Source organism: Streptomyces sp. NBC_00358, from assembly GCF_036099295.1.
Classification (GTDB): domain Bacteria; phylum Actinomycetota; class Actinomycetes; order Streptomycetales; family Streptomycetaceae; genus Streptomyces.
Map to the genome: position 1 here is coordinate 1,204,445 of NZ_CP107976.1, position 57,283 is coordinate 1,261,727.

48 protein-coding genes and 2 pseudogenes (1 of these 50 only partly in view) are annotated in these 57,283 nt (G+C 71.7%); 25 read left to right on the forward strand and 25 right to left on the reverse strand.

Translation table 11 applies throughout. From position 1 onward, the window contains the following. Both OHT01_RS05050 and OHT01_RS05055 read left to right on the forward strand, forming a co-directional pair. On the forward strand, positions 1-788 hold the 3' portion of the coding sequence (locus OHT01_RS05050; RefSeq protein WP_328551898.1) for an RICIN domain-containing protein. The gene continues 1,459 nt to the left of window position 1, outside the view; the window shows 788 of its 2,247 coding nt (coding positions 1,460-2,247); its start codon lies off the left edge, out of view; the stop codon is at positions 786-788. Between the two features lie 29 nt (positions 789-817). Then, positions 818-2,110: a ThuA domain-containing protein gene (locus OHT01_RS05055; protein ID WP_328551899.1), complete on the forward strand. Its 1,293-nt coding sequence runs from the start codon at positions 818-820 to the stop codon at positions 2,108-2,110. A 73-nt stretch (positions 2,111-2,183) separates the two neighbouring features. Here OHT01_RS05055 and OHT01_RS05060 read toward each other — a convergent pair whose 3' ends face one another. Continuing rightward, entirely contained in the window at positions 2,184-3,020 is an 837-nt protein-coding gene (locus OHT01_RS05060; protein WP_328551900.1) for a DUF1206 domain-containing protein, read from the reverse strand. Next, on the reverse strand, positions 3,017-3,415 hold the full coding sequence (locus tag OHT01_RS05065) for a hypothetical protein (protein ID WP_328551901.1): 399 nt from the start codon (positions 3,413-3,415) through the stop codon (positions 3,017-3,019). Before OHT01_RS05065 ends, OHT01_RS05060 begins: the two co-directional genes overlap by 4 nt. A gap of 191 nt (positions 3,416-3,606) precedes the next feature. Between OHT01_RS05065 and OHT01_RS05070 the strand changes: the two genes are divergently transcribed. The 6 genes from OHT01_RS05070 to OHT01_RS05095 all read left to right on the forward strand — a co-directional run bounded on the left by OHT01_RS05070 (position 3,607) and on the right by OHT01_RS05095 (position 9,943). Beyond that, positions 3,607-4,530, forward strand: a complete 924-nt coding sequence (locus tag OHT01_RS05070; RefSeq protein WP_328551902.1) for a MurR/RpiR family transcriptional regulator — start codon at positions 3,607-3,609, stop codon at positions 4,528-4,530. A 307-nt stretch (positions 4,531-4,837) separates the two neighbouring features. Continuing rightward, positions 4,838-5,221, forward strand: coding sequence for a hypothetical protein (locus OHT01_RS05075; protein ID WP_328551903.1), 384 nt, complete (start codon positions 4,838-4,840; stop codon positions 5,219-5,221). Between the two features lie 49 nt (positions 5,222-5,270). Further along, entirely contained in the window at positions 5,271-6,173 is a 903-nt protein-coding gene (locus OHT01_RS05080) for an MBL fold metallo-hydrolase (protein ID WP_328551904.1), read from the forward strand. A gap of 118 nt (positions 6,174-6,291) precedes the next feature. Beyond that, a complete protein-coding gene (locus OHT01_RS05085) occupies positions 6,292-6,648 on the forward strand; it encodes a DUF1232 domain-containing protein (protein ID WP_328551905.1) in 357 nt (118 codons plus the stop codon). Positions 6,649-6,734: 86 nt separating this feature from the next. Continuing rightward, entirely contained in the window at positions 6,735-8,258 is a 1,524-nt protein-coding gene (locus OHT01_RS05090; protein WP_328551906.1) for a CAP domain-containing protein, read from the forward strand. Positions 8,259-8,674: 416 nt separating this feature from the next. Then, positions 8,675-9,943, forward strand: a complete 1,269-nt coding sequence (locus tag OHT01_RS05095; protein WP_328551907.1) for a serine hydrolase domain-containing protein — start codon at positions 8,675-8,677, stop codon at positions 9,941-9,943. A gap of 25 nt (positions 9,944-9,968) precedes the next feature. On the opposite strand, the gene OHT01_RS05100 is transcribed toward OHT01_RS05095, so the two are convergent. Together OHT01_RS05100 and OHT01_RS05105 are read right to left on the reverse strand one after the other, a co-directional pair. Beyond that, a complete protein-coding gene (locus OHT01_RS05100; protein ID WP_328551908.1) occupies positions 9,969-12,314 on the reverse strand; it encodes a glycoside hydrolase family 65 protein in 2,346 nt (781 codons plus the stop codon). Continuing rightward, positions 12,311-13,051 carry a beta-phosphoglucomutase family hydrolase gene (locus OHT01_RS05105; RefSeq protein ID WP_328551909.1) on the reverse strand — a complete coding sequence of 247 codons (741 nt, stop codon included), beginning with the start codon at positions 13,049-13,051 and terminating at the stop codon, positions 12,311-12,313. The genes OHT01_RS05100 and OHT01_RS05105 overlap by 4 nt, the downstream gene beginning before the upstream one ends. 262 nt (positions 13,052-13,313) lie before the next feature. Here OHT01_RS05105 and OHT01_RS05110 point away from each other — a divergent pair, with 262 nt between their 5' ends. Next, positions 13,314-14,078: a nucleoside/nucleotide kinase family protein gene (locus OHT01_RS05110; protein ID WP_328551910.1), complete on the forward strand. Its 765-nt coding sequence runs from the start codon at positions 13,314-13,316 to the stop codon at positions 14,076-14,078. Positions 14,079-14,264: 186 nt separating this feature from the next. On the opposite strand, the gene OHT01_RS05115 is transcribed toward OHT01_RS05110, so the two are convergent. After that, positions 14,265-15,086 (reverse strand): peptidoglycan-binding domain-containing protein, encoded by an 822-nt coding sequence (locus OHT01_RS05115; RefSeq protein WP_328551911.1) that lies wholly within the window; start codon positions 15,084-15,086, stop codon positions 14,265-14,267. A 308-nt stretch (positions 15,087-15,394) separates the two neighbouring features. Between OHT01_RS05115 and OHT01_RS05120 the strand changes: the two genes are divergently transcribed. The 3 genes from OHT01_RS05120 to OHT01_RS05135 all read left to right on the forward strand — a co-directional run bounded on the left by OHT01_RS05120 (position 15,395) and on the right by OHT01_RS05135 (position 17,884). Then, positions 15,395-16,075 carry a DUF6445 family protein gene (locus OHT01_RS05120; RefSeq protein WP_328551912.1) on the forward strand — a complete coding sequence of 227 codons (681 nt, stop codon included), beginning with the start codon at positions 15,395-15,397 and terminating at the stop codon, positions 16,073-16,075. Between the two features lie 204 nt (positions 16,076-16,279). Next, complete coding sequence (locus tag OHT01_RS05125; RefSeq protein ID WP_328551913.1) at positions 16,280-16,639, forward strand: luciferase domain-containing protein; 360 nt, start codon at positions 16,280-16,282, stop codon at positions 16,637-16,639. Positions 16,640-17,467: 828 nt separating this feature from the next. Beyond that, positions 17,468-17,884 carry a Zn-ribbon domain-containing OB-fold protein gene (locus OHT01_RS05135; protein ID WP_328551914.1) on the forward strand — a complete coding sequence of 139 codons (417 nt, stop codon included), beginning with the start codon at positions 17,468-17,470 and terminating at the stop codon, positions 17,882-17,884. A 153-nt stretch (positions 17,885-18,037) separates the two neighbouring features. Here OHT01_RS05135 and OHT01_RS05140 read toward each other — a convergent pair whose 3' ends face one another. The 4 genes from OHT01_RS05140 to OHT01_RS05155 form a co-directional block, all read right to left on the reverse strand. Next, on the reverse strand, positions 18,038-18,844 hold the full coding sequence (locus OHT01_RS05140) for a pectate lyase (RefSeq protein WP_328551915.1): 807 nt from the start codon (positions 18,842-18,844) through the stop codon (positions 18,038-18,040). 103 nt (positions 18,845-18,947) lie between these two features. Continuing rightward, complete coding sequence (locus OHT01_RS05145) at positions 18,948-19,925, reverse strand: pectate lyase family protein (RefSeq protein WP_328551916.1); 978 nt, start codon at positions 19,923-19,925, stop codon at positions 18,948-18,950. 494 nt (positions 19,926-20,419) lie between these two features. Beyond that, on the reverse strand, positions 20,420-20,806 hold the full coding sequence (locus tag OHT01_RS05150; RefSeq protein ID WP_328551917.1) for a PPOX class F420-dependent oxidoreductase: 387 nt from the start codon (positions 20,804-20,806) through the stop codon (positions 20,420-20,422). 55 nt (positions 20,807-20,861) lie between these two features. Further along, the gene (locus OHT01_RS05155; protein ID WP_328551918.1) at positions 20,862-21,497 is read right to left on the reverse strand and encodes an HAD family acid phosphatase; all 636 of its coding nucleotides are present in this window, start codon (positions 21,495-21,497) and stop codon (positions 20,862-20,864) included. 292 nt (positions 21,498-21,789) lie between these two features. On the opposite strand from OHT01_RS05155, the gene OHT01_RS05160 reads away from it, so the two are divergent. Further along, on the forward strand, positions 21,790-23,142 hold the full coding sequence (locus OHT01_RS05160) for an NAD(P)/FAD-dependent oxidoreductase (RefSeq protein ID WP_328551919.1): 1,353 nt from the start codon (positions 21,790-21,792) through the stop codon (positions 23,140-23,142). Between the two features lie 717 nt (positions 23,143-23,859). Then, on the forward strand, positions 23,860-25,251 hold the full coding sequence (locus OHT01_RS05165) for a S1 family peptidase (RefSeq protein WP_328551920.1): 1,392 nt from the start codon (positions 23,860-23,862) through the stop codon (positions 25,249-25,251). A gap of 172 nt (positions 25,252-25,423) precedes the next feature. Here OHT01_RS05165 and OHT01_RS05170 read toward each other — a convergent pair whose 3' ends face one another. The 3 genes from OHT01_RS05170 to OHT01_RS05180 form a co-directional block, all read right to left on the reverse strand. Next, the gene (locus tag OHT01_RS05170; RefSeq protein WP_328551921.1) at positions 25,424-25,612 is read right to left on the reverse strand and encodes a hypothetical protein; all 189 of its coding nucleotides are present in this window, start codon (positions 25,610-25,612) and stop codon (positions 25,424-25,426) included. 71 nt (positions 25,613-25,683) lie between these two features. Beyond that, positions 25,684-26,379 (reverse strand): L,D-transpeptidase family protein, encoded by a 696-nt coding sequence (locus OHT01_RS05175; RefSeq protein WP_328551922.1) that lies wholly within the window; start codon positions 26,377-26,379, stop codon positions 25,684-25,686. Positions 26,380-26,527: 148 nt separating this feature from the next. Next, positions 26,528-27,985, reverse strand: a complete 1,458-nt coding sequence (locus OHT01_RS05180; protein WP_328551923.1) for an aminotransferase-like domain-containing protein — start codon at positions 27,983-27,985, stop codon at positions 26,528-26,530. 60 nt (positions 27,986-28,045) lie between these two features. On the opposite strand from OHT01_RS05180, the gene OHT01_RS05185 reads away from it, so the two are divergent. Continuing rightward, positions 28,046-29,446, forward strand: coding sequence for a pyridoxal phosphate-dependent decarboxylase family protein (locus OHT01_RS05185; protein WP_328551924.1), 1,401 nt, complete (start codon positions 28,046-28,048; stop codon positions 29,444-29,446). On the opposite strand, the gene OHT01_RS05190 is transcribed toward OHT01_RS05185, so the two are convergent. The 4 genes from OHT01_RS05190 to OHT01_RS05205 all read right to left on the reverse strand — a co-directional run bounded on the left by OHT01_RS05190 (position 29,443) and on the right by OHT01_RS05205 (position 33,307). Then, positions 29,443-30,309, reverse strand: a complete 867-nt coding sequence (locus OHT01_RS05190) for an SDR family NAD(P)-dependent oxidoreductase (RefSeq protein ID WP_328551925.1) — start codon at positions 30,307-30,309, stop codon at positions 29,443-29,445. The genes OHT01_RS05185 and OHT01_RS05190 overlap by 4 nt on opposite strands. Positions 30,310-30,506: 197 nt before the next feature. Further along, a complete protein-coding gene (locus tag OHT01_RS05195) occupies positions 30,507-31,424 on the reverse strand; it encodes an SDR family oxidoreductase (RefSeq protein WP_328558030.1) in 918 nt (305 codons plus the stop codon). Positions 31,425-31,592: 168 nt separating this feature from the next. Continuing rightward, complete coding sequence (locus tag OHT01_RS05200) at positions 31,593-32,222, reverse strand: MBL fold metallo-hydrolase (RefSeq protein ID WP_328551926.1); 630 nt, start codon at positions 32,220-32,222, stop codon at positions 31,593-31,595. Beyond that, entirely contained in the window at positions 32,222-33,307 is a 1,086-nt protein-coding gene (locus tag OHT01_RS05205; RefSeq protein ID WP_328551927.1) for an S-(hydroxymethyl)mycothiol dehydrogenase, read from the reverse strand. The genes OHT01_RS05200 and OHT01_RS05205 overlap by 1 nt, the downstream gene beginning before the upstream one ends. A gap of 254 nt (positions 33,308-33,561) precedes the next feature. On the opposite strand from OHT01_RS05205, the pseudogene OHT01_RS05210 reads away from it, so the two are divergent. Next, positions 33,562-33,867 (forward strand): annotated as a pseudogene (locus OHT01_RS05210) (MBL fold metallo-hydrolase); the annotation flags it as partial. A gap of 17 nt (positions 33,868-33,884) precedes the next feature. Beyond that, a pseudogene (locus OHT01_RS05215) lies at positions 33,885-34,238 on the forward strand (sulfite exporter TauE/SafE family protein); the annotation flags it as partial. Positions 34,239-34,241: 3 nt separating this feature from the next. Here the strand turns inward: OHT01_RS05215 and OHT01_RS05220 are convergent. Beyond that, a complete protein-coding gene (locus tag OHT01_RS05220; protein ID WP_328558031.1) occupies positions 34,242-34,529 on the reverse strand; it encodes a metal-sensitive transcriptional regulator in 288 nt (95 codons plus the stop codon). A gap of 81 nt (positions 34,530-34,610) precedes the next feature. Here OHT01_RS05220 and OHT01_RS05225 point away from each other — a divergent pair, with 81 nt between their 5' ends. The 3 genes from OHT01_RS05225 to OHT01_RS05235 all read left to right on the forward strand — a co-directional run bounded on the left by OHT01_RS05225 (position 34,611) and on the right by OHT01_RS05235 (position 38,197). After that, positions 34,611-35,228: a rhodanese-like domain-containing protein gene (locus OHT01_RS05225; protein WP_328551929.1), complete on the forward strand. Its 618-nt coding sequence runs from the start codon at positions 34,611-34,613 to the stop codon at positions 35,226-35,228. 90 nt (positions 35,229-35,318) lie between these two features. After that, positions 35,319-37,073: an ABC transporter ATP-binding protein gene (locus OHT01_RS05230; RefSeq protein ID WP_328551930.1), complete on the forward strand. Its 1,755-nt coding sequence runs from the start codon at positions 35,319-35,321 to the stop codon at positions 37,071-37,073. Between the two features lie 200 nt (positions 37,074-37,273). Next, positions 37,274-38,197 (forward strand): helix-turn-helix transcriptional regulator, encoded by a 924-nt coding sequence (locus OHT01_RS05235; RefSeq protein WP_328551931.1) that lies wholly within the window; start codon positions 37,274-37,276, stop codon positions 38,195-38,197. Positions 38,198-39,234: 1,037 nt separating this feature from the next. Here OHT01_RS05235 and OHT01_RS05240 read toward each other — a convergent pair. Then, positions 39,235-39,531, reverse strand: a complete 297-nt coding sequence (locus OHT01_RS05240; protein WP_328551932.1) for a hypothetical protein — start codon at positions 39,529-39,531, stop codon at positions 39,235-39,237. A 171-nt stretch (positions 39,532-39,702) separates the two neighbouring features. Here OHT01_RS05240 and OHT01_RS05245 point away from each other — a divergent pair, with 171 nt between their 5' ends. Next, on the forward strand, positions 39,703-40,065 hold the full coding sequence (locus OHT01_RS05245) for a nuclear transport factor 2 family protein (RefSeq protein ID WP_328551933.1): 363 nt from the start codon (positions 39,703-39,705) through the stop codon (positions 40,063-40,065). Between the two features lie 256 nt (positions 40,066-40,321). Here OHT01_RS05245 and OHT01_RS05250 read toward each other — a convergent pair whose 3' ends face one another. Both OHT01_RS05250 and OHT01_RS05255 read right to left on the reverse strand, forming a co-directional pair. Beyond that, the gene (locus tag OHT01_RS05250; protein ID WP_328551934.1) at positions 40,322-41,314 is read right to left on the reverse strand and encodes a polyprenyl synthetase family protein; all 993 of its coding nucleotides are present in this window, start codon (positions 41,312-41,314) and stop codon (positions 40,322-40,324) included. Positions 41,315-41,580: 266 nt separating this feature from the next. Then, positions 41,581-42,297, reverse strand: a complete 717-nt coding sequence (locus OHT01_RS05255; protein WP_328551935.1) for a TetR/AcrR family transcriptional regulator — start codon at positions 42,295-42,297, stop codon at positions 41,581-41,583. Between the two features lie 250 nt (positions 42,298-42,547). On the opposite strand from OHT01_RS05255, the gene OHT01_RS05260 reads away from it, so the two are divergent. Continuing rightward, positions 42,548-43,816 carry a YncE family protein gene (locus tag OHT01_RS05260; RefSeq protein ID WP_328551936.1) on the forward strand — a complete coding sequence of 423 codons (1,269 nt, stop codon included), beginning with the start codon at positions 42,548-42,550 and terminating at the stop codon, positions 43,814-43,816. Between the two features lie 7 nt (positions 43,817-43,823). On the opposite strand, the gene OHT01_RS05265 is transcribed toward OHT01_RS05260, so the two are convergent. Both OHT01_RS05265 and OHT01_RS05270 read right to left on the reverse strand, forming a co-directional pair. Next, positions 43,824-45,692: an endoglycosylceramidase gene (locus tag OHT01_RS05265; protein ID WP_328551937.1), complete on the reverse strand. Its 1,869-nt coding sequence runs from the start codon at positions 45,690-45,692 to the stop codon at positions 43,824-43,826. A 108-nt stretch (positions 45,693-45,800) separates the two neighbouring features. Then, positions 45,801-47,786 carry a translation factor GTPase family protein gene (locus tag OHT01_RS05270; RefSeq protein WP_328551938.1) on the reverse strand — a complete coding sequence of 662 codons (1,986 nt, stop codon included), beginning with the start codon at positions 47,784-47,786 and terminating at the stop codon, positions 45,801-45,803. Between the two features lie 248 nt (positions 47,787-48,034). Here OHT01_RS05270 and OHT01_RS05275 point away from each other — a divergent pair, with 248 nt between their 5' ends. Next, positions 48,035-49,153 (forward strand): XdhC/CoxI family protein, encoded by a 1,119-nt coding sequence (locus tag OHT01_RS05275; protein WP_328551939.1) that lies wholly within the window; start codon positions 48,035-48,037, stop codon positions 49,151-49,153. Positions 49,154-49,221: 68 nt separating this feature from the next. Here OHT01_RS05275 and OHT01_RS05280 read toward each other — a convergent pair whose 3' ends face one another. Together OHT01_RS05280 and OHT01_RS05285 are read right to left on the reverse strand one after the other, a co-directional pair. Continuing rightward, positions 49,222-49,731, reverse strand: a complete 510-nt coding sequence (locus OHT01_RS05280) for a metallophosphoesterase family protein (RefSeq protein WP_328551940.1) — start codon at positions 49,729-49,731, stop codon at positions 49,222-49,224. Between the two features lie 162 nt (positions 49,732-49,893). Beyond that, positions 49,894-52,326, reverse strand: coding sequence for a SpoIIE family protein phosphatase (locus OHT01_RS05285; RefSeq protein WP_328551941.1), 2,433 nt, complete (start codon positions 52,324-52,326; stop codon positions 49,894-49,896). Between the two features lie 292 nt (positions 52,327-52,618). On the opposite strand from OHT01_RS05285, the gene OHT01_RS05290 reads away from it, so the two are divergent. Further along, positions 52,619-54,787, forward strand: a complete 2,169-nt coding sequence (locus OHT01_RS05290; RefSeq protein WP_328551942.1) for a SpoIIE family protein phosphatase — start codon at positions 52,619-52,621, stop codon at positions 54,785-54,787. Positions 54,788-54,978: 191 nt separating this feature from the next. Here OHT01_RS05290 and OHT01_RS05295 read toward each other — a convergent pair whose 3' ends face one another. Continuing rightward, entirely contained in the window at positions 54,979-56,319 is a 1,341-nt protein-coding gene (locus OHT01_RS05295; protein WP_328551943.1) for a S1 family peptidase, read from the reverse strand. Between the two features lie 724 nt (positions 56,320-57,043). Between OHT01_RS05295 and OHT01_RS05300 the strand changes: the two genes are divergently transcribed. After that, positions 57,044-57,259, forward strand: a complete 216-nt coding sequence (locus OHT01_RS05300; protein WP_328551944.1) for a type A2 lantipeptide — start codon at positions 57,044-57,046, stop codon at positions 57,257-57,259. The last annotated feature ends 24 nt before the right edge of the window (positions 57,260-57,283 follow it).

A 57,283-nucleotide genomic window follows, 5' to 3' on the forward strand; every position in this document is an offset into this window, starting at 1 on the left:
AGGTCACCCGGGCCGACACCGTGGTACTGGGCCTCGGCCTGGCCACGTTCGTCCCCGACAACGGCGTCACCGCGATGACGGTCGCGGATGTGAACGGCGTCCAGTTGGCCGGGCTGCTGATCGACGCGGGCACCACCAACTCCGCGCAACTGCTGGAGATGGGACCGAGCGGCTCCTCCGCGGACCACAGCGCCGACCCGAGCTCCCTGCACGACGTGTTCTTCCGCATCGGCGGCGCGGGCGTCGGCAAGGCCACCACGAGCCTGACCGTCAACAGCGACGACGTCATCGGCGACCACCTGTGGCTGTGGCGCGCGGACCACGGCAGCGGGGTCGGCTGGACCAGCAACACGGCCGACACCGGGCTGGTCGTGAACGGCGACGACGTGACCATGTACGGGCTGTTCGTCGAGCACTACCAGAAGTACCAGACGATCTGGAACGGCAACGGCGGCCGCACGTACTTCTACCAGAACGAGATGCCGTACGACCCGCCCAACCAGGCGGCGTGGATGAACGGTTCGACGCAGGGCTACGCCGCCTACAAGGTCGCCGCCTCCGTGACGAGCCACCAGGTGTACGGCTTCGGCAGCTACTGCTACTTCAACGTCAACTCCGCCGTCGCCGCGGAGCACGCCATCGAGGCGCCGGTCAACGCGAACGTGCGCTTCAAGGACATGGTGACCGTCTCCCTTGGCGGTACGGGCACCATCCGGCACGTCGTCAACGACCGGGGCGGCCCGTCCAACTCCTCGACCAATGTGGCCGATCTCGTCAGCTACCCCTGATCCCTGACACGTACGGGAAGGAGAGTCGGATGCGCATCAGCGAATCCGGTCCGGCGCGCGGTGTCCTGCGGGTCCTCGTGCTCCTGGCGACCCTGCTCGGCCTCGCGGCGCCGCCCGCCGCGCACGCCACGACCGCGGCGGCCCCGTTCAAGGTGCTCGCCCTCTACAACGGCACCTGGGACGCCGCTCACATCAGCTTCGTCCACGAGGCCAACGACTGGTTCCCGAAGCAGGCCGCGGCGAACGGTTTCACCTACACGGCCAGCAACGACTGGGACCTGCTCAGCAACGGAGGCGTGAACGCGTACCAGGTCGTCCTGTTCCTCGACGACCTGCCGCAGACCGTGGCCCAACGCGCCGGTTTCGAGCAGTACATGCGCGGGGGAGGCGGCTGGCTGGGCTTCCACGTCTCCGCCTTCACCACCGACGCGCAGAGCTGGCCGTGGTATCACGACCAGTTCCTCGGCAGCGGTGACTTCAGGTCCAACACCTGGGGGCCGACCACGGCCGTCCTGAAGGTGGAGGACCGCACACATCCCTCCACCGTCAGCCTGCCCGCGACCTTCACCTCGTCGGTCAGCGAGTGGTACAGCTGGTCCAACGACCTGCGGCAGAACCCGGACATCAGGATTCTCGCCTCGATCGACCCGAGCAGCTTCCCGCTCGGCACGGACCCGGGCCAGACCTGGAACAGCGGCTACTACCCGATCCTGTGGACCAACGCGAAGTACCGGATGCTGTACGCGAACTTCGGCCACAACGCGATGGACTACGCGACGAACACGACGCTCTCGTCGACGTTCGCGAGCGCGACGCAGAACCGGTTCCTGCTGGACGGACTCAAATGGCTCGGCGGGGCGGGCTCGTCGGTGCCACCGGCGGACCCGATCTCCGAGACCACCTGGTACTCCCTCGCCAACTCCGGCAACGGCACCTGCGTGGACGCCCGTTCGGCCGGCACGGCGAACGGGACCGCGATCCAGCAGTACGCGTGCAACGGCACGCAGGCGCAGCAGTTCCAGTTCCGCTCGACGGACAGCGGCTACACGCGGATCACGCTCCGCCCGGACCCGCAGCAGGTCGTCGACGTCACCGACCGTTCGACGGCCGACAACGCGCCGTTGCAGCTGTGGAGTTGGTCGAACGGCCAGAACCAGCAATGGCTGCCGGTGCGGGAGAGCAGCGGGCGCTATCACTTCACCGCCCGGCACAGCGGCAAGTGTCTGAGCGCGGCGGGTTCCGCGGCGAACAGCGTGCAGCTCACCCAGCGCACCTGTGACGGCTCCGCCGCACAGAGCTTCGCACTCACCGCGCAGCCCTGACCCGCGGCGCTCGAAAGGTGCCCCCGTCACGTCCGCGTGACGGGGGCACCCCCGCGTGGGAGCCCGCGCGGCCTCACACCTTCCGCCACCGGGCCATCGCGAAGGAGAACAGCCCGAACAGGACCAGCCCCGCCGCGACGCAGGCCAGCAGCCACGGGCCCATCGGGGTTCCGGCGAAGGACCGCAGGGTGCCGTCCATCCCCTTGGCCTGGTCGGGTTCGTAGTCCACGGCGGCCCGGACCGCGAAGGCCCCCGCCGCGGCGAACACCACGCCCCGCGCGGCCCCGCCGCCCACGCCCGCCGTGTCGACGGCCTTGCGGACCCGGCGTGACATCTCACCGAGCTTCAGATGCTTGTGGTACTTGCGCATGACCGCCCGCGCGGCGATCCAGACGCCGGCCACGACCAGCCCCGCGCCGGCGGCGCCGACGATCCACTGGCCACCGGGCAGGCCGAGGGCCTTGGCCGTGACGTCCCGGGACTGCCGGTCGCCCGAACCGCTGCCGCGCGATCCGGCCGCGAAGGCGAGTACGGAGTAGGCGACGAACCCGTAGAACACGCACCGCCCGGCCGACATGAGGCGCTTGCCCGCCGCGCCGCCGTCCTGCCCGGCGGCGCCGAACACCGCCTCGGACAGCCGCCACAGCGCCATGCCCACGAGTCCGGCGCCCAGGGCCCAGAGCAGGGCGGCGCCGAACGGCTTCGAGGCGATCTCCTCCAGGGCGCCGCCCCGGTCCGCCTGCCGCCCTCCGCTGTCGCCGAAGGCGATCCGCAGGGCCAGTACCCCGACCAGGGCGTAGATCACCCCGCGCGCGGCCAGTCCCGCGCGGGCCGCGCCTTCCCGTCCCGAGCCCGTCGCCGCGCGGCGGGCGCCGAGCTCCGAGCTGCGGGCCGCCGTCCCGGCGTTCACGCGGACCGTGTCTCGTGCGCCGTACTCGAATCCAGTCGCAGCTTCATCTGTACCTCCTGGTCACCGGCCTCCGTGCCCAGCTCGTGCACGGTGAAGGCGGCACCGAGTGCCTCCCGCAGATGTCTCGTCGCGAGGGGGCCGCCCTGTGCCTCCACTGTCGGCTGCCCCGAAAGTTCCACGACAGGCCCGCCGGGATCCCGGGGATCACCGGCGGTGTCGAACAGCGCGGTCCACACCGTCGGCCGGCCGCTCGCGGACTCGTGCGGCTCGGCCGCACCCTCGGGGTCCGCGGTGAACCGGCCGGACAGAACGGCGAACACGCTCCTCGCGTCCGCCGCGGAGCAGTCGCCGAGCATCACGTGAACCGTTGACGCGGGCAGTTGTTGCACGCTCATGAAAACCCTCTCCCTCGCGTCGGCGAAAAGGCACGCGCGCCCGCGAACGAGCACGTCGTGATGCCTGTACGGGTACCCCGCGATCACATGCGAAACAGGGAACGCACGCATTGCTTGCGCCGATACCGGCCCAGGTCAGAAAGGTCCGTGAGCTATGTTGAGTTCTCGTGGGACATCAAGGAGGCGCACCGGTGCCATCGCCGCAGCAGGCACGCGCACAGGCATCCGCGATCACCTCGGGCAAGACGGCTCCCGAGGCGGGTGTGGCACCCACGTCCCAGCTCAGGGAACTGTTCGACGGCCCCCGGCTCTCCCCGGGCCAGCGGCGCATCGCCCAGTACCTGATCGAGCACATCACCGAGGCGGCGTTCCTGTCGATCACCGACCTCGCCGAGCGGGTCGGCGTGAGCCAGCCCTCCGTGACCCGCTTCGCGGCGGCGGTCGGGTTCAGCGGGTACCCCGCGTTGCGTGAGAGCCTCCAGGCCATCGCGCTCAGCACCCTCGGCAGCGCTCCGGGAACGCCGGCCGAGGTCACGAGCAACGAGCTCCAGGCGGCGGTGGACGCCGAGATCGAGAACCTGGAGAACCTGCGGCGGGACTTCGCCGATCCCGACCAGGTCATCCGCGTCGGGCGGGCCCTGTCGAAGTCGGCGCCGCTGACGGTTCTCGGGCTGCGGATCTCCGGCTCGCTGGCCGAGTACTTCGCGTACGCCGCCCGTCGTATCCACCCCGATGTGCGGGTGGTGAGCCGCGGCGGCTCGGTCGCCTACGACGCGCTGCTCCAGTCGCGCGAGGCGGGCGGCACCTGGGTCCTGGCCTTCGGAATGCCCCGGCACGCCCAGGAGACGCTCACGGCCATGCGGGTCGCCCGCAGCGCCGGACTCAAGGTGGCGCTGATCACCGACCTCGGGCTCGGCCCGCTGGCCGACGAGGCCGACGTCACCTTCGCCACCGGCACCGGCTCCCGCCTCGTGTTCGACTCCTACTCGGCGCCCGTGGTCCTGTCCGCGGCACTGCTCCAGGCCATGACCGACGCCGATCCGGAGCGCACCCAGGCCCGCCTGGAGGAGTACGAGCAGGTCGCCGAGCAGCACCAGTTCTTCCTGCGGGACTGACCGCGGCACCACGCGGCACCCCTCTCCCGTACCGGCTGTCACCACGACATCACGGGATCATTCACATCAAAGCACGCATGAATGTTTTCATGCTCTTGCGCTTCCGGCGGCATATATAAATACTTCTTTCGGATAGTGACCTGGAGCCCTCCAGGTCACTGCCCATGACCACCCGGGGCCCCCGCTCCTACCCGCATCGGGTCCCGGGTGTTCGAGCGGGTCTCGCCTGCGAGGCCCGTGGTGGCGGCCCCGGTCCCCCTATGCCGGGGCCGCCCCCATAGTCCCCCGCCGACGTAACCCGGAAGCGATGAACATGGCCCTGACGTATTCACCGATCACCTCGGACTGGCCGTGCCAGGTCAAGACCCCCGGCAGCTTCGACTGGGAGCGATCGGCGGTGAAATGGCTGCGCGAGCTGGTGCCGAGCCGCTACGCGAGCTACCCCGTCCTGCACAAGCACCCCGTCCTGCTCGCCCGCCACGCGCACCTCCAGGTGCAGCAGGAGATAAGGGTCGCCCGCACGGCACTGCAGACCGCGCGCTCCGAGCTGCCCGGCCTCGGTCTGCAGGAGGGGGTCATCGAGCACACCATCAAGCTGTACGCCGCCGAGCTCATGCAGCTCCAGCACATCGCCCGGAGCATCCGTACGGTGTCGCAGGCGCTGGTGGAGCACGCCCACCCGCGACACTGAGGTCCCGGACCTGCCGCGGTCCGGCGGAACCAGGCCCGAGGGAGACACCGTGGACAGAGCCGAGCAGCGGACCGAGGGCACCGGCAGAAGCGGCGATCCCGCACCTGCCACCCCGTTCGACGTGCGGTGGATCCACGGCTCACCCTCGGCCAAGCGCAACACGGACCCCGACATCCAGGTCCACGCCTACGACGAGCACACGGTGATCCTTCGCCAGAACATGGCGATCGACTACGAAGCGCCCTTCATGTTCCTGCTGTTCGGAACCGGTCGGGCCCTCCTGATCGACACGGGCGCCACCGCCTCGGCCGACCACTTCCCGCTGCGTCGCGTCGTGGACGAGGTGATGGAGTCCTGGCTGGCCCGGCATCCCCGTGACGACTACGGGCTGCTGGTGCTGCACACCCATCCGCACGGCGACCACGTCGCGGGGGACGGCCAGTTCACCGGCCGCCCCGGCACCGTGGTCGTGGACGCGGCTCTCGACAGCGCCTGGGACTTCTTCGGGTTCCATGACGATCCCGGCGCCGGCGCCCGCGTCGATCTCGGCGGCCGGGTGCTGGAATGCCTGGCGACGCCGGGGCACCACGAGGCCGCGGTGACGTTCTTCGACCCCTGGACCGGGTTCCTGCTCACGGGCGACACGGTCTATCCGGGGCGCCTGTACGTCGAGGACTGGCCGGCGTTCACCCGCAGCGTCGACCGGCTGATCGACTTCTGCGCCCGACGACCCGTCACCCATGTGCTCGGCTGTCACATCGAGATGACCCGGGAACCGGGACGGGACTACCCTGTACGGACCACCTACCAGCCCGACGAGCCGCCCCTCGAGATGACCACGGATCAGCTGTCGGACATCCGGCGGGCGATCGAGTCCGTCGGCCCGCGACCCGGCCGCCACGTCTTCGACGACTTCGTCATCTGCCGCACCGGGACGCCCGGCGAGGACTGAACCGGATCCCCCTGTTCCCGGGGTCCGCGCACGGACGGCCGTACCCGGGGCGATAGCCGGGGCCGTCGGCGGGCACACGGAAGGGAGCCACACCCCTACGAGAGCTCTGGACGGACGCATGGATTCGACCGCATGGACCCTGGTCATCGTCGTCGCCGTCCTCGGAGCCGCCGCGCTCGCGGGTGCGCTGGTGCTCCTGCGCCGCCTCGTCCGCACCCGCCGTGATCTGCGGCGGGCCGGGCTGCCGACCGGCTCCCGCTGGGTGTTCTGGGGTGCCGTCGCCTATCTGCTGCTGCCGACCGACCTGTTGCCCGACCCGATCTACCTGGACGACATCGGTGTCCTGCTGCTGGCCCTGCGCTCAATGCGTGCCGCCGCAGCTCCCCTGTCAGCGGGCCGGGCGCCCTCCGCTCCCGGCGATCTCCACGCCGTGCCCGGTCCGCGGCCGGGCTCGCGCCGGTCTCGGGAACCCTAGGGCGCGGGTGGTCCGTTGAGCGGTCGACGGCCCGTGCCGCGCACCCAGGACGCGGCGGCACGGACGACCAACCGACGGGCGGCGGCATGAGCGAGCTGGTTCCGGGGGGCAACACGCCCCTGCCGGACGGGGTCCTGACCCTCAGGGTGCCGGGCCCCTTCGACGTGTCCGCGCTGATCACCGACGACAGCGGCAAGGTGCGGGGCGACGCCGACTTCGTGTTCTACAACCAGCCGGCCGCGCCGGGCGCACGACTCGAAGGAGACCGCCTCACCGTCGATCCGGCGCGGCTGCGGCCCGGAGCGGCCCGCGTCACCGTCGTCGTCAGCCCCGCCGACCCCGCGACTCCGCTGGGCCGGCTGCCCTCCCCCACCGTGCAGGTCACCGCGTCGGACGGCCGTACCCTCGCCCGGTTCACCCCACCCCGGCCCCAGCGGGAGACGGTACTGCTGCTCGCCGAGCTGTACCGGCGCGGTACGGCCTGGAAGCTCCGCGCCCTCGGACAGGGGTACGCGGACGGACTGGCGGGCGTCGCGCGGGATTTCGGGGTCGAGGTCACCGAGGACACCGCGCCCACGAGGGCGACACCGGGGGCGCCGCCGAGAGCGCTACCGGGTGGCCGGCCCGTGACGGCCACGGATGCGGGGGCGGTTGCCGCGCCCGGAGCCGGGCGGGGTTCCGTACCCGTTGGCGGACGAGGCCCCGGAACCGGCCGGGCGTCCGTGCCCGGCGCCGGGCACGTCGTGACGGCGGGGGACGGGCAGGCGCACGGCGGACAAGTGCGGGCCGGACAGATGCGGGGCGGGCCAGGTGGGACGCCGGGTGGAGTCCCCGATCCCGACGGCTTCCTGGGTCCGGTCAACTCCGCGCGGGCCGCGGCCGGTGCCCCGCCCGTCCGCCTCGACGCCCGGCTGACGGCCGCCGCCCGGGACCACGCCGGCGCCATGGCTGACCGGGGACTGCTCAGCTCGGAGATCCCGGAGGGCACCTCCGTCTACCGGCGAGTCCTGTCGGCCGGTTATCCCTACCTGACCATCGGCGAGCATCTGGTCTCCGGCCCGCGCACCCCTGGCGAGTTCGTCGAGTACTGCCTGACCAGCGAGCAGTCCCGGCGCGTCCTGTGCGACCCGGCCTACGACCAGGCGGGGGTGGCGTGCGTCCCCGACCCCCGCTCGGGCGATCTGTACTGGACGGCGCTCTGGGCGCGGCCGTTCAGCCCCTCGGGCCTGGAGCGGACGGCACACGAGGTCATCACGCTCACCAACGCCGAGCGGGCGTCGGCCGGTCTGCCGCCCCTCTCGGCCGACGCGCCGCTGACCACCGCGGCCCAGGCCCACAGCGCGGCCATGGTGGCCCGCGACTTCTACGCGCACACCTCGCCCGAGGGGAGTCAGCCCTGGGACCGGGCCGCAGCGGCGGGCAGCGCCCGCCGCACCATCGGCGAGAACATCGCGTGCGGGCAGCGCTCCCCGGCCGAGGTGGTCCGCGGCTGGATGGACAGTCCCGGCCACCGGGCCAACATCCTCAAGCGCGACTTCACCCACATAGGCATCGGCCTCGCCGGGGGCGGCCGGGCCGGCACGTACTGGACGCAGCTCTTCGGCGGCTGACGCCTCGTCGGGTCCGGCGACCACGTCAACCGCGGTCAACCGCCGACCGTACTCGGCCCCTGACGACGGTCCCCCACCCCTCGCGGTGACGCGCTCTCCCCGCGACTCCCGCTGCCCGCCGTCACCCGCACCGCGTGTTCGCGCGCCGCCGGTCGACACAGCCGGACCGCCGGGACGCCGCGCCCGGCGGCGCGGACCAGGTCCTGACGCCCTGTCCGGACCAAGTCCGCACAGGGCGCCGCCCTGCACAGCTCCTTTCCGCCAATTCGCCGATTCCCCTTCACCGTTTGCGCTTCATCCGCGGGCAATGCGACCCGCGCGCCGCTTCAGCGCGTACAGATGGTGCCGACGCCCGCATCCGCGGCGCGGTTCGAGCCGGGACGTCGAACCGGCAGATGGCGTGGGGAGAAGATCAGATGGTCTCAACAACGGTGGGTACGGGCACGGCGCTCGGCGCGGTCGTGGTGTCCCTGCTGGCGGCCCCGGCGCAGGCCACGACGTCGCCGGGCACGGACCGCGCCGGCACCGAACGGGTCGCGGCGACCGCCGCCGCGGCGCCCGACGACACGGGCCTGCGCGCGATCCTGCGTACGGCGCGCGGCCAGGGAGCGCCCGGCGCGATGGCGAGAATCGACGACAACGGCACGGTGCACCGGCTGGTCGAGGGAGTCGCCGACCGGGCCACCGGACGGACCATCAGCACGAACGACCGGTTCCGCGTCGGCAGTATCACCAAGTCCTTCTCCGCCGTCGTGCTGCTCCAACTCGTCGACGAGGGGAAGCTGAAGCTCGACAAGTCGGTCGACAGCTATCTGCCGGGCCTGCTCCCCGACAGCAGGATCACCGTCCGGCACGTACTGAGCCATCGCAGTGGTCTGTACGACTACACGAACGATCTGTTCGCCCGGACGGTCCCCGGTTTCGAGGCCGTCCGCGACAAGGTGTTCAGCTACCGCGACCTGGTGAAGCTGTCGCTGGCCAAGCCGCGTACCAACGCGCCGGGGGCCGCGTACTCCTACTCGAACACCAACTTCGTCGTCGCCGGGATGCTGATCGAGAAACTGACCGGGCACAGCGTCGGTACCGAGTACCAGAAGCGCATCTTCACCCCGCTGGACCTCACGAACACCTTCTACGTCCATCCCGCCACCGCGATCCCGGGGCGCCACACCAACGGCTACCTCACGCCCGACACGGCGGGAGCGGCCCTGGTGGACGCCACGAAGCAGACCGCCTCCTGGGCGCAGAGCGCGGGCGCCATCATCTCCACGCCGCACGACCTGGACGCGTTCTTCTCCGCACTGCTGCGCGGCAAGCTCATGTCCGCCGCCCAGCTCACCCAGATGACGAAGTGGGCGCGGGTCAACAGCAACACGTCCTACGGCCTCGGACTGCGCCGCCGCGATCTCTCGTGCGGGATCTCCGTGTACGGGCACACCGGCACCGTGCAGGGCTACTACTCGTACGCGTTCGCCACGAAGGACGGCAAGCGCAGTCTGACCGCGCTGGCCAACACCTCGAACAACACCAAGGTGCTCAACACCATGTACCGCACCCTGGAGTCCGCGTTCTGCGGCAAGCCCGCGACCGGGGCCGCCGCACGGGCCGCCGTTCCCGGCACGGCTCCCGGCGAGGCCCCCGTGGAGCGGCACGAGGACATCGCGCCCGACGTCACCCTCGACTGAGGCGCCGGCGGCCGCGTGCTGCGTCTCATCCCCGGGGGTTCGGCCGCCGGTGCGGCGGCTGGTCCGGGGCGGGGCGCAGCCTCGGCGCCGGGATGGGCAGGCTGCGCGGCTTGTCGGCGTCGACGGTGAAGAGTTCGCGGTGGTGGCGGAGCTCCAGGGGGCCGCCCGTGGTGAGTGAGTACGTGGCGACGTCCCGCTCGATCTCCACGCGCAGCCGGCGGCCGAGGACCTCCAGGGAGAAGGCGAGCCGGTTGAACCGTTCCGGCAGCCGGGGAGTGAACTCCAGGTTCTTCCCGTGGTGGCGCAGCCCGCCGAAGCCCGCGACCAGGGCCATCCAGGTCCCGGCGAGCGAGGCGATGTGCAGGCCGTCGCGGGTGTTGTGCTCCAGGTCCTCCAGATCCATCAGCGCGGCCTCGACCAGGTAGTCGTAGGCGAGGCCGGGATGACCGGTCTCGGCGGCGATGACGGCCTGGCAGCAGGCCGACAGGGAGGAGTCGCGGACGGTGAGGGGCTCGTAGTAGGCGAAGTTGCGGGCCTTGTGCTCCTCGTCGAAGAACGGGCTGCACTTGTACATGGCGAGCACCAGGTCGGCCTGCTTGACGACCTGCTTGCGGTAGATGTCGAAGTAGGGGAAGTGCAGCATCAGCGGGTACTGGTCGGGGCGGGTGGCGGCGAAGTCCCAGCGCTGGTACCGGGTGAACCCGGCATGCTGCTCGTGGACGCGCAGTTCGCTGTTGTACGGGATGTGCATGGCCTCGGCCGCGTCGCGCCAGGCGGCGCTCTCCTCCTCGTCGACGCCCAGCTCCGCGGCCCGCCGGGGGTGGCGCTCGACGGCGTCCGCGGCGGCCAGCAGGTTCGCTCGGGCCATGAGGTTGGTGTACGTGTTGTCGTCGGCGACGGCGCTGTACTCGTCGGGTCCCGTCACCCCGTCGATGTGGAAGTCTCCGCGGTGGTCGTGGTGCCCGAGCGAGCGCCACAGCCGTGCCGTCTCGGTCAGCAGCTCGACCCCGGTGTCGCGTTCGAAGCGCGTGTCGCCCGTGGCGGCGGTGTAACGGATGACGGCGTCGGCGATGTCGGCGTTCACATGGAACGCGGCGGTGCCGGCCGGCCAGTACGCCGAGCCCTCGGAGCCCGCTATGGTCCGCCAGGGGAACGCGGCGCCCCTCAGGCCGAGTTGGGCGGCCCGCGCGCGTGCGGCCGGGAGGGTGTTCTGGCGCCAGCGCAGCGCCTCGGCGACGGCACCGGGCGAGGTGTAGGTGAGCAGCGGCAGGACGAAGGTCTCGGTGTCCCAGAAGGCGTGGCCGTCGTACCCGGAGCCGGTCAGGCCCTTGGCGGGGATCGCGCGCTGCTCGGCACGGGCGCCCGCCTGGAGGACGTGGAAGAGGCCGAAGCGGACGGCCTGCTGGATCTCCTCGTCGCCGCCCACCTCGACGTCGGCGCGTGCCCAGAAGTCGTCGAGATAGCCGCGTTGTTCGTCGACGAGCTGCTGCCAGCCGCCGTGCTGGGCGGCGGCGAGGGCCGCGTCGACCTGGTCACTCAGAGCGGGCAGGGAACGGTTGCCCGACCAGCCGTAGGAGACGATCTTCTCCAGGCGCAGGGTCTGGCCCGGTTCCAGTACCGAGGTCACCGTGAGGCGGGCGACGTCGTCGCTGCTCTCGCTGGTCATGGTGGTCCGGTCGGGTCCGCTGACCGCGTGGTCGGCGGCCGCGGCGACCCGCAGGGCGCTGTTGCGCGTGCGGTGCACGAGCCGCAGCCGGCGGCCCGCCGCATAGTGCTCCTCCGCCTCCAGGGGCGACTCCAGGGCGATCGCCGCCCGTGGATCGGCCGTGCGGCCGGGCAGTTGCTCGTTGGCGACCAGCTCGGACTGGACGACCACGCGCGTGCGGCTGTCGACGGGCTCCACCTCGTAGGCGACGGCCGCGATCGCCCGTTGGGTGAAGGAGACGAGCCGGGTCGAGCGCACCCGGACGGTGGAACCCGCGGGCGAGGTCCACTCGCAGGTGCGGGTGAGCAGCCCGGTGCGCAGGTCGAGGACGCGCTCGTGGGAACGCAGTCGTCCGTAGCGCAGGTCGAACGGCTCGTCGTCCACGAGCAGCCGGACGATCTTGCCGTTCGTGACGTTGATGACCGTCTGCCCGGACTCCGGATAGCCGTAGCCCGCCTCCGCGTAGGGCAGCGGGTGTACTTCGTGGACGCCGCCCAGGTAGGAGCCGGGGAGGCCGTGGGGTTCGCCCTCGTCGAGGTTGCCGCGCCAGCCGACGTGGCCGTTGGCGAGGGCGAACACGGACTCGCTCTGCGGCAGCAGCCCGAGGTGCAGTTCGCTCTCCCGCAGGGCCCAGGGCTCGACCCCGTACGACGAATGGGTTATCACGCGGGGTCCCCCAGTTCGGCCAGATCGCGTACGACGATGTCGGCGCCGTGGGCGCGCAGGGCGGCGCTCTGGCCGACGCGGTCCACCCCGACGACGTACCCGAAGTGGCCCGAGCGGCCCGCGTCCATGCCGGCGAGCGCGTCCTCGAAGACGGCCGCCGCGGACGCGTCGACACCGAGGTCGTGGGCCGCGGCCAGGAACGTGTCGGGGCGCGGCTTGCCCGGGAGCCGCCGTTCGGCGGCGACGACACCGTCGATGCGTACGTCGAAGAGGGACTCCGCTCCCACCGAGCGCAGGACGTCCCGGCAGTTGGCGCTGGAGGAGACGACCGCGGTCCGCAGCCCGTGCTCCCGGACGGCCTCGATGTAGCGCAGCGTCCCGTCGTAGGCCTCGACCCCGTCCGTGCGGATCATGTCGAGGAGCAGCTCGTTCTTGCGGTTGCCCAGGCCGTGGACGGTCTCGCGGTCGGGCGGGTCGTCGGGAGTTCCTTCGGGGAGCTCGATGCCGCGCGAGGCGAGGAAGGTGCGGACACCGTCGGCGCGAGGCAGCCCGTCCACGTACGCGGCGTAGTCGTCGGCGTCGTCGAAGGGACGGAATCCGTCGCCGTCCCGTCCGCGCAGGAAGTCGTCGAACGTCCGCTTCCAGGCGGCCGCGTGGACCACGGCGGTCTTGGTGATCACCCCGTCGAGGTCGAAGAGGCAGGCCAGGATCTCTTTCGGCAGGCCGAGCTCAGTCATACGGGCAGTCTTCCCCCGGGAACCGTCTCCACCGGGTGGCACGCGCCACATCCGCGCGTCGGGTTCGGCCGTGCGGGACCGTGTGGTGCTCGTGGCCACCCCCGCGCTCCTGTTCCCTGGAGTCCGTGCTGCTGTCGCCCGGACTCCCGGCCCCTGTTCCCCGCCGTCCGTGCCCCGTCCGGCACGGGACTTCCCGCGCGCCCCGCGTCGTCGATACTGGGTGCATGGAATTCGCTGTCCCCGTGTTCCGGTCCGGGCTCGTATGACCGGGGCGCGTCCGACCTTCGACGACCTGGTGGCGCGGGCGGTGTCGCTCGTACGTCCCGGCCGGCGCGCCCTCCTCGGCATCGCCGGCAGCCCGGGTGCGGGCAAGACGACGCTCGCCGAGCGTCTGGTCCGGCGGCTCGACGAGGACGGTCCCTTCCGCGTCGCCCACGTGCCGATGGACGGGTTCCATCTCGCGGACGCCGAGCTGGACCGGCTGGGGCGCCGTGACCGGAAGGGGGCTCCGGACACGTTCGACGCGGCGGGGTACGCGGCGCTGCTGCGCAGGCTGCGCGAGGACGAGGAGGATCTCGTCTACGCGCCCGGCTTCGAGCGGGTCCTCGAACAGCCGCTGGCGGGTGCCCTTCCCGTTCCGCGGGCCGCCCGTCTGATCGTCACGGAGGGGAACTACCTGCTGCTGCGCGACGGCGCGTGGGCGCGCGCCCGCGCGCAGCTCGACGAGGTGTGGTTCTGCGAACCCGACGAGGCCGACCGCGTCCGGCGGCTCGTCGCACGTCATGAGGAGTTCGGCAAGGACCGCGAGGCGGCGGTGGCGTGGGCGCTGGGAACGGATCAGCGCAACGCCGACCTGGTCGCCGCGACCCGGGACCGCGCCGACCTGGTGGTCGGGGCGGCGGTCGTCGGGTCGACGGTCTGCACCGAGGAGGCGGCCGTCGGGCCGGAGGTCGGGAACGCCGCCGTCGCGGAGGCGGTCACGGGGCCGGCGGGATTCCCGCGCTCGCGGACGAGCCGGCACAACTGAGCGTCCGCGCCCAGGAGTTCACCCGGCATCAGCGCGCCCGCCTCGTCCGGCGGAGGCCGCGCGACCGCCGGACGGGCGGATGAGGGGAAGCGCGCGTGCGGCCCCGGCGGACATCACCGTGTCCGTCGGCGCGAGGGGGCCGGGGCGGGGGGAGCGACCGTCACCGCGCCGCCCGCCCCGGCCGTTTCAGGGGGCCGCCGTCCTGGATTCCAGGTCGGCCCGGGTGTCGTTGCCGTAGACGCCCGACTCGTCGCCCCGGATGCCGTACCAGAGCTGGAAGCGGGCGACGGCCGCGGTGAGCGCGGCGTCGTAGGTGCCGCTGGTGCTGCCGTGGTCGTACACGTCCGGGATGTGGAGCAGGCGTTGCTGAAGAGCTCTTACCTCGGGGCCGCTGTCACCTTCGCGGAGGGTGCCCGCGCCGTCCGGATCCGCGGTCCCGGCCCCGCGGGCGGGCGCGGTCGAGGGGGTCACTCCCTCTCCCGCCGGGAACGCGTCGTCCCGTCCCGCGCCCGGCACGAGGAGGGCCAGGGCGAAGCCGATGAGGGCCGCCGCCGTGACGGCGACCGTGATCGCGGCGCGCCGCAGACCCACGTCGCGGTCCAGGCCGTGGGCACCCACGCGCTTCTTCCCGAACGGGCGACGGAGCCCGGCGACGAAACTGGCCGTGCCGTCCGGCCCGGTGTCTCCGTCCGGGCCCCCGTGCCCGCCGAGGGGTCGCTCCGCTCCGTCCGGCTCGTGCGCCGGCGACGCGCCGTCGGTGTAGTCCTCCCCGCCCGGGACCGGTGGCAGTTCCTCGGTCTCGTCCTCCTCCGGAGGCGGCGGAAGGCGTGTCCCGGCCAGGGGCCCCGCGATCGGCTCGTAGTCCTCGTCCGGGTCGGCCAGTCCCTCCTTCTCGCGCACCTGGCGCAGCAGTTCCGCCAGGGAGTCCGAGCGGCGGCGGCGCTCGATGTGCGTGGGTTCGATCACAGGGCGCCCGGTGAGCCGCCCGTGTTCGGGCCGTGTAGCCACACTGCTCTCCCTTCCGTACACGCGGTCTCCCGCCGTCCCTGTGCAGTGATACGGGGGCGCGGGCCCGGCCGTTCAGCGCGCGGCACACCTCGGTGATCGCCGTCGGGCCGGGCTGCTCCGCCGCCGCGCCCCCGGGCGCGGTCAGGTGAACTCAGTTGCGCGCATGCCGAGTTGACGGCACCGGGGCCGGGCGCGGCCCCTCTCGGACACCGGGGTCGTCGGCCATGACCGATCCATGAGGCCGAGTTGGCGGAAGGTTGACCAAATCCCTGGAGATCGCTGACAGACCCGTCTATAGGGTCGGCCGCATGCCCCCACAACCCTCTGGGACACCGGCGTTGCCGGTCCTCCCCTATCGGAAGCCCACCCGGGACCGGGACTACTGGGTCTTCGACGACGTACTGCCCGACGCGGACGCCGTACGGGCCCGGTGCGTCGACAAGGACGACTGGGTCAAGGGCCATCCGTACACCTCGGAGAGCTGGCCGGGTCTGCGGACGATGCCCGGTCTGGAACCGGACGAATTGACGCGCGTAGAGCGGTTGGTGAAGAAGGCCACCGGCGCGCAGAAGCTGTGGCAGCAGTCGACGCCGTCGGGCGCCACGCTCAACCACAACTGCGTCCAGGTCGTCGGCAAGCACGAGGGTGAGCCCCGCCCCCACACGGACTCCCGCGCCCTGTGCCGTTACGCCGCGGTGCTCTATCTGAACCCGAACGTCCCCAAGGGCTGCGGGACGAGCTTCTTCCGGCAGAGCCTCCCCGGTGGCCGGCTGGGCGGCAACGTCGTCGTCGCGCCGCACAACAACCTGGTCGAGGCCCTCGGCACCCGCTTCGTCCCGCCGGACTCCTTCGTCGAGGACATCCGCGTCCCGCACCGCTTCAACCGGCTGCTCGTCTACAACGCCAACCTGATGCACAGTGCCACCGACTACTGCGGCACCACCATGGAGGACAAGCGGATGACCGCGGTCTTCTTCTGGATGGCGTGATCCGGACCGACCACGGGGCCGGTCCTCGGCGTCATGAACGGCCCCGGACCACGGAGTCCAGGGCCGCTGTCCGTCATGCCGGGCCGAATCGGTAGTTGAAGGGTCTTCGATTTCGAGGCGAAAACCGGGCATTCCCGGACCACCGCCCGATTACATCTCCGCCAAGTCCTGGTGGCCGGGAGATGTGCTCGTCATGATGAGCGCATGACCTTGGCCTCCAGAGCCATGACGCGACTGGCCAACTGGCCGGATCTCGCGGAGTCCCCGCCGAGTTGCGGCACGGGACGGGCACTGTGCGCGGCGCAGTGCGAGATCGTCCACTTCCACTCCGACCACGACGTGGACCTGCACCTCACGGACCGGGCCATCCGGCGCTACGAGGACCACCTCAAGACCTCCACGGCCATCCGCATGGTGCCCGGCTCCCGCTGGGTGACCATCCATCTCGAAGTCGACTCGGACATCGACCTCCTGCTGACCCTCGTGAGCGTCGCCCTGCAGGCCCATCTCAACGGGCACCTCGCGGGGGACGACATCTTCTCGGCGAGCTGCAACGACCGCTGACGGTCGGGGTCGGGGCGGATCCGACGCGGACCGTCACGGCCCCTCGGCGACTCCCGGCCGAGCGCTCCTCGCGCGCTCGGCCGGACCCGGATGCCGCAGGCCCTGCCCGCGGACCGATCGGGGCACGGGCGAGCCCCGGGGCACTCCGTTCCCTGCCATAGGTGCACCGAGTGCCATCACGTCTGGCGCGATGCCGGTTTCCCGACCATGAACGAGGCACCGGGGCGCCGCGGGCCCGCCGAGGCGACCACCGTGAAACCGCCGATGCGGGACGCCTTGGCGGGAGCCGCTTTCCAGCTCTTCCTGGAGCGCGGCTACGAGGGGACCACCGTCGCCGGCATCGTGGCACTCGCGGGAGCCGGCCGCTCGGGCGCTCCACCGGAGCCCGCCCGGACACGCTGCGCGCGGATGTCGTCGCCGCGGCCGTGGTCGCCGCGCACAACAACACCCTGCGCTCCTGGCCGCGTTCGGACGGAACGGGGGATGCCGAGAAGGCGGTCGACCGGGCGCTCGGGTATGTGCGGAGCACCTTCGACCCCTCCCCCGGCAAGCAGCGGAACGGGGAGCCGGAGGACGTGGTGATCGTCGCCTCACGGCACGGATCAACCCTGGGGCGGGGTGGTCCGGGAGGTCGAGTCGGCCTTCGGGCGGGGCCGAGGACGGGGCTGAGGACGGGGCTGAGGACGGGCTGAGGACGGATCGGGCCGGCCGCGTTCTCCCCCCAGACGGTACGGAGTACTTTACGAGTGACACTGAGTGCCATAACCTGTGCTCGTGCACGGTGATCCGCGCACAGCAGATTCCGGCCGAGCGCAGGGAGATGACATCGTGTACCACCCAGGAATCGCCCTTCACCCGGGCATCAGCTCCGCCACGGACCTGCTCGACACAGGTTCCGCGGAGCGTGCGGGGGACGTACTGCTCTTCCAGCGGTGCCACTGGTGTGCCACCGCCATGTTCAACCGCCTCCTCTGCCCCGTCTGCGCGGGCAGCGACCTGCGGACGGAGGCGAGCGCGGGCACGGGCGTCGTGCGCCACTCCACGGTGATCCACCGCAACACCCCGGCGGCCCGCAACGTCTCCCTCATCGAGATGGCGGAGGGCTTCACGGTCCGGGGCCGGGTCATGGGTTCACCCGCCACCATCCACAGCGGCGACCGGGTCCAACTCTCCACCGCCCAGGACCCGGTGCGCCGGCAGCCGGTGTTCCAGCTCGTCGACGGCCCGTACGGCGGCTGGAACTGAGGCCGGCGGACGGCCGGCGGCACCGCGAGCAGCCGTTCGCCCGGACGCCCGTGGTGGCGGACCCGCACACCCATGAGCCGGGACCGGACAGCCGTGCGCGGCTGAACGAACCGGCATGCGGGACCGGTTCGTTCAGCCGCCGGGCGTCGGACGTCAGCTGTAGGTGACGTCCGACGTCGCGTATTTGCAGTAGGCGCTGTCGGGGCCGCTGCCGTTGGTCGTCGGCTCCGCGCCGGTGTTGTTGCCGATGTACTTCTGGCAGGGGACGATCTTCTTGCTGCTGTCTCCGACGATCTTGATGGACTTGAGGGTCGCGCTGTCGCCGTAGTTGGTGTTGATGCCGACGAGTTTGTTGCCCTTGTAGGTCGCCTCGATGGTGTTGAGATTGATCGTCCGCTTGTACTGCGTCTTGCAGTTGCCGCAGGAGCGGACGAAGGTGCCGAAGGTCTGCACCGCGAAGTTCGAGACGTTCAGCGTTCCGGCGCCGTTGAACTGGAACACCTTGTCGCTGGCCTCCTTCGCGCCGCCGCCGCTCACCGTGTACACGTTGGACGACGAGGAGCCGAGGAACGTCGCCGCGTCCTCGCCGACGTCCTCCCACCAGACGTTCTGCAGCGTGCAACTGCCCAGGCAGTGAATGCCGTCGGCGGCCGGCGCCCCGATGATGACGTTCTTCAGGACGGTTCCCGCGGCCAGTTCCAGGATCGGCCCCTGGTCCTCGTCCTGGTTGTCCGTGCCCAGGTCACCGGTGCCGTAGAGGCGCTTCATCCCGTAGTCCTTGGTACCGGAGACCGAGATGGTGGAGGAGACGGCCTGACTGCCGGTCGCGGTGGGCCAGGTGGCCGCGCTCGCCGGCGTCAGGGCGCCGCCGGCCATCACCATGGCGGCCGAGAGGCCGAGCGCGGCAAGGGTGCCTGTGAGAGCGCGCCGCCTGGCGCGCGGGCGTGCCGATGACGTCATGTCCCGATGCCTTCTTCCATGTGGGGTGGTCGGGGGCCCGGGGGCTGTCGGGTGGGAGGTTCCGGTGAGGCCGCCCGGGCGGGGAAGGGTGACGACGGTGCTGTCAGAGCTTTCCGGTGCCCGCGCCGGACGTCACCGAGGCCACGACGGTCGAGGCAGGCTCGGCGGTGTAGCTGTAGGGCGGCTTGGTGAACGTGCCGACCTGCGAGATCTCGGTGGTGGCGCCGCCGAGGTCGTTGCCCGTGAGGTTGGCGTAGCCGTCCACATCGCTGTCGCGGTTCGTGGTGACGGCGACCGACGTGCTCCGGAAGACGTTGTTCTCGACGAGCATCTGGGCGCCCATACGGGAGTGCACGGCGGTGTCGGCGCCGACGACGTAGTTGTCGTAGAAGTGCCCGGTGCCGAAACGCAGACTGGGAATGCGGGAGTTGACGTTGTTGAACCAGTTGTGGTGGTACGTCACCCGTAAGTGCCCGGTGTCCTCACTGGCGTTGCTGTCGCTGTGGCCGACGAGCGAACCCTTGTAGTGGTCCTTGAAGGTGTTCCAGGACAGGGTGACGTAGTCGGACCCGTGGGTGATGTCGACCAGGCCGTCGTAGTAGTCCTTGCCGTGCGTGAGGTCGGACGAGAAGGCGTTGTGGTCGATCCACACCTTCGTCGAGGCCTGGACGGTGATGCCGTCGGCGGGCGCGACCGGCTTGCTGATGTTCAGGTTGCGGACCACGACGTTGGTGACCTTCTTCAGGCGCAGTCCGCCGCCGGTGAACCCGGACGCCGAACCGACGCCCAGAACGGTGGTGTTGGAGCCGACGTCGACCTGTCCGCTGAGCGAGATCAGACCGCTGACCTTCACGACCTTGGAGGTGTCCCCGGTGACGGCGGTCTTGAAGGCGTCCAGCGTCGTGACGGTGACGGCGGTCGCGCTGCCGCCGCCGGTGGTCCCCGCGCCGAAGCCGACCGGCGCGGTCTCGGCCGCTCCGGCCGACTGCGGCAGCACGAGTGCCGCGGCGACCGCCAGAGCGGCGGCCCCGGCGGCCAGGAGGGCGGGGCGGGGGCGCTTCCGTGGGGGGAGAGTACGCATGCGGGTGTGTCCTTTCGGAGTTGACCGTAGGCCATGTACGTACACGAACGTTGTACTTGTATCTGAACAGCGCATCGCGTGCGGGATGACATGCACGGACGGAACGTGGGCTACATATGGCGACTTGCCCAGGTGGTGCGGCTCGGAGATCCGATGTCTCGTATACGAGGGGTCACACGCGGGTCACGCTGTTGAACGGGAACGTAAACGGTAAGCGCTTTCTAGTCAACGCTTCCCGCAGAAGACATCCGGCCAACTCACGAACCAGGGGGACAGCCGAACTCCAGCAAACCGGGGCGACCCAGAAATGCCGAACGCGGTCGTACAGGGGCCCCGGCTTGCGGGACCCCCGTACGACCGCGGAACTCACGGCGTCACGGCGTCACTGCCTCACGGCCTCACAACGCCACGACCTCACGGCGTCACAGAGAGACGGGGAGACGGGGAGACGGGGACGGCACCTCAACGAGGGGCGGCGCGATGGCGATGCGGCGTCACGAAGAGACGGTGATGCGGATGCCGACCGTGCCGCTCTCGCCGCGGCGCAGTCGACTGCCGAGCAGGGTGAGACGGCCCATCACTCCGTACTTGCGGGCGAGGAGCTTGCGGTAGCGAGCGGTCTCCGTCGCGTCGACGATCTCGGCCCTGGCGGGGATCTGCTCCCCCGTCGGCCTGCCGCGCACGTCGCACGGACCGACCAGGACGTCGGCCCGCTTGCGGATGCGCTTCACCTTCCAGCTGTCCGCGACGGTCCAGGCGCCGAGCGCCGCACCGTCGGGCACCACCCACACCGGCGTGGCCACCCCCGTACCGTTCTTGCGATAGCTGGTGATCAGCAGATACTTGCCCGATCCCAGCGCTTGCAGCGAGGCCTCGTCCATGGCCGCAGTGTAAACGGACCGGTCCGCTCACACCGCGGCGCCCGAGCCGGTCGGGTCAGGACAACTGACCGTCGTAGTCCGGCAGCTTGAAGGTGCGCTCGGCGTGGCCGCCGACCAGGTCGGTGGTGTTGTTGCCGACGTTGGCGATGATCGTGTAGCCGAGGGACTCGATCTCCGCGCGTTCGCCGGTCTTGTAGGCGCCGACCTCGTCGAAGAGGTCCGGCAGGTCACGCACGTAGAGCCCGTCGACGGGGTAGCCGACGCTCTTCAGGTTCCACTTCGTCTCACTGGCGATGATCCCCGGCCGCGCGGTCACGAAGAACACGGCGACGCCGCGGGAGTGCGCGTAGCGGGCGAGGGCCAGAGACGCCTTGACCGCGGGGGTGGGCAGCTCGTACCACGGGTGGAAGTCGGTCTCCAGCGTGGTGTTGTCGATGTCGAAGACGACCGCGAGCTTCTGGCCGCCCGCGTTCGCGGTGCGCTGCTCGACGTACGGCACCGCCTGGTCGACGACGGCCTGCACGTCGCTCTGCCAGGTGGCGTAGTCGACGCCGGCCGTGGCGGACGTGCTCGCGACCTCCGGGGCCGGGGCGGCGGCGGCCGATCCGGCCGCGGTGACCGTCCCTCCGATCCCCAGCGCCACTACCGCCGACACCACGCCCATCCGGCGCACCACACCGTGTCCCGTCATGCCTGTCCCCTTTTCTTCTCACGTCCGCTGTTTCACGTCTGCCGCGCGCAACTGCCGTGCGCATCCGCTGATGGAGCACGCGTTCATCGCGGCGGCGACGGTGCCTGGTCATGGACCGTCGTCGCGGCAGACATGATCCTGGCAGCGCGTGTACGGAGGGGGAAGAGGTAGTTACTGATCGGTAGAGATCGTGCTTCGTGCGACCGGTGGTACCCGCGGTGCAGTGGCAGAGGTCCGCGACCCGTGTGAGCCTGGGGCTCGCGGCTGGCACCAGTGGAAAGAGGCTGCTCGGATGCAAGGACCGAACATCGTCGTCGTCGGCGCGGGTTTCGCCGGAGTCGAGGCCGCCCGGGGCCTCGAACGGATGCTCACCCCCGGCGAAGCCAGAATCACCCTGATCAGCCCCACCGACTACCAGTTGTATCTGCCACTGCTGCCGCATGTCGCCGCCGGTGTCGTCACCCCCCAGTCCGTGGCACCCTCGCTGCGCCGGATCCTGCGCCGCACCGCGCTGGTGCCGGGCGGGGTGATCGGTGTCGATCCCGGTGCCAAGGTCTGCGTGGTCCGCAAGATCACCGGAGATCTCGTCGATCTGCGCTACGACTATCTGCTCCTCACTCCGGGGAGCGTGACGCGTACCTTCGACATCCCCGGACTCGCGGACGAGGCGCGCGGGATGAAGACGCTCGCCCAGGCCGCGTATCTGCGCGACCATGTGATCGCCCAGCTCGACCTGGCCGCGGCCACGTCGGACGCCGACGAACAGGCGGCTCGGCTCCAGTTCGTGGTGGTGGGCGGCGGGTACGCGGGCACCGAGACGGCCGCCTGCCTGCAACGCCTGACCACCGCGGCGGCCAAGCGCTACCACCCCCGCATCGACCCCGGCCTCATCAACTGGCATCTGGTCGACGTGGCCCCGAAGCTGCTGCCCGAACTGGGCGACAAGCTGGGCGAGAGCGCCCTGAAGATGCTGAGCGAACGGGGCGTGCAGATCTCGCTGGGCACGTCGGTCGCCTCCGTCACCAAGGAGGCGGTCACCCTGACGGACGGGCGGGTGCTGCCGTCCCGGACGCTGGTGTGGACCGCCGGAGTCGCGGCGAGCCCGCTGGTCGACTCGCTCGGCGCGGAGACCGTGCGCGGGCGGATCGTCACCGAGCCAGACTTCAGGGTGCCGGGCCTCGACGGGGTGTTCGCGCTGGGCGACGCGGCGGCGGTGCCCGACCTGGCCAAGGGCGACGGCTCCCCCTGCCCGCCGACCGCCCAGCACGCCGCCCGGCAGGGCCGGCACGCCGCCAAGGTACTGGCGGCGAAGCTGCGCGGGGAGCCCACCCTGCCGTACCGGCACAAGGACCTGGGTCTGGTCGTCGACCTCGGCGGACACGACGCCGTGTCCAAGCCGCTCGGCATCGGCCTCAAGGGCGCGCCCGCGCAGGTCGTGGCTCGCGGATACCACCTGTACGCGCTGCGCACCGGCGCCGCTCGCTTCCGTACGGGTGCCAACTGGCTGCTCAACGCGGTCGCGGGTGACGACTTCGTCCGCACCGGCTTCCTCGCGGACCGCAAGGGGACCCTGCGGGACTTCGAGCGTACGGATGTGTATCTGACGCCGGACGAGGTGACCGCCCGCACCCGTACCCGCGCGTAGGACCTGTCCGGCCGGACTCGGTGGAGGGTGCCGACGGCACCCGCTGCCGGGTGCGGCCCGGCGGGATCAGCCCGACCCGCCCTCGGGGCCCGGGCCCGCTCCGGTCCGGGGGGGCCGACGCGGCGGCGGCCGAACACCTGGGCGTCGCCCGGCCGATGGACAAAGGGGTGGCGGTCGTCCATAGGGCCGGCCGGCGCGGGTCCGGAACCGGGCGATCCGGAGTCGCAGCGGCAATGGTCCGAGGTATCGCCACCTGCCCGGCCCGCGTGTCCGCCCGGGAGCAGGAGTCCGCCGAAGTCCCCGATGGGTCGGACCGGGAGGCGATGCTCCGGCACCCGGCCGATGCGTCGATCGGGCGCGGAACCCGCGGGGTTCCGGCTCCGCGGCGTGCCGTCCGAACAGGACGCCCGCCGGCAGCGGCGGGCCCGCGCCGGCCGGACACCCGCGCGTTCGGCCGCGAAGTCGACGTCGTGGCCCTTTCGCCTCAACACCCCCCAGGTCAAGACGACTTGGGTGGGGCCGAAGTCGCCATCGGGGGCCTGGACCAGTACCCGCACGGCCCGTCGCCGCAGCCGTTCCCGACGTGAATCGGCCACCTCCACGAGACCTCCGGGCGGGGGTGAACGCGCGGGCGCGGTCGCACGTATGAGTGGAGGGCCCTCGACCGGGGCCCTCGGCGGCGCTGACGCCGCTCCGTACGGCTTCGGGAGCCCATGCATGAGGCACGCACGACGACGGATCGTCCGACGGGGGGCGCGCCTCGCGGCCGTCGGCGGGCTGCTCTGCGGAGGGTTCATGGTGACGCGCGCCATGGCGAGCGAACCGTCCGACTCGTCGCGCACCACGACGAGTTCGGCGCAGGCCGCGGCGGACAAGGGCGCCGGACTGGTGTCCCGGCTGGGCACCTCGCGGACCGCCGGGAACTGGATCGCCACCGACGGGCGCCCCGTCGTCGCGGTCACCGACGCTGACGCGGCGGACGCGGTGAAGCGTGCGGGTGCTCGCCCGAAGGTCGTGCAGCACAGCATGCAGGACCTCAAGTCCGCGGCGCACACGCTCAGTTCGGCGCCCCGGGTGCCGGGCACGGCGTGGGCGGTGGACTACAAGAAGAACGAGGTGGTGGTGCAGGCCGACAGCACGGTCTCCGCCACCGACTGGTCGCGCATGACGAAACTGGCGCACGGCATCGGCGACTCGGTGAAGATGCAGCGCACCCAGGGCACGTTCACCACACGCGTGAACGGCGCGCAGGCGATCTTCTCGACCGGCGGGCGCTGCTCGGCCGGTTTCAACGTGACCAACGGACAGAGCCAGTTCATCCTCACGGCCGGCCACTGCGGCCCCGCCGGATCCGTCTGGTTCTCCGACAACACGGGCCGCCAGCAAGTGGGCCGCACGGTCACGACGGCGTTCCCCGGCAGTGACTTCTCGCTCATCCAGTACGACACCGGACAGCAGACGGCACCCGGGACCAATGTCGTCGCCATCGGCGGCGGCAACGGCGTGCGGATCAACGGCGCCGCCGACCCCACCGTGGGCCAGCGGGTCTTCCGCAGCGGCAGCACCAGCGGGCTGCACGACGGCACGGTGACGGCGCTCAACGCGACGGTCAACTACCCGGAGGGCACGGTCACCGGGCTCGTCCAGACGACGGTGTGCGCCGAACCCGGGGACAGCGGCGGCCCGTTGTTCTCCGAGGGCATCGCGCTGGGGGTGACCTCGGGCGGCAACGGGGACTGCAAGAGCGGTGGTACGACGTTCTTCCAGCCGGTCACCAAGGCGCTGACGGCGCTGGGAGTGACGCTCGCGGGTCAGCCGCAGCAGGGCTCCTCGGGCGCTGCGGCCCAGCCTTCCACCGCTCCCTCGACGTCGGCTTCGGCCATGGCCTCGCAGGGGTCGCCGGGTTCGGCGGCGCCGGGCGCGGTGGAGGCGGTCGGAGACGCGGGAACCGCCCAGACCTTCGTGTCCGAGCTCACCGATCCGCAGAACGTCGGCCCCGGCCTGCTCGTCGTCGGGGGAAGCATCATCGCGCTGGTCGCGACCCGCTTCATACGTACCGAGCAGGACCGCAAGGCCTATCGGCGGCAGTATTCCCAGAGTTGGGGCTGAGCGGAGCGGAAGTACGCCCGTGCGGTTCGGAGTCGGGTCCGGTCGGCCGGAGTCGGAGCCGAACCGCTGGAGGCCGGTGCGCGGGTACCGGGGCCGGCACCGCACGGGCGCCGGTGCCGAGGCCCGAGGCGATGGCTCCCCGGATCGGGGAGCCCGGCCGGAACGCGGAAGGTCAGGCGGCCCGAGTCGCCGACGACGGAGCGACTTCCGCCCATTCGAGGACGAGGCGCTGGTACTCGCGCCGCTCCTCCATGCTCAGCGTCCCGCCCGCCCGGAACCACAGGGCCCGGATCTCCTCGTTGACTTCGGCAGCGGAGCGCTGAGTGTCGTTGTCAAGAGTGGTGGACATGGCGTGAAGCATACGATCCTTGACGTGAAGATGATGTGAGTAAAGGCTCATGGGACGACATAACGGACCGTGAACCTCGTCACTCACGTGCCGGGCTTGCGTCCGTACACGTCGACGTCGTCGCCGTTCTTCAGCAGTGACCAGTACTTCTTGGCCGTGGCCGGGGTCATGTTGACGCAGCCGTGCGAGCCGGGCGGGTTCCACATGCTGAGGCCCACCGAGTGGAAGGCCTGACCGCCGTCGAAGAACTGGCTGTACGGCATGGACACGTTGTAGATGCTCGACACGTGGTCGATGTCACGCCAGTAGATCTTCTTCAGCCCGGTGCGGGTCTCGTAGCCGTCCCTGCCCGTGCGGACCGGGACCGGTCCGTAGACCAGGCGGCTGCCGTCCTGGATCCAGCTGAGCTGGAGCGTGAGGTTGACGCAGGCGATACGGCCCTTGTTCACCGGGCACTTGCCGTCCCGGTTGGGGTTGTTCCCCACGGCCTTCTGCTTGTTCATGAGATCCATCACGCCCCAGGTGACAGGTCCCGCGTACCCGATGTTCGGGGTGATGCCGTGCTTGGTCTGGAAGGCCTGGATCGCCTTGCAGTCGGCGGCGGACTGCCGGCCGTCGACCGGCCGCCCGAGGAACTTCTCCACCTGCTTCTGGTTCGGGCCGGTGGCGGTCGTGCAGCTCGCGGCCTGCGCGGGCGTGGAGCCCAGGGCGAGGGTGAGCGGTGCGACCAGTCCCGTGAGTCCGAGCGCGACGGCTCCTCGTCTGCGTATGTCCCCCATGGCGGGCCTTCCTGTTGTGTCCGTCATCCTGTTTGCCTGCTAGACCGTCCTTGAGGGTATTGCGTTGTACGGCGGTCGAGGCCGGGACGGAACAGTGACATTCCCCGCCGGGTGCGGAACAGAACCTCCCCGGGGCCGCTCGTCCCGGTCAGCGGCGCAGCAGCCCCACCGCGCGCGTGAGCGTCTCCGGTGTCGCCGTGAACGGCAGCCGCAGATGATGTGCCAGCGTCGTGCCGTCCGGTGCGAACAAGGGGCCCGGTGACACGGCCAGACCGTCCCGGGCGGCACGGGCCGCGAGCTCCGTGGCGCTCGTGCTGTCGCCGAGGTGCACCCAGAGCGACAGACCTCCGTCCGGCACGGTGTACGTCCATCCCGTTGCGGCGAGGAGTCCGGCGAGATGGTCGCGCTGCGTTCGCAGCCGGGTCCGGCGATCGGCGAGGACCGCGTCCAGACCCACGCGTTCGCCGTCGCCTCCACCTTGTCCCGCGTAGGCGTGCCCTCCCCCACCCACGCCCCCGATGCCGCTGTCACTGTCGCCGTCGCCCAACAGCTCGGTGGCGATGAGCTGTTCGAGCGGGGGTGGCGACAACTGGGCCTGGAGCGGGTTGCGCACGATCTCGCGGACGAGACCCGCTCCCGCCCTGATCCAGCCGACCCGCAGCCCGCTCCACACCACCTTGCTCGCCGAGCCGATCTGGATCACCCGCGTTCCGCCGAGATGTGGCTCCGGTCGCGGCGGCGTCCGCAGGTCGAGGTCCCGCATGGTCTCGTCGACGAGGACGGTCAGCGGGTACCGGTCGGCGAGGGCGGCGACCTCGGTACGGGTCCGCGTGTTCATGAGCGCGCCCGTCGGGTTGTGGAAGTCCGGTACGAGATAGGCGAGTCGGGCCCCCTTGCTCACCACGTGGTCCGTCATCAGCTCGATGTCCCACCCGTGCCGGGCGCTCACCGGCACCGGCAGCAGACGTGCCCGGCGCCGCCGCAGGATGGCCAGCGCCCCCGGATAGGAGGGGCTCTCCACCGCGACCGGAGCCCTGCGGTCGGTGTGCAGTTGATCGGCGAGGAGGGTCAGCGCGGCCTGGGCACCCGAGGTGACCAGGATCTGCTCGGGGCGGGTGGCCAGGCCGGACCGGGTGTAGCGCCCGGCGAGCAGTTCGCGCAGCCGGGGCAGGCCCGCTGTCGCGACCCCCGAGTCGACCAGCAGGGCCGAGCTGCGGCTCACGGCCCGCTCCAGCGCCGCCCGGTAGGCCTCGTGCGGCGCGGCCGTGACGGCGAGGGTCAGGTCGAGATCCGCGTCCCGCGCGCCGCCCCGGTCCAGGGACCACGGCGTGGTGCGCTCGGTGAGCCGCTGGGGCAGGCGCAGGACACTGCCGCTGCCGTGCCGGGTGTCCAGCCAGCCGTCGGCGCGCAACGCGCTGAGGGCCGTGACGACGGTGCCGCGGCTCAGATCGAGGGAACGGGCGAGTTCACGCTCCGACGGCAGCCGGGTCCCGGCCGGAAGACGTCCGTCGATCACCGCCGCCCGGACGGCCCCGGCGAGCGACCGCGCGAGCGGTCCCCCGTCCGCGCGCCAGTTGCCGAGCGCTGCCGTGAATCCTCTCCGCACTGGTCCAGTTTACGCCGAGTGGACCAGGATTCCGGTGGCCTGCCCGCCTACGCTGCCGACATGCACCGCACACTCGCCGAAGACCTCGAACACCTTCCCGCGCTCCTCCAGGCCGCCCGCGACTTCGCCCTCCGGGAGGTGAGCGGCCTCGACGGCCGTCCCGTCGCGCACCTCGGCGAGGCGCCCGCCCCCACGCCCCTTCCGGCCGAGGGCACGGGTGCCGAGGGCGCCCTGGCACGCTTCGCCGGGCAGTGGGCCCCGGGCTTCTCCGGCTCCGCCGGCCCGCGCTACCTCGGCTTCGTCACCGGCGGCGCGACGCCCGCCTCGCTCACCGGGGACTGGCTCACCGGCGCCTACGACCAGAACGTGTCCGGAAGCGGCGGTTCCTTCGCGAGCGCCCTGGAGCACGAGACGCTGGGCTGGCTGCGCGAGCTGTTCGGCCTGAGCGAGGAACACCGCGGGGCGTTCGTGAGCGGGGCCACGGTCTCCAACACGGTCGGGCTCGCCATCGCGCGGGAGTGGCTCGGCGAGCGGCGTGGGGTGTCCGTCGCGCACGAGGGAAGCGGGGCGCTCGGCCGGGTGGACGTGCTGTCCGGCAGTCCGCACTCCAGTGTCGCCAAGGCTCTGTCCCTTCTCGGCCTCGGCCGGGACAGCCTGCGCCCGGTGCCGGTGCTGCCCGGCAATCGCGAGGCCGTTGACGTGGAACTCCTCGACGCGGCGCTGAGCGCGCTCGACGGGCGCCCGGCGGTCGTCGTGGCGAACGCCGGAACGGTCAACACGGTCGACTTCGACGATCTGCGGGCCATCGCCGCGCTCAAGGAGCGCCATGACTTCTGGCTGCACGTCGATGCCGCCTTCGGCGGATTCGCGGCGCTGTCACCCGCGTACGCGTCCTTGGTGGCGGGTCTGGACGCGGCCGACTCCGTCTGTGTCGACCTGCACAAGTGGCTCAACGTCCCCTACGACGCGGCCGTGCAGTTCACGCGCCGCCAGGACCTCCAGGTCAAGGTGTTCCACAACGCCTCGCCCTATCTCGGACTCCCCACCGGCGACCCCGACTTCCTGCATCTGACACCGGAGAACTCGCGCCGGCTGCGGGCGCTCCCGGCCTGGTTCTCGCTGGCGGCGTACGGCCGTGCGGGGCATCGCGAGATCGTCGAGCGCAATGTCGCGCTCGCCCGGCGACTGGGCTCGCGGATCGCCGCCGCTCCCGGACTGCGGCTCCTCGCGCCCGTCCGGCTGAACGTCGTGTGCTTCACCCTCACCGACGACCCGAGCGGGCAACGGGTCCACGCGCTGGCCGACGCCGTCGCCGCCTCGGGCGAGGCCTTCCTGACACCTACGTTCTACGACGGGACGCACGGGCTGCGCGCCGCGTTCAGCAACTGGCGTACGTCCGAGGCGGACACGGACCGGGTGTTCGACGCCGTCGCGCGGCACTGCGCGGGGCGTCGGGGCTAAGGTCTGCCGCTCCCGTTGTCGCCGCCGCCGGCACGGTCGCCGTCGTGCCCCCCGACCGCCTGCCGGAACCCGGTGTTCACGCCCGTCAGGCCGCCGTCGACACACAGGGTCGTGCCGGTGATCCAGGACGCGTCACGGGAGGCGAGGAAGGCGACAGCGGCCGCGATGTCCTCCGGTTCGCCGACCCGGCCGAGCGGGTACAGCCGCGCCGCGGAGGCGAGATCGTCCTCGCGCCCCTCCCAGGCCGTGGTGCGCACGGTGCCCGGAGCGACCAGGTTGACGCGGACGCCCCGGCTCGCGGCGTGGCCCGCCAGGGTGCGGGTGAGCGACATCAGTCCCGCCTTGGCCGCGCTGTAGGCGTGGTTGCCGAAGTCCTGGATGCCGTTGACGGAGCCGATGCTGACGATGGAACCGCGGCCGGAGGCCACCAGGTGCGGAAGCGCCGCGCGGGCGCATCGGTAGGCGCCGGTCAGGGTGATGTCGAGGTCACGGGCCCACTCCTCGTCGCCCTCGTCCTCGAAGAGCGGGGCGTCGGGGCTGCACCGGAAGGCGTTGTTGACCAGGACGTCGAGCGAGCCGAAGGCGTCCACGGCGTACGCCACGGCGGCCTCGACCTGGGTCCGGTCCCCCACGTCGCACGTGAACGACTCGGCCCGCGCGCCGAGTTCGCGCAGCGCGGCGGCCGTCCTCCCGGCCTCCGCCGGGTCCACGTCGGTGACGAGGACCCGGGCGCCTTCCTCGGCGAGGCGGCGGGCGGTCGCCGCGCCGATGCCACGGGCCGCACCGGTGATCAGAACCCCGTAGCCCTCGAAGCGCCTCATCGCGGCCGTGGCAGGGGCGGTTGAGGCAGTCGTCGCAGTCATGGCAGGAAGGTACTGCCATGATCGTCGCGGCGACAGATGCCGTGCGCCCATGACCGCCTTCGTACGACAACTCCCGGCGCTGATCGGCGTGGTCATCGGCGCCCTCGGTTCGTAGCCGGCGATCGTCCGGGGCGACCGGGACCGCTTCGGGCGCGCGCGGACGGCCCGTTGGGAGTCCGGACTCCGGGCCCACCCCCTCAGCGATACCCCCTGGTGTCCGCCGGTCCTCCCTTGTCCTGCACTTCGACCATGTACCGCCAGCAGTCCGGACGGCTGCCGTCGAGGTCGGTGAAGCCGTACACCTGGGCGAGCTGCCCGCTGGAGAGGGATTGCCCGTTCCAGCGCGCGAGTTCGGGGTCGGCGGCCAGCGCGGCGACCGCGCGACCTACGTAGGACGGCGTCTCGGAGATACCGAAGTGCGGGACGCGTTCCTCGGCGTCGCGCCAGTTCGCCTCGGTCACGCCGAAGGTTTCGAGCATCATCTCCGAGCGGAGCCAGCCGGGCGTGAGGGCGACGGCCGTGGCGCCGCGCGGGCCCAGCTCGTGTCCGAGGGCGAACGCCATGCGCAGCACCGCCGACTTGGCGAGGTCGTAGAAGAACGAGACCCGGTAGGTGTCGCGGTTGTACTCCGCCGTGCCGTCTGTCATCTCGACGACCAGGCCGCCGGGCCGGCGCAGCAGCAGGGGCAGCGCGTGGTGACTGGTGACGGCGTGGGTCTCCACCGCGAGCCTGAGCATCCTGAGTCCGTTGTCGAGATCGTGCTCCCAGACGGGGGCGTCCCATTCGAAGAGCTTCTCGGCGCCCCAGATGTCGTTGACCAGGATGTCGAGGCGCCCCTGCTCGTCGGCGATCCGGGCGACGAGCGCCGCCACCTCGGAGGGCACGAGGTGGTCCGTGGGGACCGCGATGCCCCGCCCGCCCGCCGCCGTCACCAGGTCCGCGGTGTCCTCGACGGTCTCCGGACGGTCGTACTCCGAGCGCCGTTGCCGCGTACTGCGTCCGGTCACGTAGACGGTGGCGCCCGCCGCGCCCAGTTCCACGGCGATGCCACGGCCCGCGCCCCGGGTCGCGCCCGCCACCAGGGCGACCCTGTCCCCCAGAGTGCCCTCCGACATCCCTGACATGTCCGACCTCCGTGCGCGTGGGTTCCACGGGCTGCTGTCCCGTGCGTGTCCCTACGAGCGTCTCCCGGAAGCCGGACATCTTCTGTCAGGTATCCCCGCGCCTTTTCCGTCGTGTCGCGGCACGCCGGCCACGGGCCTTCTCGGCCCGGCGGAGCGCGGTCAGTGGCCGCGGGCGATCCACTCCTCCAGGTGCGGAGCCTCCGCGCCGATCGTGGTCGTGTCGCCGTGTCCCGTACGGACGACGGTGTCGGCCGGGAGGGAGAGCAGCCGGTCCCGGATGGACTCGATGATCGTCGGGAAGTGCGAGTACGACCGGCCCGTCGCCCCCGGGCCGCCCTGGAAGAGGGTGTCGCCGGAGAAGAGGGTGCCGAGACCGGGGTCGTAGAGGCAGACCGCGCCCGGGGCGTGCCCCGGGGTGTGCAGCACCGTCAGGTCCGCACCCGCCGCCTCGATCACGTGACCGTCCTGGAGCCAGGCGTCGGGCAGCCGGTCGGGGTGGGTGACCTTCCACAGCGGCAGGTCGTCGGGGTGGAGCCAGATGGTGGCGCCGGTGCGCTCGGCCAGAGCGGGGGCGGCGTCGATGTGGTCGTTGTGGGCGTGCGTGCACACGATCGCGGTCAGCCGCCGGTCGCCCACCGCCTCGGCGATGGCGTCGGCGTCGTGAGCGGCGTCGATGACGACCGCCTCGTGGTCGTTCCCCACGATCCACACATTGTTGTCGACGTCCCAGGTGCCGCCGTCGAGCGAGAACGTGCCCGAGGTGACGAGGTGTTCGATGCGGGCGCTCATCACAGCATCACCACCGAGCGCAGTACGTCGCCCTGGTGCATCCGCTCGAAGGCCGCCTCGATGTCGTCCAGGGCGATCGTCTCGCTCACGAACGCCCCCAGGTCGAGGCGCCCTTGGAGGTGCAGGTCGATCAGCATCGGGAAGTCGCGGGAGGGCAGACAGTCGCCGTACCAGGACGACTTGAGGGCGCCACCGCGTCCGAACACGTCGATCAGCGGGAGTTCGAGCTTCATGTCGGGGGTGGGCACGCCGACGAGGACGACCGTGCCGGCGAGATCGCGGGCGTAGAAGGCCTGTTGATACGTCTCGGGGCGACCGACCGCCTCGATGACGACGTCGGCGCCGAAGCCGCCGGTGAGTTCGCGGATCGCCTCGACGGGGTCGGTCTCGCGGGAGTTGACGGTGTGCGTCGCGCCGAGTTTCCGGGCCGTCGTGAGCTTGCGGTCGTCGATGTCCACGGCGATGATCTTCGCCGCGCCGGCGAGCCGGGAGCCGGCGACGGCCGCGTCGCCGACGCCACCGCAGCCGATGACCGCGACCGTGTCACCCCGGCCGACTTCGCCCGTGTTGATGGCGGCCCCGATGCCGGCCATCACTCCGCAGCCGAGCAGTCCGGCGACCGCCGGGGAGACCGAGGGGTCGACCTTGGTGCACTGTCCGGCCGCGACCAGCGTCTTCTCGGCGAAGGCGCCGATGCCGAGGGCCGGGGACAGTTCGGTGCCGTCCTTGAGGGTCATCTTCTGCTTGGCGTTGTGGGTGTCGAAGCAGTACCAGGGGCGTCCGCGCAGACAGGCACGGCACTGCCCGCACACCGCACGCCAGTTGAGGATGACGAAGTCACCGGGTGCCACGTCCGTGACACCGGCGCCGACCGACTCCACGATTCCGGCCGCCTCGTGGCCGAGCAGGAACGGGAAGTCGTCGTTGATGCCGCCCTGCTTGTAGTGCAGGTCGGTGTGGCAGACCCCGCAGGCCTGGATCTTCACCACGGCCTCGCCCGGTCCCGGATCCGGCACGACGATGGTCTCGACGCGCACCGGCTCGTTCTTGCCCGGTGCGATCACGCCCCGTACTTCCTGCGCCATGTGAGTGAGCCCTTCCTAGGTCGATCGACGTTCCGTCAACCGACCCTACGGTGTGACCGGCCGGTAGAAGGCCAGGTGGCCCGCGGCGGCCCCGGCCCCCGGCACGGCGATCGGCCGCCCGCGCCCCGACCGTGCGTCGACATCACCTCCCAGATACCCCCGGGGGTACCTCTGCTACCGTGGAGATATACCCCCCGGGGTAATTTCGTAGAGCCGCGAAGCCCTCGGGCTTCACGGAGGAGAGGAGTGCTGCCGTGTCCTTCGTCGACACCATCGAGGTGGCGGGCCTCGGCAACCGGAGCTATCTGGCCGGCGGCCCGCGCGGCGCCGTCGCCGTCGATCCGCCCAGGGACATCGAGCGGGTGCTCGCGGCGGCGGCCCGGCGGGACGTGCGGATCGCGTACGTCGTCGAGACGCATCTGCACAACGACTACGCGAGCGGCGGCCTCGAACTGGCCCGGCTCACCGGAGCCGCCTACCTGGTCCCGGCCGGCGCCCGGGTCGCGTTCGAGCGGGTGCCGGTGGCTGACGGGGACCGGCCGCCGGTGGGCCGGGAGTCACGCCCGCCGGGGCCGGGCGGATCAGCGGCACGGGCGCGGGCCTGGGTGCGGTGACCGGGATACTGGGCGTGGGCGGCGGCTTTCTCGCCGTGCCGGCCCTGGTGAACGTCGTCGGGCTGCGGATGCGGGCCGCCGTCGGCACCAGCCTGCTGGTGATCACGGCGAATTCGCTCGCCGCGCTGCTCGCCCGCGCGGGAACGGCGCGGAGTCTCGACTGGGCGGTCGTCGCGCCGTTCGCCGGGGCCGCCGTGCTCGGCGCCTGGGACGGGAAGAGGCTGGCGGCCCGGGTGTCGGGCGGCACGCTTCAGCGGATCTTCGCCTGGGCCCTGCTGACCGTGGCCGCGCTGATGCTCCTGGACGTCGTGCTGTGAGGATCAGGCCAGCGACAGGAAGAGCTTCTCCAGCCGGGCACGCATCTGCTCGCTCGTCTCACCGTTCTTCGCGCCGTTCCCGGCGTCGGTCAGACATTGCTGGAGCCCGGTGGCGATGATCGCGAAGCCGGCCCGGTCCAGGGCGCGGGAGGCCGCGGCGAGCTGGGTGACCACGTCCTCGCAGTCGCGCCCCTCCTCGATCATCCGGATCACTCCGGCGATCTGCCCCTGCGCCCGGCGCAGCCGGTTCAGCACGGACTTCAGCTCGGCACCCGCGAGTTCCAGTTCCACGAACACTCCTTCAGCCATACCCCTAGGGGTATGGTACTCCGCCCTGCGGGGCACCCCCGAAGAGCAAGGATGACACTCCGCATGAACTCCCCCGCCTCCCCCGCATCCCCCGCCTCCCCCGTCTCCCCCGTCGCCATCGCCTCCCTCGACGTCGGCCAGGCCCGCGGCCGGCTCGCCGAACTGACCGTCATCGACGTCCGCACCCCGGGCGAATACGCCTCCGGGCATCTACCGGGCGCCCTCAACATCCCCCTGGACCGGCTCCCCCGGGCGCTGTCCGTACTCGGGGACGCCCGTCCCGAACTGCTCCTGGTCTGCGCCTCCGGCAAGCGCTCCGCCGACGCCTGCGCCCTGCTGGCCGAGCACGGGGTACCGGCGGCCACGCTCACCGGCGGCACCGACGCCTGGGCGGAGCACGGACACGAACTGCACCGCCCGGCCGGCTCCACGCGGGCCGGCTGGTCCATGGAGCGCCAGGTCAGGTTCACCGCCGGCGCCGTCGTCCTCACCGGCCTCGGTCTCGGACTCCGGCGCCCCGCCTGGCGGTTGCTCCCCGCCGGGGTGGCGGGCGGCCTGGTCCTCTCGGCGCTCACCGACACCTGCGGCATGGCCGCGCTGCTCTCCAGGCTCCCGCACAACCGGCCGCGAGCGGTGGACCTCGACGCCACCCTGGCGGCACTCGGGGAGCGCCTGTCCTGACTCCACGCGGACCTGCCGCGGGCGGCACCGGTCCTGCGCCGCCCGCGACGTAGCCTGAGGGCCCCCTCATCCCTTCCCGCGAGGAGCGCCGTGAGCCCGACCGAGGCCGAGCCCGAGGTGCCCGCGTGGCGCCTGCTGCTCGGGTACGTACGACCGCACCGCTGGGCGCTGTTCGCGGGCGCGCTGCTGGCGCTCACGACCGGGGCCACCGGCCTGCTCCTTCCGTTGGTCGCACGCGGGCTCATCGACGACCTGTCGCACGACCGGCCGATCGGACGGGCGCTGCTCGGCATGGCGGCCCTGGTGGTCACCAACGCGGCGGTGGGCGGGCTGGGTTCGTACGTTCTCCGGCGCACCGCCGAGTCGGTGGTGCTCGGCGCGCGGCGCGAGCTGTCGTCGTACCTGCTGCGGCTGCGGATACCCGCCGTGGACCGCAGCGAGCCCGGCGACCTGATGGCCCGCATCACCTCGGACACGACCCTGCTGCGCGAGGTCACGACCGATTCGCTGGTCGGCCTCGGCACCGGAGGTCTCACCCTGGTCGCGACGGTGGTGATGATGGGCCTGGTCGACGGGGTGCTGCTCGGGGTCACGCTGGGCGTGGTGCTGTGCGCGGGCTCGGTCCTCGGCCTGATCGTGCCCCGTATCAACCGCGCCAGCAGGCAGGCCCAGAACGCCGTCGGGGTGATGGGGGCCTCGCTGGAGCGGACCCTCGGCGCACTGCGCACGATCAAGGCGTCCGGCGCCGAACACCGCGAGGAGCGCACCGTCCACGCGGCCGCCGAGGAGTCCTGGCGGCAGAGCGTGCGGGCCGCCAAGTGGTCCGCGGCCGCGGGCAACACGGCCGGTCTGGCGATGCAGATCGCCTTCATCACGGTCCTCGCGGTGGGCGGCGCCCGGGTCGCGACGGGCGCCATCGACGTCGGCACCCTGGTCGCCTTCCTGCTCTACGTGTTCTACCTGATGTCACCGATCCAGCAGGTGGTCGGCGCGGTCACGCAGTACCAGACCGGCGCCGCCGCGCTCGCCCGCATCCAGGAGGCCCTCCGGCTGCCCGCGGAACCGGCCGCCCTGCCCGCGCCGCTGCCGTCCCCCGGCGCCGAACCGGCGGCGCTCGCCTTCGACGACGTGCGCTTTCGTTACGCCGACGATCTGCCGTACGTCCACCACGGGGTGACGTTCGCCGTGCCGGCCCGCGGACTGACCGCGTTCGTCGGCCCGTCGGGCGCGGGCAAGACCACCGTCTTCTCGCTCATCGAGCGGTTCTACGACCCCGAGTCGGGCCTCATCACCGTGGACGGCCGCGCGCTGGAGGACTGGGAGCTGCCGCGGCTCCGGTCCGCCATCGGCTATGTGGAGCAGGACGCGCCCGTACTGTCGGGGTCCCTGCGCGACAATCTCCTGCTCGGCGATCCGGAGGCCGACGAGGGCGAGCTGAACCGGGTGCTGAAGACGACCCGCCTCGACGGCCTCGTCGACCGGTTGCCGCGCGGCCTGGACACGCTGGTCGGTCATCGCGGCACCAAGCTTTCGGGCGGCGAGCGCCAGCGCGTCGCCATCGCCAGGGCCCTGCTGCGGCGCCCCCGGCTGCTGCTGCTCGACGAGGCGACCTCACAGCTCGACGCCGTCAACGAGGCCGCGTTGCGGGACACGGTCGCCGACGTGGCCCGTACGACCACGGTCCTCGTGGTCGCGCACCGGCTGTCCACGGTCACCACGGCCGACCGCATCGTCGTGATGGAGGCGGGCCGCGTCCGCGCCGTGGGCACCCACCGCGACCTCGTCGCCGGGGATCCTCTCTACGCCGAACTGGCCGCCACGCAGTTCCTCGCGACCGCGGGATGACCGCGCCCCCAACGCGCCCGATCCGCCTGACTCCCCGGAACATTCCGGTACGTCGGCGATCTCCCTGAACTCCTTGGCCGGCGACCGGCTCTCCTCTATGGTGATGCCCTCTTTCCGCCACGCGGGGCGGTCGTCCGCTCGCGACCACCCGCAACCGGGCGGGGAGGGCACGTCCCACCCGGATACACAGGCGACTGATCATGGCCAAAAACCGACACCCCGCCGGGCAGGCCGTCCACGAGGTCCCTTTCGCGGCCCACGTCGGCACACCCGCCGGACTTGAAGTGATCTCGCTGGCCGCGCTGCGCGCCCGCTCCCGGACCCACGGAGCCGATCTCGGCCTGCCGCGGCGCCCCGGGTTCCACCAGGTGCTCACGCTCGACTCCGGCGCACTGCGCCAGAGCGTGGACTTCACCGCCCACCACGTCGAGCGGGGCTCCTGGCTGTGGACGCGCCCCGGGCAGGTCCTGCAGTGGGGAGACCTCACCCGGGCCGAGGGGACGCTGATCGCCTTCGAGCGGGAGTTCCCGGACCCGGGCACCGCCCGCGCGGCCCGGCTCGACGATCCGCACGCGCCCGTGCTGCGTAGACCGAAGAGCGAGGACGCGACGTCGCTGCGGGTGGCCGGGGCGCATCTGGAGCACGAGTTCCTGACACCCGGGCGGCTGCCGCTCGACGCGCGCGTCGCCGTACTGCGCCATCTGCTGGACGTGCTGATCCTGCGCCTGGCCCATCTGGAGGAGCCCGGCAGTCCGGGCGGCGGGCCAAGCGAAACCTTTCTGCGGTTCCGCGAGACCGTCGAGCGGGACTTCGCGCACACCCGGCGGGTGGACGACTACGCCCTCGCCCTCGGCTACTCCGCCCGCACGCTGTCCCGGGCCGCCCTCGACGCGGCGGGGATCGGCGCCAAGGAGTTCATCGACCGCCGGGTCGTACTGGAGGCCAAGCGGCTGCTCGCCCACACCGACCTGGCCGCCGCCCGTATCGCCGCCCAACTGGGCTTTTCCAGTGCCACGAACTTCGCCAAGTACTTCCACCAGCGCGCCGGGCAGGCACCCATCGCGTTCCGCACGGCGGTACGCGGAGGGGGTACGGGTATCCCGGGCGCACGCGCCCCCCGGTGAATCGGGCGCACTTCCGATCCACCCGCGGTGCGGCCGAGCCCTGCCCTGCCCGACCCGTCCGGGCCCGGCAGGCCTCCCTGGACAGAGGGCGATCCCTGGGCAGGAGGGCTAGCCGAGCCGGGGGCGCGCCGAGCCGGTGGGCAGGCCCAGCCGGGCAGGGGCTGCCCCTCAGGCGGGGAGGGGCAGCCCCACAGATGGGGCGACCCGGCCCAGCCGGGGGCAGACCCAGCCGGGCGGCAGGCCAAGCCGCGGGCAGGCCCAGTCGAGCAGTCGACCGAGCCGGGGGCAGGCCGAGCCGGACAAGGGCTGCCCCCCGCCAGGGAGGCTGCCCCCACAGGCGCGGCGGCCGGACCAGCCAGGCATGAGGCCCAGCCGGGCAGAGGGGCCAGCCGGGCAGCAGGCTCAGCCGGGCAAGGGCTGCCCCTCGCCAGGGAGGCTGCTCCACAGGCGGGGCAGCCGGCCCAGCCAGGCATGAGGCCCAGCTGGGCAGAGGGGCCAGCCGGGCAGCAGGCCGAGCCGGGCAAGGGCTACCCCCCGCCAGGGAGGCTGCTCCACAGGCGGGGCGGCCGGACCAGCCGGGCGTGAGGCCCAGCTGGGCAGAGGGCTGAGCCGGGCAGGGGCTGCACCTTGCGCGAACGCGGCCACCGACCAGCTAACGGGATTGCCCCACAGGCGGGCCGACCTGTGTGAACGGGCGGGTTGGCCCTTGAACGGGACGGCTGACGCGTAAGGGAGACGGCTGATCGGCGGCAGGCAGGCCGACCGGCGACGACTGGCCTGCCGGCCCGCCGGCGACTGGGTGGGACCGCTGGCGCGGGACGGGGGCGGCAGACGCAGGGGTGCTCTTCATGGAGCAGGCGGGTCGGGGCTTGGAAGGGCGGGTCGCGGGTGATCGGGCCAGGTTTGGGAGGAGCGGCGGCGGGTCCCGGTGAATGTCGCTGATCCGCCGGGGTCCCCGGGCCCGCGGCGGACATGGTGCTGTCACCGGCGAGCGCTCGGGGACGCCGAGCGCTCGCCGGCGACAGGACCTTGTCGCGTCAGCTCTCGATGCCCCCGAGCAGCCCGGTGACAGGCGCGGCCAGGTCGGTGACCTGGCGCAACTGGTTCAGGTCGTTGAGCCGGTTCAGACCGGCGAGCTGGGCGGAGGGCCGGGGAAGACCGGCCTGCTGCTCAGCGGGGATGCCGCTCGTCGCGACCGAGTCGAGCGTGGAGATGGGGTTCAGCTTCGCGGCGTCCGGGACCACGGAACCCGCGGCCGTCGCCATCGGCGCGGCGAGTCCCGTGACACCGACAGCGAGACCAACGGCGGCGACGATACGTCGTGTTGAGATCATGCCTTCAGCAACGGCCCGGCCCCCCGGGCGGACACGGCCCGATCCTCGCGCTCACCCGGGAGGGGCATCAGGCCCTTGCGTTTGCCGTGGGCCCCGGGGCGGAGGACGCTCGGTATGAGGCGCCTCGCGGTCGGCTCCTGGTCGGCCCGCGCCTTCCTGAGGAGGTCACCCATGGGCACGGCAGCCCCCGTCTTCGACGCAGAGGCACTGCGCCGGGGCATCGAAGGACACAGTGCGGCAGATCTGCTGTCGCTCTACGCGGACGACGCGGAACTGCGCGTCGTCGACCGCAACACCCAGCCCAGTCACCCGATGGTCAAACACGGTCGCGGCGAGATCGCCGAGATGCTCAACGACGTATACAGCCGGGACATGACGCACAAGATGGAGCAGTGCGTCGTGCAGGGCGACCACGTCGCCTTCACCGAGTCCTGCTCGTACCCCGACGGGGTACGGGTGTTGAGCACATCGATGATGTCGTTGCGCGACGGGAAGATCATCGAGCAGACACTGGTCCAGGCATGGGACGAATAGGAAGGTACTGGCCGAAGGTCCAGGTCAAGTCGCGTCTGACCTGGACCTTCTCGGCCGGTGCGGCGATGGGGAGGTCTCGTCCGAGCCGAGTTCGCCGGCGACGGCCGGTGTCCGCGGCAGGCCTGCGCGTGTCCGCCTCGCTGCTGGACTCCATCCTGCGGACAGCCCGTGCCCACCCGCGTCCCGCCGCGCCGCGTGCCGCTCGGAGGCTGCGGATCCGGCCGCGGTGAGCCGCACCGCGCCGACGGCGGTCATGTCATCGGTGCTGGGCGGCAACCACTCCGGAGAGCGGCTCCCGCGCCTGTAGGAGCATCGGGGAAGCCCGGTCCACGAGGTCGCGCAGGACGGACGAATAGGCCTCGTCGCCGCCGAGTTCGCGCAGCAGGCGGTGCGCCCGGTCGCGGAACGCGCTGATGTCCTCCTCGTACCGGCGCAGCACCTCGGGTGCCAGGAGGAACGCGGTGAGTGCCGCGCGGGCGTCGAGCGAGTGGCGCGCGGCGGCGTGCAGTTCCAGGATGCGGTCCGGGGAACCGGCGTCGGCATCCTCCACGGCGCAGGCGAGCAGATAGGTCACCGTGCCGTTCGCGAGGTCTTCGTCGCGGCCGGTCAGTATGTCCTGCTGATCGTTGAACAGCTGCCACAGGATGCCGAAGACGTTGCCGAACTCCCGCCAGAGTTCGACTCTTTCGTGTGTTCGGCCCGCCAGTTGCGCGGCCATGGCCGTGACCATGCTGAACGGCGCGCCGGACTTCCCGAGGTAGGCCGTGACGACCGCGTCGCGCCGGGCGCCCATGTCCGCGCGCAGGTCCCTCAACTGCCCCTCGGTCGCGGTGATCCAGCACCTCACGATCTCGGCGGACAGCGCGCCGCGCGCCGCCTCGGGGATCCGCGGCGACTGAACGACGAGCAGGGGGAGCGGGATTCCGCCGATGACCGTGGCGAGCAGCGCCTCGCTCTCACCGAGCCCACCGGCGGCGAAGGCGGCCTGACCGTCGGCGAGGTCGTCCAGGTAGCAGGCGGAGGTCCACCACAGTTCGTGGACGACGGCCAGCGGGACCGCCGGTCCGGGCGTCCCGGTCTCCACGGCGTGGACGATGACCGGCAGCACCGACAGGGGGTAGGCGAACGTCCGGTGTTCCAGGAGTTCGGCGACCGCCGCCCGGACCGACGCGGCCGACGGTCCCAGCAGGTCGAGCGCGGACTCCCGCTCCGCCGCGATGTCCGCGGACATCTCCCGATGCAGATCCATGTACGACTTCACGCGCACGCAGCCCACCCCCACCACCGAATGAATCGAGCACCGATTCGATCATTCGCCATGATGGCGAGCTAGAGCAACATTGCGCCATGGCCGATTCCTTGAGGACTCCGGGATTCTTCCCGTGACAGGGCCGGGTGTCCGGCCGCCGCGACCGCCACACCGACCGTCGCGCGAGGAGCGACCACGGCCGCGGGTCCACGGGGCGATGCTGCTCCGTTCACCGGGCGCGCCTTGCGGCCATGTACACCCAAGGCTCACGGCCGCCTCCGCTCGCCGGCTCCCGGCCTGGGGTCCACCGGCGGACCCGCGCCGGATCCCTCCGCGCGCCAGTCGGCCGGGCGCAGGACGGCGAGCAGTTGGCGGACCAGTTCCTCGACGACCTCGTCCAGGGTCGCGTCCACCCGTCCGGCGTTCCAGTCGTGCAGCAGGCCGTTCACGCTGCCGATGAAGGCGGTCGCGGCGAGGCGGTAGTCGCGCTGCGCCGCCTCTCCTCTCGCCACGGCGGCCGCCGCCTCGCCGCAGATGAACTCCACCCAGCGGGCCCGGCGGGCGAGCCGCTGCTCCTCCAGTCGCGCGCTCACGCCGATGATCTCCACGAAGGTGATGCGGATGCGGCGCGGGTCGCTTGTCACGTTCGCCGCGTAGGCGCGGAACAGAGCGGTGGCGCGCTCGGCGAGCGGCAGGTCGCGGGTCTCGGCGAGCGCGGCGAGGGCGGCCTCCTCGGCCCAGTCGTTGACCTGGAGATGAAGGGCCGCCAGGACGTCCTCCAGGCCCCGGAACGCCTCGTAGAACTGGCGCGTCGACAGTCCCGCCGCCTCGCTGAGGGCCGCCACGGTCGTGGACCGGTATCCGGGTCCGGCGCCGAACAGTTCGAGCCCGGCGTCGAGGAAGCGTTGGCGGCGCTCCGCCTGCCGCTCCTCAGCCGTTCTGCCGCCGTAGCGGCCGGTGGGCTGTCTGATCCTGCCCGCCACGCGTTCCTCCTTCGGCCCCGACCCGAACCGACGCTCGCCCGTTCGGTGATTTTGTCGTGCACCAGCCCTTGTGGAGAGGCTCCCTCATTCCTTACTTTCCAGTAAGTGCACTTTGAAAGCGGGCATGTTCAGATTTCGCATTGTCATGCTCTCGTCATTTCTGGAGTCGTGCACAGCACCCGGCCCTGCACGGCTCGTCCCGGTTCACCGCGCCCGTCCGCCGCACTCCCCCACTACGACAGGACCCTCCATGTCCGTGCTCAGAGCCAGACACCTCTGTTCTCTCGCCGCGGCCCTCACCCTCACCCTGGGCGCCACGGCGACCGCCGCGACCGCCGCGTCCGCCGACGGCGCGCAGGCCTCCGCCACCGATCTGCGCGAGGTGATGTTCGTCGGCAACAACTGGGAGGGCACCGCGGACGTCATCAAGTCCACCGGTGACTTCGCGAAGGTCGGCCGGATCAACGTCATCCCGGACAAGGACGCGCGGCTCGCGGCGATCAACGCCGATCCCATCAAGTGGGCCTACTTCATGGGCATTCGAAGCGGCGTCGGCGAGGGGCACGACCAGTTCGTCGACGACATGTACTCCACGCCCGACGGCAGGTCGGTGGTGGTCTCACGCCCGAGCTTCGCCGACGTCGTCTCCATCGACCTCGCCACGGGACGGATCAACTGGCGTTTCCCCGTCGCGGGTTACCGCTCGGACCACATGGCCGTGTCCCCCGACGGCACGCGGGTCGCGGTCTCGGCCTCGACCGCGAACACCGTGCACGTACTCGACATCACGACCGGCGCACAGCTCGGCTCCTTCGCCACCGGCGACAAGCCGCACGAGAACATCTTCACCCACGACGGCAAGTACATCTGGAACATGGCCATCGGTGACGTCACCACCGCTCTCGACGACCCCTGGCTGGACTGGACGAAGGGCGACCGGAAGATCACCGTCGTCGACGCGACCACCTACAAGCAGGTCAAGGTGATCGACATGCGCCAGCGCCTCGACGCGATCGGCCTCACGGACTTCTCCGACGCCGTCCGCCCGGCCGTCTTCTCTCCGGACGAGTCGAAACTGTACTTCCAGGTGTCGTTCTTCAACGGCTTCCTGGAGTACGACGTCGCGACCGACCGGATCACCCGGGTCAAGACCCTCCCGAAGAACCCCGCCACCAGCAGCGACCGCACCACCTGGGTCAACGACTCGCGCCACCACGGCATTTCGATGAACCCGTCCGGCACCAAACTGTGCGTGGCGGGCACGATGGACGACTACGCGACCGTCGTGGACCGCGCGACGCTCCAGGAGGGCCCGCTGGTCCCGGCGTCCAAGCCCTACTGGGCGACCGTCAGCGGCGACGGCAAGGACTGTGTCATCTCCGAGAGCGGCGCCGACCAGGTCACCGCCATCGACTTCGCCACCGGGCAGAAGACCGTGTCGGTGCCGGTCGGCGACCACCCCCAGCGGGTTCGCCTCGGCCATGTGGAGGCGAACTGGAGCGGGCCGAGCGGAAGCTGACGCCCACTCAGCCGAAGCGGGCGGCGGCCCAGGCGGCGAGTTCCGTCCGGGCCCCGCTCAGCAGGGCGGAGGACGGGGCGCTCGCCCCGTTCGTGACCAGCGCGTAGTGCAGGGTTCCCGAGCCGGACGCGGTGAGCAGGAGGCGGCGGCTGCCGGTGGCGCCCGGTTCGGGAGCGACGGCGATGGGAGTCGTCGTCGTGTAGGCGGGTGGCGAGACCGTCGCTCCGAGGTCGGACACCACCGTCGTGGCCGAGTCCGGGAAGGAGGCCGGCAGATGGAGTTCCGTCGGGGCGGTGCCGCCGTCGGAGCGCCAGACGAGCAGACCGTACTGCCCTGCTCCGACCAGTTGGGAGACCTGGGGCAGGGTCGAGGGCACCGGGTTCCACGTCAGCGTGGTGGAGCCGTCGCGGGAGCGGTCCTCGTAGGTGAAGGCGAGGGTGGAGCCGGCGGTGGCGCCGGGGTAGAGCCGGTCGAGGAGCCGGGCGTCCTGGCGCAGCACGGGCGTGCCCGAGTCGTCGAGGCGTACCGCGGAGAGGTCCTCGTCGTTCCAGGCGTCTCCCGAGGTCAGGACCTTGCCGGGGTTGTCGTTCATCAGCTCGTGGTGCCGGCCGCTGTAGATGTCCCACTGCCACTGGGTACCCGACAGAACCGGTCCCGACGAGGCTGTCCCAATCCACCAACCGGATCCGGGGAGGCGGGAGTCGAGGGCCTGGTACATCGCCTTGTCGACGGTCGGGGCCTTGTCGGAGACCGATCCCGAGAGCGGGTGGCCGAACTCGCTGACGACCGCGGTCGTCCCGGCGGCCGCGGCCCGGTCCCGGACCGCGCCGAAGTCGGTGGCGTACTGACCGTCTCCCGCCTTGCCCCACATGAGGATGCCCGAGATGGCCTTCTGGTCGTAGAAGTGGGTGTTGAACACATAGCGCGGACCGAGGGTGCCCGCGTCGAGCAGTCCGCCCTCCTGTTTCTGGGAGCTGATGTTGGAGTTCCAGAAGAGGTTCGGTTCGACGAAGGCGGGCTTGTCCTGCCAGCCGGCCGCGTCCATGCGGGCCCGGAACCTCCCGTAGAACGGCCAGAGCAGGTCGCGTTCCCAGGTGCGGCTGGTCTGCGCCGATTCATAGGTGCCCGCGTAGGGCTCGTTGTACGGGTCGAAGCCGGCGACCCCCGCGAACTCGGCGGTGGTGAGGTGCTGCCGGACGTACGTCATGGTGGCCTGGGCCGTGGTGAGGAAGGCGTCCTGGAGCCCGTGGGCGTTGTGCCAGAAGTCGTACTGAGCAGCTTCGACGGCGCCGTTCTGGGTGATGTTCTGGCCCCAGAAGAGGCAGATGCCGCAGGACTCCTGCGGGTAACCACCCGCGGTCACCGCCCACTTGGGGGCGCCGTCGCCGGAGTACCAGCTCCCCGTGTTGAAGAGGTAGCGGGAGTAGAGGTCCTGGTGGAAGTCGGGGAAGACACGGATTCCCGCGTCGAGGAAGGCTCGCATCTGGTCGGTGGCCGCGGCGAGATAGGCGCTGTCGACCTGGCCGCGGGCGGGTTCGGCGTGCGCCCAGGAGAGCAGGAAGCGCACGGAGTTGCCGCCGCCGAGGGCGCGCAGCGCCGTCGCGGACTTCGCCGCGTCGGCGACCGAGGCGAAGGGCAGCCCGCTGTTCTCCTCCAGCTTGGTCTCGCCGGAGACGTTGTATCCGCGCAGCACGACCTCGCGACCGAGGCCGTCGGTGAACCGGCCGTTCGCCACCGTGAGGGCGGCCGCGGCGGGTGCGTCGAACCAGAGGGAGTCGGGGAGTCCGTCCGCGGCGGCGGGCGGGGCGCCCGCCGCCGTGAGGAAACCGGTGAGGAGTACGAGGACGCCGAGCAGACGCGCACGTAACTTCGACATGTTCACAACAGTCCCGCCGGTACCGGGAGGCGTCAACACCTCTGACTCATGAGTAAGTTTCTCGTTTCACCCGCCTCCCGGCGGGGCGCCCGAGGCAGGGCGGCCGGCTCACCCGCCGAACCGGCGCGTCAGATTCAGCAGGTACTCCTTGCGGTCCAGCGGGTTCAGATCGGTCCGGGGACGGTCCGGGATCGCGTCCCGCGCCACGGGTGCGTAGTGGTCGAAGGCGCATTCCAGCTCGGCCTCTCCCCGCGTCAGCCCCGGGAGCCTCTGTTCCAGTCCGTGCGCCCGGACCACCGGGAGGACCCCCTCCAGCACGCACGAGGAGCCCCGCATCCGGGTGGTCCCCGGCACGGCGCGCTGCCTGGCCAGCACGGGCAGCACGGCGCCGAGCGTGTCCGCCGGCACCTCCAGCCTGAAGCGGTGCATCGGCTCGTACACCTGGCTGCCGGCCGCGCGCAGCGCGTCCATGAGCACCAGCGGGGTCAGGCCCCGGAAGTCGGCCCCCGTGCTGGACATGCTCTTGTCGAATCCCTGGTGGGCGTGGCTCTGGCGCGGCGAATAGCCCGCGTGCGTCATCGTGACCGTGCAGTCGGTGACCTGCCAGCCGTGCATCCCCTGGCCCAGAGCCTCTTGGACGGTGTCCTCGACAGCCTTGAAGAACGCGTAGGGCATCGATCCGAGTTCGACCTCCAGCCGGAACTCCACCCCGGCACCGATCGGCGCCGGCTCGATCCGCAGTCCGACCGTCGCGAGAAACGGATTCGGGTCCTTCTTGTTGAACTCGACCGACGCGCCCGTGCCCAGCGGCCGTTCGACGCAGAGCGGAGTCGTCTCGCGGAACAGGACGTCGATGCCGAACTCGTCCGCCAGGGTCGCCTGGAGGACTTCCTTCTGCACCTCCCCGTAGAGCGATACGGAGATCTCGCCCCGCAGATCGTCGTGCCGGAGATCGATCAGGGGGTCCTGCTCGGCGAGCCGGGTGAGCGCGAGGTGCAGGGCGCCCCTGTCCGCCGGGCGGCCGGGAGACACGACGGTTTCGAGGGTCGGCGGGGCGAAGTGGTGTTCGCCCGCCGGGGACGGCCGGGGTTCACCGATGGTGTCGCCGATCCGGATCGCGCCGAGCCCCCACAGCTTGCCGATGCGCCCCGCGGTCACGCACGCCTCCGGGACCGCCGAGCCCTGGTCGAAGACGCTGATCGCGGTGACCTTCCCCTCCTCGCCGTCGCGCAGGGCCAGCCGGTCGCGGGTCCGCAGGGTCCCCGAGAACATCCGCGCGTACGCGATCTTCTCCCCGGCCGCCCCCCGTTCGACCTTGAAGACGGTGCCCGACACCGGTCCCTCGGCGTCCGCCCGCGCAACGGGCAGCAACTCCCGGATGCCGCCGATCAGTTCGGTGACACCCGCGCCCGTCGTGGCCGATCCGAAGAACACGGGGTGCACCTGGGCCCGCCCGGTCTGAGCGACGAGAGCGGCACGCAGACGCTCGTACGACACCTTGTCCTCGACGTACGCGGCGAGCAGTTCCTCGTCGTGCTCGGCGAGCGGATCGAGGAGGTGCGGGCGCAGCCGGGCGGCGGGGTACGCGGTGAAGTACGCGCCGCGCCGCCCCGGTTCACCGACCTCGCCCATCGGGACGATCGCCGGGGTGAGCCGCTCGGAGATCCTCTCCAGGACCTCCGCGTCACGCGCCCCGCCGCGGTCGATCTTGTTCACGAAGATCAGCGTGGGAATGCGCAGCCGCTGGAGCGTCCGCATCAGCACGCGTGTCTGCGCCTGAACGCCCTCCACGGCCGAGACGACCAGGACGGCGCCGTCGAGCACGCCGAGCACCCGTTCCACCTCGGCGATGAAGTCCGGGTGACCGGGGGTGTCGATCAGATTGACGGTGAGGTCGTCGATCGCGAACGAGACGACGGCGGATTTGATCGTGATGCCGCGCTGCCGCTCCAGCGCGAGGGAGTCGGTCCGGGTGTTCCCGTCGTCGACGCTGCCGATCTCGTCGATGACCCCGACCGTGTGCAGCAGCCGCTCGGTCAGGCTTGTCTTACCGGCGTCTACGTGCGCCAGGATTCCCAGGTTGAGCATATGCACCGAGTGTCATGTCCTTTGAAATGGGAGTGGTTCCTTCCTGGGTGGACATGAACGGTGCGCGCATCTCTGCTCCTCGATCCCGGCGGATGTGTCTCCCGCAGTGCAGCAGGCGGCCTCCCCGGACGGCAACGCATTAACGCTCAACGAAATCCTGCCGCGAAGCGGATCATTGAAGGTGACCGGATCCTGATTCCTGACGGTGACCGGACCCGGGGGACGGTCCCGGCCCGCGGCGAGAGGAGCGGACGATGCGCGACATCCTCCCCGCGCTCCACGAGTGGTACGCGGCCGGATCTCCCTTCGGACTGGCCACGGTGGTGGCGGTGAGCCGCAGCGCGCCCCGCGACCCGGGCGCGGCCATGGCGGTGGGTCCGGGCGGCGAGGTCGTGGGCAGTGTGTCCGGCGGCTGCGTGGAGGGCGCGGTGTTCGAGCTGGCCCAGGAGGTGATCGCCTCGGGCGAGGCGCGCCTGGAGACGTTCGGGTACAGCGACGAGGACGCCTTCGCCGTGGGGCTGACCTGCGGCGGTGAGATCACGCTGCTGGTCCGGCGGGTGTCGCCCGCCGACGATCCGGCCTTCGCCGCGATGGCCGGGTCGGTCGCCGCGGGCCGCCCGGTGACGGTGGCCACGGTGATCGACGGACCCGCTCCGCGCGGAGCCGCCCTCGTCGTGTGGCCGGCCGGGGAGCCGGGCCCGGACGGCGGGGTGTCCGGCTCGCTCGGCTCGACGGGCCTGGACGTCGCCGTCACCGCCGACGCGCGCGGCGAGCTGGCCCAGGGCGCCACCGGGCGGCGGCACTACGGCCCGCACGGCGAACGGCGCGAGGACGCCGTCACCGTCTTCCTGCACTCGTTCGCGCCACCGCCGCGCATGCTGGTCTTCGGCGCGATCGACTACGCGGCCGCCGTGGCCCGCATCGGCGCCTTCCTCGGCTACCGGGTCACCGTGTGCGACGCCCGCCCGGTCTTCGCCACGCCGAGGCGGTTCCCGGCGGGCGTGGAGGTGGTCGTGGACTGGCCGCACCGCTATCTCAGCGGCACGACGACGGACGACCGCACGGTGATCTGCGTCCTGACCCACGACCCCAAGTTCGATGTGCCCCTGCTGGAGGAGGCACTGCGCCGCCCGGCCGCGTACATCGGGGCGATGGGCAGTCGGCGTACCCACGACGACCGCGTCGGACGGCTGCTGGCGTCCGGCGTGTCGGAGCGCGAGCTGTCCCGGCTGCGTTCCCCGGTCGGCCTCGATCTCGGGGCACGTACTCCGGAGGAGGTGGCGGTGTCCGTCGCCGCGGAGATCGTCGCGCTGCGCTGGGGCGGCAGCGGGGTGCCCCTGACGACGCGGGGCGGGGCGATCCATCCGCGGTAGCCGCGGATTCGGTAGGCCCCGCATCGCCGGGCCGTGGACCGGCAGGCCTCGCATCGGCAGGCCGTGGCTCAGCCGGTGCCCGGGGGCAGCCGGTGCAGGGTCACCCCGGTGAGCCCGGACTCGCCGGTCACCGTCGCCGTCATGTAGGTGCGGTACGGCTGGCGGCGGCGGTCGGTCGGCGAGCCGGGGTTGAGCAGGCGCAGGCCGGTCGGGGCGGTGCTGTCCCAGGGAATGTGGCTGTGCCCGAAGACCAGGACGTCGAGGTCGGGGAAGCGTTCCGCGCAGCGCTGTTCGCGGTGGTGCGCGCCGCCGGTCTCGTGGACGACGCCGAAGCACAGGCCGCCCAGTTCGGCGCGGGCGATCTCGGGGAGGCGGGCCCGCAGGTCGGGGCCGTCGTTGTTGCCGTACACCCCGATGACCCGCCGGGAACGGGCCTCCAGCAGGTCGAGAGTGGCGGTGTCCACCCAGTCCCCCGCGTGGATCACGACGTCGGCGAGCGGGAGTTCGGCGAGCAGCGGGGCCGGGAGTCGGCTGGCCCGCTTCGGGAGGTGGGTGTCGGACAGGAGCAGGAGACGCACGGCTTCAGGGTGTCACTCCGGCGGCTGTTCCGGTGGCACGTCCGGCGGCTGTTCCGGTGGCACGTCCGGCGGCTGTTCCGGTGGCACGTCCGGCGGCTGATCGAAGCGGTCCCCCCGACTCGCCGCTCCGCGCGAGCGCGAGGGGTCTGGCGCGGGCCCGTGTCAGTCCAGCGAGATCTCGCTCCAGACCTGCTTCCCGCCGCTCACCGGCACCGTGCCCCAGGTCGCCGACATCGCCTCGACGAGGAGGATGCCCCGGCCTCCGGTGGCCTCCCAGCCGATGCTGGTGGGCTTGATCGGGGTACGGGGCGAGTTGTCGGCGACCGCGATGCGCAGACGGTGGTTGATGAGGGTGAGGTCCAGTCTGACCTGGCCGTCGGTGTGCACCAGGGCGTTGGTGACGAGTTCCGAGACGATCAGCAGGGCGGCGTCCGTGTGGGCGTCGACGCCCCAGGTGCGCAGGGCGCGCCGGGTGTAGCGGCGGGCGTGCCGGACGGCTTCTGGGACCCGCCAGACGGTCCAGCTCTCGCGGAGCGGGAGTACCTCCATGCCGTCGTAGCGCATCAGCAGGAGGGCCACGTCGTCGCTGCGGTTGGCGCCCGTGAGCAGTTGGTCGGCGACGAGACCGAGGTGGGCGGGGTCGGAGGCGGCCAGGCCCGCGGCGAGCCGTTTCAGACCGTCCTCGACGTCGACCTCGACGGACTCGACCAGGCCGTCGGTGGTCAGCGCGACGATGGTGCCGGGCTGGAACCGCAGCGGGCTCATGGGGAAGTCGGTCTGCCGGATGACGCCGAGCGGTGGTCCGGGCTCCGATTCGGGGACCTCGGTACCGCCGTTCGGGTGACGCAGCACCGGCGGGATGTGTCCGGCGCGCACATACCAGGCGGACCCCTCCTCCATGTCGACGTCGACATAGCAGCAGGTGGCGAAGAGGTCGGTCTCCAGATCGAGCAGCAGCCGGTTGGCGTGCGAGACCACCACGTCCGGGGGGTGCCCCTCGACGGCGTACGCGCGCAGGGCGGTGCGCATCTGGCCCATGAGGGTCGCGGCCGAGGCGTTGTGCCCCTGGACGTCTCCGATGACGAGGGCGACGTGGTTGTCGGGCAGCGGGATCACGTCGTACCAGTCGCCGCCGACGTCCAGGCCCGACGTGGTCGGAAGGTAGCGGGCGACGGCGACCGCGCCGGGCAGCTTGGGCAGGCGGCGCGGGAGCAGGCTCCGCTGGAGCATGCCGATGAGTTCGTGCTCGGCGTCGAAGGCGTGGGCCCGCACCAGGGCCTGGCCTGCGAGGCCGGCCGAGGCGGTGAGCAGGGCGCGCTCGTCGGGGCCGAAGTCGTGCGGGGCCTCCCAGCCGATCAGGCAGGCGCCCGCCATACGGCCGCCCGCGGGCAGCGGCAGTACGGCGAGGCCGCCGGGGCCGACCTCGGCGAGCGCGGGCTCCAGGTCGGCGCCGGCGGGCCAGATGGCGGGCCGCCCCTCGGTGAGGGCCGCCGCGAGCGTGGGCATGGCCCGGACCGGGGCGTCGGGCCATTCCGAGCGCCATTCGCTGCGCCACAGTTCCGGCCAGAACTCCGGCTGGGGCGGGTCCAGGAGCGTGACGACGAGGCGGTCGCCCTCCAGCTCGGCGACGGCGACCCGGTCGGCCTGGAGGGGCTTGCCCAGAGCGGCGACGACGGCGTGGCCGACATCGCGGACGGTGCCGGCGGTCGCGAGGGCGGCGGCGAGCCGCTGGACGCGGCCCACGTCGTTCAGACGGGAGCGCAGTTTGGAGGCGTCGGAGACGGTGCCCACGAGCCGTGCGGGGCGGCCCTCGGCGGAGGGCAGCAGGTGGGCGCGCAGCCGGAGCCACTTGTGTCCGCCGGACGGCTGGAGGATGCGGAACTCCAGTTCCCGGTCGCCGACGGACATGTGGTCCGGCTCCACGGCGGACATCAGCGAGGGAAGGTCCTCGGGCACGGCCATCGACAGCAGGGTCTCGACCTTGCCGTCGAAGGCCGTGGCGGACAGCCCGAACAGATCGAGCACCTCGTGGTCGACCTCGACCCGCCCGGTGTCCATGGCGAGGCTGAACGAGCTGGCGGGCAGGTCGGCCGCGTCGTCCGGCAGCGGGGGCGGCGGGCAGACGACGGCGTCGGCGAGCATCCCGAGACAGGCCCGGTCCTCGGGGCCGAAGCCGTCGGGGCCCTCGCTGACGGCGACCAGGCAGCCGTCGTCCCGCAGGGGCAGCACGGCCAGCGAGTAGTCCCGCGAGGACAGCCGCCGCGCGTCGGCGCAGCGGGCGACCTCCTCCGGCCCCAGCCAGCACGGCCGCCCCGAGCGCAGCGCCTCGGCGGCCGGGGAGCCGCCGGACAGGGGGTAGCTGTCGCGGAGCCCGTACAGCGTCCTGGGCACTCCCGCGGACTCGGCCAGATGCAGTTCACCGCCGCTCGCACTCGGTGAGTACACGGCGGCGACGGTCGCACCGGTGAAGACGAGTGCCTGTTCGAGGAGGCGGTGCAGCCGTTCGCGTGGGTCAAGGTCCGCGGTGAGCGTCTTCAGGGCAAGTTCGGCGCGCGACATTCTTGTTCCGCGTTCCGCAGCACCCTCACTGACCACGCCGTAATTACAGCGCTTCCCGGGCCCGGGCGCAGCCCCTGTGACCGTTCCGAAGGCGCCGGGCCTGCGGGGAAGCCCGTACGGGACAGCGAATCGAACGAAATCGAATCCGTCTTGATTCGTGCGTTTCGCGCGGCGTTTCGCACGAAAGGGGTGACGGTCCGTGGCCCGGCCGGACCGGACGCTCGGTCGCACCCGGCAGAGGGCGGCTCCGCTCGCCGTGCGGGACGGGCGTCCAGGGGGGAGCCTTGATCCCTGGAAGTGCGGAGGCCGTGGACGGTCCCGCGAGGAGGTGGTCGGCGTGTCCGACGGGCAGGAGGCCGCACAGGCGCCGGCCGGCCGGCCGACCCCGGTGGGCCGCCCGCTGCTGTCGCTGACGCTGGCCGCGATGCTGGACGACGTGCACGCCCACTCGGGGGCCGTGTACCTGCTCTCGTCCGACGAGCCGGTACTGGAGATGGCGGTCTCCGCGGGGCTGCCGCGGGCGTTCGCCGCGCCGTGGGAACGCGTCGGTCTGAGCGCGCCGATCCCGGTCGCCGACGCGGTACGGGGGCGGCGGCTGATCTGGGTGGGGGGCGAGCACGAGATGGCCCGCAGCTATCCCCGGATCGCGCTGGTGCTCCCGTATCCCTTCGCCCTCGCGGCGCTTCCCGTGGCGACGGCGACCACCGTGTACGGCGCCGTCTACGTGACCTGGCCCGGCTCGCATCCGCCGGACCTGTCCGACCGGGAACGGGAACGGCTCACCGCGGCCTGCGACCGGCTGGCGCTGCGTCTGGAGCGGGCCGCCGCCGAGAACCGCCCGCTGCGTCCCGAACCCGACCTCCTCACGCCGGCGGGGCCGGCACCGGGTGGCACGTTCGGCGCCCTGGAGGCCGGCCGGATGGCGGCGCGACTGCCGTACGGACTGTGCTCGCTGGATCTGCACGGGCGGGTCGGTTACGCCAACGCGGCGACGGCCGAACTGCTGGAGGTGCCGGTCAGCCGGCTCCTGGGCACCCAGTTGTGGGCGGCCGTGCCCTGGCTGAACGACCCGGTCTACGAGGACCGCTACCGTGCCGCGCTGATCAGCCAGCACGTGACCTCGTTCGTGGCGCTGCGCCCCCCGGGCGACTGGCTGTCGTTCCGCCTGTATCCGAGTACGAACGGGCTGAGCGTCCGTATCTCGCGGGCCCGGCCGGTGTCCGAGATGACGCGGGCGGGCCCGCGGCGGAGCGACGGCAGTCCGCGCCTGGTGACGATCTCCCACGTGCTCAGCCTGGCGAGCGCGCTGACGGAGGCGGCGGGCGTCCAGGACGTGGTGCAGTTGGTCGCGGACGAGATCTCGCCCGCCGTCGGCAGCCAGGCCCTGGCCGTCCTCGGCAGCCGGGCCGGTCGGCTGCATGTGCTCGGGCATCGCGGATACCCGGACGCGAACGCCGTGGAGCGCTTCGACGGGCTGCCGCTGAGCGAGCAGACTCCGGGCACCCAGGCGCTGAACACCGGGGTTCCCGCGTTCTTCGACTCGCGGGAGCAACTGGAGCGCCTCTATCCGTCACAGAACGCGACCCCCGACGGCATGGGCGCGTGGGCCTATCTGCCGCTGATCGCCTCCGGGCGGCCGGTGGGCACCTGTGTCCTCGGGTACGCGCAGTCCCATCACTTCGCGGCCGACGAACAGGCGGTGCTGACAAGTCTGAGCGGGCTGATCGCCCAGGCGCTGGAACGCGCCCTGCTCTACGACGCCAAGCTCCAGCTCGCGCAGGGTCTGCAGGCCGCGCTGCTGCCGAGCTCGCTTCCGCCGCTGGCCTCGATCGAGGCGGCCGCGCGCTATCTGCCGGCCACCCAGGGCATGGACATCGGCGGGGACTTCTACGACCTGGTGTCCTCGCACGGCCGGGCCGCGGCGGTGATCGGGGACGTGCAGGGGCACAACGTGACGGCCGCGGGGCTGATGGGCCAGATCCGTACCGCCGTCCGCGCGTACACGGCGGTCGGGCAGGCTCCGGAGGAGGTGATGGGGAGCACCAACCGGCTGCTCATCGACCTCGGCACGGAGCTGTTCGCCAGTTGTCTGTACCTGCGTCTGGATCCGGCGCGCGGGGTGGCCGTGATGGCCCGCGCCGGGCATCCGCCGCCACTGCTGCGCCGGCCGGACGGAAGGGTCAAGGTGCTCGACCTGGCCGGCGGGCCGCTGCTCGGCATCGACGCCCAAGCCGTCTATCCGACGACGGAGGTGCCGCTCGTTCCCGGGTCTGTCCTGGCCCTCTACACCGACGGTCTGATCGAGTCGCCCGGCGTCGACATCGAGGACGCCCTCGCCGACCTCGCGCGACGCTTCGCGGCGACCGGGGACCAGCCCCTGAACGAGCTGGCCGACAGCCTGCTCCAGCGGGGCGAGGAGGCCGGTCAGGAACGCCCCGACGACGTCGCTCTGCTTCTGCTGCGGGTACGGCCTCTCGACCACCCCGGCCCAGTCTGACCCATCCGACCCGACCGGTCGGGTGCGGTGCGGTGCGGTGCGGTCCAGTGCACCGGCCGGCTCGACCGGTCGGACACCGCGCAAAGGAGCGGTCCGACCCTCCCGCCGGAGGGCCGGACCTGTCCACTGTCGACCGGAATTCCCTGTTCCGTTGGCCGCTCAGTGGTTCTTGATCGCCGGGCTCACCGGCTTCACGGGGTGGCCGACACCATGCCCGAGCCGTCGTTCATCCCGGCTCCGGACTGATCGTCGCCCGCCGCGCCGGACTGGTCGCCCGCCGCGCCGCTCTGGTCGCCCATCGCGCCGGACTGGTCGGCCGCGCCGCCCGCCTGGTCGCCCGCGCCCGCCGCGTCACTGGCGCCCGCGCTCGGGTCCGCCGCGCTCGCGCTCGGGTCCGCGGCACCGGCACCGGCGCCCGCGTCTCCCGCACCCAGCGTCGCGCCGACCGCCGCCAGCGCGGTGGTGACCGGCTGGAAGAAGGTCTCGCCGCCCGCGGTGCAGTCACCGCTGCCGCCGGAGGTCAGGCCGACCGCGCCGCCGTCCTGGGTGAACAGGGAGCCACCGCTGTCGCCCGCCTCGGCGCACACATCGGTCTGGATGAGGCCGGTGACCGTGCCCTCCGGGTAGTTCACGGTGGCGTCGAGGCCGGTCACGTTGCCGTTGTGCAGACCGGTGGTGCTGCCCATCCGGAAGACCTGCGTGCCGACGGTGGCGTCGACGGCCGCGTTGATCTGGACGCTCTGCCCGTTGCCGACGTTGACCGCGCTGTTGGTCTTCGTGGCCGGGTCGTCGTACTTGACGAGGGCGAAGTCGCCGTTGCCGGGGAAGGTGGCCTGGTCGACGGTCGCGATGGACGCGCCCGTCTGCGAGTCCGACCACTTGGCGGCGGCGACACCGCAGTGGCCCGCGGTGAGGAAGGCGGGGGTGCCGTCGCCCGCGGTGACGTTGAAGCCGAGCGAACAGCGCACGTTGCCGCCGAAGATGGCGTCACCGCCGTCCACGAACGTCTTGAAGGTTCCCGAGGACTTCTTGAGGGTCGCCACGCCCGAACCGAGGTTCTTGACGGTCGACTGCACGGTGTTCCACTTGCCGCCCGTGACGGTGGAGTCCGCGGTCACCTGGATCTGGTTCGTCTTCGGGTCGACCGCCCACGCCGTGCCGGGGATCGTCGCGTCCGCCTTCAGCGTCTTGGCGGCGGTCTGCAACGCCGAGGTGCTGTTCTGCACCTGGTGCGCCACGGCGCCGGCCTGCTCGATCTGGTTGACGACGTTGCTGTTGTTACCGACGACGTTGACCACGAGCTGCTTCTTCGCCGGGTCGTAGTACGAACCCGCGAAGGCATCACCCAGTTGGGTGGCGAGCATCGAGGCGACGTTCGAGACGTCGGTCGCCTTGAACGTTCTGGGAGTGGCGTTGTCCCCGTTCGTCTGCGACGCGTTGGCGTGGGGCAGCAGCAGAGCCGCTGCTCCGAGCGCCGCAACGCCGCCCACCGCGATGGCGGCCTTGCGCTTGGGTATCCGTTTGTGACTCAACTCTTGACCTCCTGGGGACGGGGTCGATGCCGCGTCCGGCAGCTGACTGGGGGGGCGCCTGGTTGCCTGTTGATACGCACGCGTCACACGGGGCGTTCAACTGCCATTGCAAATTGCGGGAGTTGGCCGCGCCAAAGGCACCGATTGCGGAGACAACCGGTCCATTTCCGCCGCACGGAGCCGAGGCGGAGAACGAATACGGGACACCCGGTCCCGGCCGGGCCGCAGGGCCGATCGCACACCGCGCGACCCGAATCCCGCCCCGCCCCGCACGGTGTGCGATCGGCCGGCGACGCTCCGTCGACGAACGGGAGCGGAATCCCGGGTTCAGGGAATCTGCACAGCCCATGCCCAGCGAGGTCACCGCGCACCGGGGATCTGCACAGTCGCGCGCCCCCCTGCGAGCCATTGGGCCGGGACTGTCCCATTCGGTGCGGGGACGGCAAGGGTTCGCGTGGAACGATGCCGCGCAGCATGTGAAGAAGTGGCCGCAGAGGCGTGTGGACGCCTGCACGGTTCACCGCCCGGGGAGCACAAGTTCCCAGGTGAGAGCCTTGGTTGATTGGAAGCGCGCCCCGCGCCCGTGCTTTGATCCGTGGCACCGCGGAGGTCGCGGCACCGCTCCCGGGAGCGGGAGCCGCACCCCTGCGGCGCGGCCGTCATCTGTCCCCCGGAGGGGGCCGCTCTCCCCCTTGTGAATATCCATATGAAGGGAAGTTCCATCATGAACTCCACCCCCCGTGTCGAGACCGCCGAGATCTCCGACGCCGACCTCGACAACGTCTCCGGTGGCCTCGCGCTGAACGCCGTCGGCACCGTCACCGGCCTGGTGGACAGCGTTGCCCCGGTTTCCGGCATCGTGGGCACGGCCGTCGGCACCGTCGAGGGTGTGACCGGCCTGAACACCGCCCCGGTCACCGGCCTGGTCGCCGGTCTCTGACCGCGTCTCACGCCGCCGAGTCCC

Coding starts and splice junctions, on each gene's coding strand:
- OHT01_RS05055 (WP_328551899.1), top strand. CDS start 818: ATGCGCATCAGCGAATCCGGTCCGGCGCGCGGTGTCCTGCGGGTCCTC.
- OHT01_RS05065 (WP_328551901.1), bottom strand. CDS start 3,415: ATGAGCGTGCAACAACTGCCCGCGTCAACGGTTCACGTGATGCTCGGC.
- OHT01_RS05075 (WP_328551903.1), top strand. CDS start 4,838: ATGAACATGGCCCTGACGTATTCACCGATCACCTCGGACTGGCCGTGC.
- OHT01_RS05085 (WP_328551905.1), top strand. CDS start 6,292: ATGGATTCGACCGCATGGACCCTGGTCATCGTCGTCGCCGTCCTCGGA.
- OHT01_RS05090 (WP_328551906.1), top strand. CDS start 6,735: ATGAGCGAGCTGGTTCCGGGGGGCAACACGCCCCTGCCGGACGGGGTC.
- OHT01_RS05095 (WP_328551907.1), top strand. CDS start 8,675: ATGGTCTCAACAACGGTGGGTACGGGCACGGCGCTCGGCGCGGTCGTG.
- OHT01_RS05105 (WP_328551909.1), bottom strand. CDS start 13,051: ATGACTGAGCTCGGCCTGCCGAAAGAGATCCTGGCCTGCCTCTTCGAC.
- OHT01_RS05110 (WP_328551910.1), top strand. CDS start 13,314: ATGACCGGGGCGCGTCCGACCTTCGACGACCTGGTGGCGCGGGCGGTG.
- OHT01_RS05120 (WP_328551912.1), top strand. CDS start 15,395: ATGCCCCCACAACCCTCTGGGACACCGGCGTTGCCGGTCCTCCCCTAT.
- OHT01_RS05125 (WP_328551913.1), top strand. CDS start 16,280: ATGACCTTGGCCTCCAGAGCCATGACGCGACTGGCCAACTGGCCGGAT.
- OHT01_RS05140 (WP_328551915.1), bottom strand. CDS start 18,844: ATGACGTCATCGGCACGCCCGCGCGCCAGGCGGCGCGCTCTCACAGGC.
- OHT01_RS05145 (WP_328551916.1), bottom strand. CDS start 19,925: ATGCGTACTCTCCCCCCACGGAAGCGCCCCCGCCCCGCCCTCCTGGCC.
- OHT01_RS05150 (WP_328551917.1), bottom strand. CDS start 20,806: ATGGACGAGGCCTCGCTGCAAGCGCTGGGATCGGGCAAGTATCTGCTG.
- OHT01_RS05155 (WP_328551918.1), bottom strand. CDS start 21,497: ATGACGGGACACGGTGTGGTGCGCCGGATGGGCGTGGTGTCGGCGGTA.
- OHT01_RS05160 (WP_328551919.1), top strand. CDS start 21,790: ATGCAAGGACCGAACATCGTCGTCGTCGGCGCGGGTTTCGCCGGAGTC.
- OHT01_RS05165 (WP_328551920.1), top strand. CDS start 23,860: ATGAGGCACGCACGACGACGGATCGTCCGACGGGGGGCGCGCCTCGCG.
- OHT01_RS05170 (WP_328551921.1), bottom strand. CDS start 25,612: ATGCTTCACGCCATGTCCACCACTCTTGACAACGACACTCAGCGCTCC.
- OHT01_RS05175 (WP_328551922.1), bottom strand. CDS start 26,379: ATGGGGGACATACGCAGACGAGGAGCCGTCGCGCTCGGACTCACGGGA.
- OHT01_RS05185 (WP_328551924.1), top strand. CDS start 28,046: ATGCACCGCACACTCGCCGAAGACCTCGAACACCTTCCCGCGCTCCTC.
- OHT01_RS05190 (WP_328551925.1), bottom strand. CDS start 30,309: ATGACTGCGACGACTGCCTCAACCGCCCCTGCCACGGCCGCGATGAGG.
- OHT01_RS05195 (WP_328558030.1), bottom strand. CDS start 31,424: ATGTCGGAGGGCACTCTGGGGGACAGGGTCGCCCTGGTGGCGGGCGCG.
- OHT01_RS05200 (WP_328551926.1), bottom strand. CDS start 32,222: ATGAGCGCCCGCATCGAACACCTCGTCACCTCGGGCACGTTCTCGCTC.
- OHT01_RS05205 (WP_328551927.1), bottom strand. CDS start 33,307: ATGGCGCAGGAAGTACGGGGCGTGATCGCACCGGGCAAGAACGAGCCG.
- OHT01_RS05225 (WP_328551929.1), top strand. CDS start 34,611: ATGAACTCCCCCGCCTCCCCCGCATCCCCCGCCTCCCCCGTCTCCCCC.
- OHT01_RS05235 (WP_328551931.1), top strand. CDS start 37,274: ATGGCCAAAAACCGACACCCCGCCGGGCAGGCCGTCCACGAGGTCCCT.
- OHT01_RS05240 (WP_328551932.1), bottom strand. CDS start 39,531: ATGATCTCAACACGACGTATCGTCGCCGCCGTTGGTCTCGCTGTCGGT.
- OHT01_RS05245 (WP_328551933.1), top strand. CDS start 39,703: ATGGGCACGGCAGCCCCCGTCTTCGACGCAGAGGCACTGCGCCGGGGC.
- OHT01_RS05250 (WP_328551934.1), bottom strand. CDS start 41,314: ATGGATCTGCATCGGGAGATGTCCGCGGACATCGCGGCGGAGCGGGAG.
- OHT01_RS05260 (WP_328551936.1), top strand. CDS start 42,548: ATGTCCGTGCTCAGAGCCAGACACCTCTGTTCTCTCGCCGCGGCCCTC.
- OHT01_RS05265 (WP_328551937.1), bottom strand. CDS start 45,692: ATGTCGAAGTTACGTGCGCGTCTGCTCGGCGTCCTCGTACTCCTCACC.
- OHT01_RS05275 (WP_328551939.1), top strand. CDS start 48,035: ATGCGCGACATCCTCCCCGCGCTCCACGAGTGGTACGCGGCCGGATCT.
- OHT01_RS05300 (WP_328551944.1), top strand. CDS start 57,044: ATGAACTCCACCCCCCGTGTCGAGACCGCCGAGATCTCCGACGCCGAC.